Origin of the sequence: Sporosarcina sp. FSL W7-1349 (assembly GCF_038003045.1) — a bacterium.
Taxonomy (GTDB): Bacteria; Bacillota; Bacilli; order Bacillales_A; family Planococcaceae; genus Sporosarcina.
This window is the reverse complement of sequence record NZ_JBBOOK010000001.1, coordinates 1,786,961-1,844,631: the sequence shown is the minus strand read 5'-3', so window position 1 is coordinate 1,844,631 and position 57,671 is coordinate 1,786,961. Positions and strand designations below refer to the sequence as shown.

Genomic DNA, 57,671 nt, shown 5'->3' with positions numbered 1-57,671 from the left:
GCTTTAATGTGGGATTCAATCCGCTGATGGACCAATAACCGAAAAAGCCGACAGCAGCCATTGATAATGCGACAGGTACCCGTAGTAACAATAACCCGATAAGTACCACTAAACCTACAATGCCTATAACTAAAGCTGACAAATTTCATCACCACTCTATTTGGGATTTTCTTCAATTAATCTTTAGCTTTCCTAAATTGATTCACAATATCTAGTAAAAATCGAAATGCAATTAACACCATTGAAAAAGCTACGAGGAATCTCCCGGGCCAAATTGGGACGGGAAGAATCCCGATAGTATGCTCACCAATTTTGAAAGAATCGACAAACGAATTGATTCCTTGCCAAGCAAAAACGAGAGTAATAAAAAATCCAAGCAAGAATATCAATATGTTGGTGATCTTTTGAATGAACGGTGGAAATTTCTTTGCTACAAAATCAATAGCGATATGTTCTTTTTCGTTCTGGACGTAAGAAATGCCCAACAAGCAAACGCCAACCATCAGCTGGGAAGAGATTTCAAAAACCCCGGGAATACTATAGTTGGCAAGCTTCCGTAAAATGACCTCCATCGTGATGAGAGCCATCATGATCATAATTAAAAACCCAGCCAAATAGACGCTTAATTTCTCAGTTTTCCGATGCAATTTATCAAAACTTCGAATGATTTCCATCTTATTCACAGCCCTTACTCTGGAATTCCGTTCGTTTGATATTCTTCATCATATTTTTCAATCAGTTCGACGAATCTATCTAGTATTTCCTCGGCGGGCTTACCTTTTCGTTCTGGGCCATCTATCCACTTTTTCCAAACAGCTTCTTTTGCAATTTCTTGTAATTTTGCAACATCCTCATCGCTTGGCTCATTTATGGTGACGCCTGCATCCAAATACTTTTGTAACGATGATTCTTCGCCTTCGACTTGATAAATATTATGGAAGTCCACGGCATTTTTTACAGCAGCTTCTTCAAATATCTTTTTCAAATCGTCCGGTAACGCATCGAATTTGTCTTTGTTCATGCCCAATACTCCGCCTTGGCTTCCCAATGGAAGTTTCCAAACACTTTTAGCCAACTCATGAATTCCGTAAGTCGCTGAAGATGTAAACCCGAGCATTGCTGAATCTACGGCGCCTCGTTCCATTGCTTCAAAACTCTCGGTGATTACAATTCCAACAGACACTGTATCTAACGCTTCAGCTAAAATACTTTGCGTACCAGCAGCAATCACCTTTTGTCCTTTGATATCTTCAAAGCTTTTGACATCTTTTGTGGAAATATAATAATAGGATGGTAGAACAAAGTTTCCGACTACTTGAATTCCTTGGCTTTCATACTCCTCCTTAAGCTCGGGAAACTCATTGTATAAATCTTGCATAGCTCTAGTGCCCGTCCATTGATCAACCCATAAGGCAGGCAAGGATTCAATAGTCGCCAATGGATTATTCGCAGGAGTATAGCCAGGAACGATCAGAGCGATATCGGCAATGCCGGCACCGACTGCACTGGAAGTATCCGCAGCTTTCACTAAAGACTCACTGTAATAACGTTCAAACGTCACTCGTCCATCCGAGTTCTTTTCGACTTCGTCTAGATAGGCATCAAAGCCCTGGGACAGTTTTGCTTCTTTAGGTGCTTGGATACTTGATTTGAATTTATAGGTTTTATTGTTATCAGTTTCTGCGGCGTCAGTGGCTGTTCCGTTTGCTTCGCTGACTGAATCCGAACCGCATGCTGTTAATAGTAGGGCGAAAACAAGGCCAATCGAAGCAATACTCGCTTTTAATCTCTTCAAAAGAATCCCTCCTTATTGATGGGTGACTACTTTGTTTTTCAATACACCAAGATTACCGACTTCCAACTCAATGACATCGCCGTTTTTCAAAAACTTCCCTAACTCCAATCCACATCCGTTTCCAACGGTTCCCGAACCAAAAATATCACCAGGAACCAATGTTTCACTTTGAGAGACATACGCTATAATTTCTTCAAAGGTACGAAACATGGTGTTTGTATTTCCTTTACTCCAAATTTCACCGTTCACTTTTGCGGTCATTTCCATGTTATAAGGATCCGGTACTTCATCAGCTGTTACGAGGTATGGCCCGATTGCAGTGCAAAAGTCTTTTCCTTTGGCAGGACCTAGTTTTCCTTCCATTTCTCTTAATTGTGTATCTCGCGCGCTAAAGTCGTTGTAAATAAAATAACCAGCTACATACTCTTTTGCCTGTTCAACGGGGATATCCTTACCTCTTTTGCCGATGATACATGCAAATTCCAATTCATAATCCATCACTTCGGAGTATGCCGGCCAATGGCAAGTCGCGTCAGGGCCGATCAAGGTCGAGGCAACGGATTTATAATAGACGGGGATGTCATACCAAACTTGCGGTACATCTGCTTTTAATGAGTTGCGGTAATGCTCTTCAAATGAAATGAAATCACGTATGGTGGGCGGGTTCGATATCGGTGCATGAATGTTAACTTCATCTTGGTGATAGGAAAGTTTTTCGTGGTTGAGGATGTCTTGGGATGATGTTGTTGCAAATTGTAATGCTTCCTTCGCTGCGTGCAAGGAAAGTTCGCCTCCTTCTAAAAACTTCTTCATATCATTGGGGAGGTAGAGGGCGGCAAATTGGTGTACGACATTGATGTCGCATGTTTCCCTGGCAAGAAGTAAAGAACGATAGCCAGCAGCCAAATCAATGATCTGATGATTATGCAATGCACCTAACCTAGGTACATGTGGAAAGCTTGAGTTCACTGTAAACATTACTAATCTCATGGATTATGATTCTCCTTCGCAGTATTGAATTTTAAAAGAGTGAAAATAAGAAAGCCCTTCTAGTTCTGGCGGGCATTTGTATAGCAAACTGTGAAACAACCACCGTCTAGAGAGGGCTTAATCGGTATTATTCTTAATCGATTATGGCGACTGGTCGTACCCAGCCTGCGCTTGCTTTTTCAATTGGGATTGGAAAGCAACAGATTTTAAATCCGTGAGGCGGCAGTCGGTCTAGATTTGCCATCTTTTCTATTTGACAATACTCTTTTTCCATTCCAACCCTGTGGGCTTCCCAGATAGTATCCCTGTTCTGATTTTCTTCGAAATTACTTCGGATTTTTTCAAATGGGATGTCGAAACCCATCGCATCTGTCCCGATTACTTTAACACCTTGGTCGATAATCCAATGGGTGGCATCCCCGCTCATCCCCGGAAAATCAGTCCAATAACTTGCTTGCCCATAGCGTTTATCTGCCCCGAACATTAAGCAAACGATGTCACCGGCTTTCAGTGTGTAATCGATTTTTCTAAGAGCTTCTTTCACATCCTCCACACTTACAGCTTCTCCATTTTGTTTATGGAGAAAATCCAGGACAACGCCATTCCCGAAAAACCAATCCAATGGAAGTTCTTCCACTGTTTTCGCCGGATTTCCACCTGTGGTTGGATAATAGTGATAGGGGGCATCCAAATGAGTTCCTGCATGGGTTGAGATTTCGAGAATTTCCGCTGCCCATCCTAATCCATTCGGCAAGTCTTCCTTTTGACAGTTAAAAATGTTCATCATTTGCTGGGCTCCAATTCCCTCATGATCTTGGTACTCGATGGAGCAGGACAAGCTTCTTCTTAGTTCATCACTAGAGAATTCTCCTGGGTTCGGCTCTTTGATCACTACAGATAAGTCCACAAATTTCATCAGATGATTCCTCGCTTTCATAAGATGGTTAGCTGATTTAGAACATTTTTATTAAACCGTTGAATTCTTCTCCATATTTCTCTAACAGTTGCTTTTCAAAGTCGTGAATAATCATATTTACATACATATCGTGCCGGATATAATTGGTTGTCGTATTGATCATGGCTTGATGATCGGAGACAACCGAATATCCATCATCAGTTGAAGAATTGAAGATAATGGTCTTCTTTTGATCAAACACAATGTTCATTTCGTTGCTATGGCGTTGGTTAAAAATATCAACGTCATAATGAGGAATATTGGTCCACGGGACTTCTAATGAGTTATCACCAAATATGACGCTGTTAATTTTGACTCCGTCCTTGTGGGCCTTGAGCAGTGGCTTGAATATCTTGGCAACATCTACAGACCAGCCACTTAAATAAATTTCGGCGGAAGACAGGGCGATTTCATTTGTAATAAGGTTCAAGGAGGCCTCGTATCCGTCAATGTGGAACAGTTCCGTCTCTCTTTTGCTATTGCTAGTCGAGATGTTTTTGAGTCCTTTGCTCAAAAGATTAAGGTTTTCATTAAAGGAATCCTCGAATAATTTCAATAGGTCTCGATAAGGCATTGGAATATAACTTTTACTATTTGATCTGTCACCTCCTGAAAATAAGTACACATATCCCTTTGCATGTAATTTCCTCAAAGTTTCATAAACTTTAGGACCCGGCACTCCGGATGAGAGCGCTATCATATTGCCGTTGGCAGGATTGTGCTTTAAAAGGGATAAGTAAACTTTAGATTCGTACTCGGTAAAGCCATTTGCTTTTAGCGAATCGATAGTTTTCTCTATATTCAATTTAATCACCCTCACAAGATACTACTACTTGAGTAGTATTATTATTAATGAAATTTTGGATAATCCCGAAATAAATTTTTAGAAGTAGTAGTTATCCTTGGTTAGACAGTTAATTTTGGAATATGCAGGTATTTGCATTTTAGTCGATAGTGGCGGGGAAGATATTTTATAGAACAGAACAAACGTTTGATTGGTAAGGATTTATAGTGTATGATAATAATGTAAATAGAACAAATGTTTCTTTTTTAGGAAGTTAATAATTCGTGGAAGGAGGGATTCAAGTGTATCGGTATGTGTTAAATCTAAACAGTCAAAGTAATGGAGATTACGAGGTCCACAAAGATGGTTGTTACTATTTTCCAGTAAATAACTTTGAAGAATTGGGAAAACACTATGGCTGTGAAAGCGCGGTAGAACAAGCAAAGGCCAGACATCCATTCAAAAGCATTAACGGTTGTAAACATTGTGCTCCGACTTGCCACACTAGCTGATGAATTCATTTTAAAAATGACTAGACTGTATGATTGAATTCGATTGTGTCAATCTTGTACTTGGAACAGAATTTCAGTTAGGCTTGGGCATCGATTAGGGGGAGTCAGTCCGGTACCAATGATAAAAATATAGCTGACTCTCCCTATAAATTTCAGAAGAAATGACCTTTTAGTCATGCTATAATAAATAAAGTAAAACCGTTACCTGATGAACGTAGACATAGATATATTTGTATAAGCTTGAACGGAAAGGAGAGGAGAAAATGAGTTCATCGCCTTATCAAGGGGAAATTGTCCAAGCAATCATGGAATTATCCGGCATGATCCAAAGTATGCGGACAGAATTCGGAGAAGGTATTGGCGATTTAAAAAAAGATGTTAGTGTATTGAAAGAAGATGTTTGTATATTGAAAGAAGATGTAAACACTATCAAAGAAGACATGAAGCAGATGGGCGAGAAAGTTGAAATGATTGATGCTAAATTTGAAGTGTTGAACCAATCATTGCTAACAACCCAAGCCGAAGTTCACCGCTTGAAAAGAGCGTAATGCCCTGATAGTTAACCCAAAAAGACAAGTGCAGCCGATTCGCCGGCTGTGCTTGTCTTTTTCACTTTGTATCCCTTTATGTGCCTTTGCTTCTACTAGGAAGGCCACCTCAACACAAAATCTTTTAAATATACATGAACTTTTAAGACTTGTAAAGACATAAGAGAAAAACAATCATGTAATATCAAAAACGACTAAATTTTATTTAACCTGTCAAGAAAAGTTGGACTTTACAGAATAATGGATATACAATGAGTAAAAAGACGAGGGGAAATTAGCCTATGCCGAATAAGGGAGTATTGACAAAGTTCCAAGGATCCTTACATAGCCAATTTGGAAAACAGGTCCTATCCACGCAACTGCCGTTTGGAACATTGGAATCTATTTTTGGCATCGACTATGATGTCCAACGACAACTGGATGCTGGTAGGCGGGCGGAGATCCGGAAATTTATCTTGGACTCTTTAGAGCAAGGGAAGCCGTTCTATTTTGCTCCATTTGTGTTCTCAAGTCGGAGAAACATCCGAGTGGCGGATGATGGTTTCGAAATTGAACCAAGGGATAAAATTTATATTCTGGACGGGCAGCACCGCAGTTCCGCGCTATCTTCCGCTATTAGTCACTTAAAAACAATGAAGGAAGCTGCAGAAGAAATTGGGGATTTTACGGAAAGCCAAAAGGCAAAAAAACATATAGACCAACTTGTAAATTATCCTGTCGCCATGCAGGTTTTTCTGGAATTAGATACGCAATCGGAACAGCAACTTTTTACGGACTATAATACTGAGAGGAAGGAGGCCCATCCAGGTCTGCTGATGCAGTACGATCATCGTGACAAATATATTGAGTTAACTCGAAACGTTGCCTATCAATTGGCAGACACTCTTGATATTGAACATAAACGATCACGCTTGACCGCACAAAACTCGTCAGTTACTTCCCTGACCATCATGCGCCGTTGTCTGATTGCATTGTTCGAAGGGCTTCTTACCGTTAAGACGGGAGATCCATATCCCAGGTGCAAGCTGACTGAAATGCCGAAAGTGGCAAAGTACTTCTTTCAGTCCTGGAACGATTTGTTTCCAAGGCAGATGGCTAACCGGTCTACTTACGTTTCTGGTCTGACAGGTATTCAAATCGCTTTGGCATACACGGCTTTCCTTACGATGCGGGAAAATAATATCACTTATTACAAGGCGATTGACATGCTTCGATTATTGAATCGACGTTGCACTTGGAAGCATGACGATCCTTTATTTAAACATATGTATCATTCCGAAGCGAAACAACTGCGTCATCATTCTTCCACAACTGCCATTAAACGAACGGCGCTGGAGTTTCTATCAGTTATTGAGCAAGAAAGGGGCATGGAAAATGATTATTCTTCCCGTCTTTTCTAAGAAGCAAACGATGATTACCTATTCGCTAGAAGAGTTGTTGCAAATGTTAAAGGAAGAACAAATGATATTGCGGGAAACGAACCAAGTACAGGCGAGGGCAATTCGTAGGTATATCTTCGATAATATTATGGAGGAACAGGTTTATATACCTCCAATCGTCGCTTACGTGGAAGAAGGACAATTGGATAAGGGGAAGCCGGATCGTTTGACAGTCATTGATGGGTCACAAAGAATGGAAGCGCTTTCCCAATTGCGGGCTATGATGGTCAAGTCTATGAGCAGTGAAGACGATTTGGAACGGAAAAAAGGATTGCATTTGAACTATATATTAAAGAGTGTGGTGATTTCCGTCCAAGTATTCGAAGGGGTGTCTTCAACAGAAGCCGATCAAATGTACATCGACTTCAATACGAAAGGTAAAAAAGTCTCCCTGTCAAAACGGATTGCTTATGATTCACGAAACGCTATCAACCAGGCGACCAAACAGGTTTTACAAGCGAATGAGAAACTGCGGGAAGCGGGTGTCGAACAGGAGAAAATAGCTGTTGTTCGCCCAAAAAACAAAAACCTGCTTTCTTTATCGCAGTTGCGACAACTGGTTGCATTGTTCATTGATGGAGGTACCGTCAGCAGTAAATTGGCGCAAGATAGGGTTCTAACGAGAGAAACTGAGGAAACGATTGAGTTGATCAATTTTTGGTTTGAGGAGCTATTCAAACTACATCCCGTCGAAACGATTGGCAATTATGATATATCTATATTTGCCAGTTTCCCCCTACTTTACGCAGTAGGAAGCTATGCAATAGAGGGAACAGAAGAGATTGAGGAAACAGAACTAAAAACACAGATTAAACGAAGAATGGAGAAATTAAGATCAATCGATTGGTCCAGGGATAATCCAGTTTGGAGAGAATTCGACGGTTCTGAAAGAGGAAAAGAGAAATACTTTTATTTAAAAAATGATAAAAAAAATATAAAGGCTATCACCAATTGGCTTAGCCGTAAAGGAGGTGAGTGATGTGTGAATAATAGGGAAACAGAAATCCCCGGGTGTCATTAGTCTTGCCAGACACACCCGAGGATTCTAGCACCGGCGTATACCGGTACAATACCAGTATACGCCTTTTTTGTGGAAATTGTAAGGTTTAAAAACAACGAGGAGGCGTAAAAAGGAAAATGAAATCTAATTTTATTATCAAGTGGGAGACTGTGATTTGTGTCCCGAATTATGATGATCAGGGAAAGCCTTGTTCGATGATCGTGGAAAATGGGCAACTTATTAAAGTGGATATGAAACCGAGAGATCTCATCAATGAAAACCTATTATACTACGGATCAAGTTTACAAGGAGCGACCGATGGGGCTAGCCGAATCCTAGGAAACACCTATATAAATCCGGTGGCGATCAGCGAGAAGCAAAATATTTATTGGCTTCCGAGCAAATCCCCGGCTAGTGACGACTGTGTTTGGTTTGCGTTGCATCATATCGTGAAACTCCGTGCATTCGGCAAAGCACAAACTGAGGTTCAACTGATAGGCGGGCATAAAATTGTGATTGACTCTAGCTTTTATACGTTGACCAAAAGAGAAATGCGTGCGTACACGTTGAAAGGAAAAATTGAGAGAAGGTCTGAGAAGCCTGCTGAAATAGTTAGAGAGGAACAGAATTGCTATTATATCAGCAAGCCAAAGGGAAAAGTGAATTATGAATTGAAAAAGCAGGACGAAGATTTATAGTAAAGGATTAAGAAAAAACCGTTAAGCCCTTTGTGGTTAACGGTTTTTTGGTGTGCATAGCATGGGAAGGAGCTGGGAAAAGAGCAAACGAATCAACCAAGGATTTTCTGCCGAGTTAAGAAAATAAAACAGGAGTGTCGACATTAGGAGATTGAAAGAAGACGTGAAAAGATGAGCGAGAAAATCAAAATGATCGATGCTAAACAAGATGTATTAAACCAAGGACTGTTAACGACTCAAGTAGATATGCTTCAGACCTGGTTGATTGCAAAAGAAAAAAGACAAACCCAGTCGATCTGTACACGAAGTGTTTGTCTTTGATCATTTCAATCTCTTATTCGATTTGACGTCCGACTGCCCGGTTTCCTTCATACTACCTGTTTCTCTGCTTCTCTCTCTTTCGCTGCTTCCTTTTCCACTTTCTCGTCTTTCTTCTCCTCCGATTTCTCTTTCTTATCCTTTTTCTTTTCCTGTTTTTCCTTCCCTTTCGTTTCTCGATGTTCAATCCACTGGCTGACTTTGGCAAGGATGAAGGTAACAAGGACGGCGAAGAGAACGAAGCCATAATAGCCGGCGCCGATGCCGATGCCAACGCCGCCTGCGAAGAAGATCATGGCGGCGGAGGTAAGGCCGGTGACGCGGAAACCGTCTTTCATGATTAGGCCTGCTCCCAAGAAACCGAGCCCGGAGACGATTTGGGCGGTAAGCCGCATCGGGTCCATCCGATTGTTGATGTTGCTGCTACCGAAGTCGACAGCACTATGGATGGAAACGAGAGTAATCAGAGTGCAAGAGACCGATACGAATGTGAATGTTTTCAAGCCGGCCGGTTTGTTTTTTGCGGACCGGTCCCAGCCGAGGAACATTCCGACTAGGGCACTGACAATAATCCGTAAGTAGATTTCAGCATATTTCACGATATGTTCATCGTAAAACCATTGTACGTATTCGATATCCTTCTCCTCCTCCTGAGACAAGCTTCTCTTATCCATTGGAGGGTTCGTCAAATTGCAGTTTCTCAAAAATCAGTCATCTATCGTGAACCATTGGACGTTCGCTTCGGTCAATGTTTCCTCCCATTCCGGAGGAGCTGTTTGATCACAGATGACGATATCTATATCTGTAAGACGTGCCATTTTATAATGGGTCCGTTTGTTCAATTTTGTATGGTCAATCAATAAAATTGTTTCATTTGCGTGTTCGATCAATTTTTTCGTGACCATTCCTTTGGAGAGGTCATAGCTGGTCAGGCCGTCTTTTACGGATAAGCCGTCAGCGGCGATGAAGTTTTTATCTACATAGATATTGTTCATCATTTCCAATGTGTGTTCGCCGACCAATCTTTGATGAAAAACATCAACTTGTCCACCAATTAAAATAATTTTTCCTGTAAATACATTTTGCTGCAGCATTTCCATCAAGACATTCAAGGAATTGATGGATGGGGTGACAATAGTGATATTCTTTTTATTCTTCAAACTCTTTGCCATATAAAGCGGCGTTGTCCCTTCATCGATTGCAATGACGTCATCGTCTTTAATAAGGGAGACGGCCAAGGCACCGATTTTTTCCTTGCCTTCTTTATTGATGATCTCCCTCTCCACGGTTGGGGGTTCTTGGTTGAAGAACGTCAGGGAAATCGCTCCCCCATACACTTTTTTTAACTTGCTTTCATATTCCAGGTCATCGAGATATTTGCGTATCGTCTCGGTGGATACTTTTAAATGAACGGCAAGGTCTTTCACCTTTACCTTGCCGTTCTTCTCCAATATGTCTAGTATTTTACGTTTGCGTTCAATGCTTGCTAATGACAACCAATTCGCCTCCACTGTATATGAAAATCCTTATATTATCCTATTATAGCATCAGTATAATTTATAAGGAATCTTCTGTCAGGGTAGTTGTTTCCCTGTTAATTTACAGCTTCTTTCCAGTAACAACTTTCTTCGATCGCTACTAATAGATCTTTGATTTTCGCTGGGGTGACGGCTCCGATGTTGCCAATACGGAATGTATTGACATCGGTCACTTTACCCGGATAGATGACAAACCCTTTTTCCTTCAATCGGTTATAGAACTCATCGAAAGTGAAGTCTTCATGATCTGGGAAGTTGAAGGAAGTGATGATTGGCGATTGGTGTTCATCCGATAAAAGAGTTGTAAATCCAAGTTTCCGCATGCCTTCCACGAGCGTCCGCTGATTTTCGCGGTACCGGGCCGCGCGTGCTGCCACGCCACCTTCTTCTCCCAGTTCTTTAAGAGCCTGTGCGAACGCGCGGACGACGTGTGTCGGTGATGTGAATCGCCATTTTCCGTTGTTCTCTTCCATCGTCTTCCATTGGCTGTATAAGTCAAGGGAAAGGGAACGGGCATTGTTTTGACATTTCTCGAATTCCTCTTTATTTACAATGATGAAACCAAACCCAGGGACTCCTTCGATACATTTATTAGCGCTGCTCACCAAATAATCGACACCTAACGTATCAATGTCCATTTCGATGCCGCCAAAACTGCTCATTGCATCCAAGATGAAGATCCGGTTATGTTTTTTGACAGTTTCACTAATTTTATCGATCGGGTTTAGCCGGCCTGTTGTTGTTTCGCAGTGGACGACCGCCACATGCGTAATGGCCGGGTCAGCTTCCAAGATGGAGTTTAACTCCACTAGGTCGGGATCAGACGTCTCTCCGCTGTCGAGCATGACGGTATCAATGTTCAAATACTTGGCGATTTCGCCGATCCGGTATCCGTACGCCCCGTTTCCGATCACCAGCAGTTTGCCGTCCTTCGGAATGACCGTACCGATGACGGATTCCACGCTGAATGTACCGCTTCCTTGCATAAGAACAGTCGAGTATTTCCCGGGATTATTTGTAGCAAGATTAACAAGATTTGAGCGGATTCCTTGAACGATGTTATTGTAATCATCGTCCCAAGTACACCAGTCTTTCATCATCGCCAATCGCACGCCATCACTCGTAGTGAGTGGACCTGGTGTTAGTAGAAGGTAAGGGTTGTTTGTAAATTGAACAGTAGACATGACATATTCCTCCTCAAGGGTTTGTTATTTTGGATGGTGCCTGATTTATCCGAGTTTGCAGATGGCTCTTGAGCAGAGCCACTTCTTTCTCAAAATCATTTCCGCTTTTGGCTCCCGTGTCCTGATTTGGTCTCGTCTTGATGAGCGCGACACAGATCATCGACATGATGCCAAGAATCATTAAATAAACAGCAGCCGGCAACCATGACCCATTAAATTTGGTAATTAAAGCAGTTGCGACCAGCGGCATCGTTCCTCCGAAAATGGCAGCGCCTAATTGATAACCTACCGAAATCCCCGTATAGCGGACTTCCGGGTTGAACATCTCTGAAAACATCGTTCCTAAAACAGCTGTGATGATTGACCAGAGTGCATATCCAATGAGCACAGCGACCGTCAAAGTAAGCATCGTTCTATTAGAAAGGAGCATGAAATAGGGAATGGCAAACAGCGTGACACTCATGGAACCAATGAAGAAGACTTTTTTTCTGCCAATCCGGTCGGATACCATTCCGGCTAGCGGTATGAAGAGCAGGGAACTCAACGTACCGATCGTTATAGCATTGAGCACCGTATTCTCTGGCATACTTAGCGTATTGGTCGCATAGGAAATCCCGAACGTAGCGAACATGTAGAAAGGGGCCGTTTCAATAGCTTTGGCGCCTGTCGTCAAGATGATTTCCCGCCAATGATGCTTGAATGTCGTGACAATTGGCAGTTTCGGGATTTTACCTTCTTTCTGTGCCGCTTGAAAGTCAGGAGTTTCATCCAGACTGCCACGGATCCAAATCCCTAGCAAAACCAAGACCAAGCTTAGCACGAAAGGAATCCGCCAACCCCAAGCAAGGAATTGAGCATCCGGCAGCAATCGCATGAGTGACATCGTGCCGGTTCCTAGAATGATGCCGACAGCGGCACCCATCATCGGGATGCTTCCAGCAAAACCCTTTTTCTTTTCATCCGAGTACTCTACGGCGAGCAATACGGCGCCTCCCCATTCTCCCCCGACGGCGACGCCTTGGATCAGGCGGAGCGATACGAGCAGGATTGGTGCCCAAATACCGATCATGTCGTAGGTCGGAAGCAGCCCGATGAACGCTGTGCTGACCCCCATGATTCCCAATGTAAGGACCAGCGATTTCTTCCTTCCCAATTTATCTCCGATATGGCTGAAAATCACGCCGCCGAGCGGGCGGAAGAAATACGGCAATCCGAAAGAGGCCAACGCCATCAGCAGTCCCACTGTCGGATCGAAATTTGGAAAGAACAGCTTATTAAACACTAGTGCGGCAACAGCTCCGTACAAAAGATAGTCGTAGTATTCAATGGAACTGCCTACTAAACTGGCAATCAACGCTTTCCTTTGTACTTTCTTGGAATAGGTTGGTTTTGTCATGTATACCTCCTTATATCTTTGTTTGTAAGCAATTGTAGAAAAGCTAATGTGAAATGCCTCTCCCCATTTTCCAATAGAGGCGTCAAGCCCCCGGTGCAATATTGAAAAGATGGCGAGAGGTTTTCACATAATCAAACACCCTCCTTCCGATAATTTTGAATTGATAGCGTTTTCAGATAACGCTTGCAGATTACAATATCATATTATTTGAGGATTGGGAATAGATTTATTTGGTTTTATTCTATTTTATATTGCTTTTACTTGGCACTTTTAGGTTTGAAATAGGGAAGATAAAAATGTCTTCTATATATAGATTACTTTTTGGATTGAACAAAGTAGTTATTTATTATAAAAAAAGTAGAGAAAAAAAGTTTTTAAATTGACTGAATATATTGTAAACCAATTAAAAGCAAATAAAACTATAATAAAAATTGAAAAATAACAAGACAAAACAATTAATCTATGATATGCTCTCCTTGTATCAAATTATTTAGAATATTTGAATAGAGGAGTGAAAGAGTTATGAAAGTGTTTTGTCTCGGAGGGGCAGGAAGAATCGCACGAGAAGCGGTACTAGACTTGGTGGAGCATTCGGAATTCGACACCATTACGATCGGGGACTTCAACGAGGAGATCGGACAACAACTCGTCAGAGAGTTGAATGACCCAAGAGTTGATTTCATTAAAGTGAATGTCTACAACCACCAAGAGACCGTCGAGAAAATGAAAGGCTATGACGTTGTCATGGATGGGACAACCATCACATTGAATGGCCTATCGACAGCCTGTATCGCCGAAGCCGGCTGCCATGGCATTAATCTAAATGGTTTCGGTGCGGAGGATGAATTCGATCACCTCTTCAAAGAGAAGGGCAGAACAGCTGTCCCGGGATTTGGAATGACTCCAGGCGTTACTCAAATGATGGCCATGCACGCGGCCAATCAGCTTGATACGGTAGAAAGCGTCCGAGTAAGCCATGGCTCTTTCCGCCCGATCGCTTTTTCGAAGTCGATCACCGAAACAACGACTTTGGAATACGACCCGGACCTTCCAGGGAGAGTCGTGTACGAGAAAGGGAGGTTTGTGCAAGTCCCTCCATTCGCCCGGCCAAGGAATATCAAATTGCCAGAGCCATACGGCGAAACGGTACAGTACATCATTCCCCATTCCGAGACAAAAACGTTGGCGCAAGCGCTGTCGGGAAAAGGTGTCGAACTGATTGAAGTGCGCGGCACATGGCCGGAGAAGAATATGCACCTCGTGCGCGGGCTGTATGAATATGGCATTATGCGCAATCCAAAAGTGACAGTGAACGGCGAAGAGGTCGGAGTGATGGACATCATCGGCGAGTACTTGATGAATTCCAAGGAAGGGCAGGAAACCGCATTATACGGCTACTCTTTGCATGTCGAAGTGGTCGGCGTGAAGGATGGCACTAAAAAACGCCATATCCTTTATCATACTCATCCTTCTAGCGACGGCTCCGTAGAAGGCTGGGAAGGGCTGCGGGCGTATACCCGGAATGTCGGTATCCCGATGGCGATCGCAACGGAACTTCTTGCAAAAGGTGTAGTGAAGAAAACGGGAATCCTCATCCCGGAAGATGCGTTTGAGCCGCAAATGATCTTTGACCAGCTTAAAAAGCGGGGAATCCAGATGCACGAGGAGATCGAAACAGTTGAAGAATCGAAGAATTTGACAGAGGCTTTATAAACTACTTTCATCGTATTGTTTTGAATAAAGGAGGTCAGTGTTTTGAGTATACAATCTCCCCAGATTGAAGCGGTAATTTTCGATTGGGCGGGCACGGCGGTGGACTACGGCTGTTTTGCCCCACTGGATGTATTTATAGAAGTGTTCACTAAAAAAGGAATTGAAGTGCTGCATGAGGAAGCACGGGAACCAATGGGGATGCTGAAGTGGGATCACATCAATGAAATGTGCAAGATGGACAGAATCGCGCAGCTATGGAAGGACAAGTTCGGCCGTCTTCCCGAGGAAAAGGATGTAGACGATTTGTATGCGGATTTCGAGCCGCTCTTATTCTCTATCCTGCCAAATTATTGCACACCGGTCCCTGGAGTACTCGAACTGGTAGACCGGCTAAGGGCTAAAGGGATCAAGATAGGTTCAACGACCGGCTACACACAAAAGATGATGGATGTCGTCGCTCCGGGTGCAAAGCAAAAGGGATATGCGCCGGATTATATGGTTACTCCGGACGACGTACCTGGCGGAAGGCCATCCCCGTGGATGTGCTATATCAACGCGATGAACCTAGGAGTCTATCCAATGAAACATATTATCAAGGTGGGCGACACAATCAGCGATATCAAAGAAGGGCTGAATGCTGGCGCCTGGAGTGTCGGCGTCATCCTCGGTAGCAGTGAAATGGGGCTAAAGCAGGAAGAGGCGGCCGCCATGGCTCCGGATGAATTGGCGGATAGAATGGATGCCGTTGCGAAAAGATTTAAAGAAGCGGGAGCCCATTATGTAATTGACAGTATTGGCGAATTGGACACCCTTCTCCCTAAAATCAATGCCAGACTGCTGAACGGAGATTAAGTGGGGGATAGCCAAATACGTGAAGAGGTGAAGTAAGGTGGAGAACCAGAACTTTGCATTGGGTATGATCGAAACGATTGGATATCCAGCACTTGTAGCGGCGGCGGATGCAGCTTCCAAGGCTGCCGATGTAAAAGTCGTTACATACCAGGGCGCGGATGCCGGTCTGGTCACGATTTATATTGTCGGAGATGTCGCCTCCGTACAGTCCGCCGTTTCGATCGGAGCCGAGGAAGCGAAGGAGGTCGGGCGACTGCATCATTCTCATGTCATCGCAAGACCGGATGATAGTACGAAGAAGCTCATATTCCAATTGCTTTCTAAAGCGGAAGAGAAAAAAGAGGATAAGCCAAATAGTAGCGAAGAAGAACAACCAAAAGCAGTTGTGGAGATGAAAGAGGAGACGGAACAAGCGGTTGATTATACAAAAGCAAGTCTGCAGGAACTACGGAAGCAGGCAAGTTTACAATCTGATTTTCCACTCCCGGCAGATAAGATCGCAACCGCTAAAAAAGAAGAACTGGTCAAACTCTTATCTGCAGCACAGGTTGGGAAAGGTGGCGATAAATAATGGATAAAGATCTTGAATCCATCCAGCAAGCAAGAACCCTTTTGGCGCAAGCCCAAGCGGCCCAAGCTAGAGCAACGGACATGACACAAGAGGAGATTGATCGAATCGTCCATAGCATGGCGCAAGCCGCCATGAGAGAATCCGGAAGACTGGCGCAGATGGCGTCGGATGAGACCGGCTACGGAAAAGTGGAAGACAAACTGACCAAAAACATGTTTGCTGCTCGCGATGTCTATGAATCCATTAAAGATAAAAAGACCGCGGGTATCATCTCACGGGATGACAAGAAAAAAGTATGGGAGATTGCGGAGCCGGTCGGCATCGTAGCTGGGATCATCCCGTCGACCAATCCGACTTCTACTGTTATATTCAAAGCTTTGATTGCCGTAAAGGCAAGGAATGCGATCGTATTCAGTCCGCACCCAGCCGCAGCGAATTGTACGAAAGAGGCAGCGGAAGTTGTCAAAAGGGCAGCTGAGCAAGCCGGAGCGCCGGAAGGCCTGATTTCTTGCCTGGCGATACCGTCCGTGGCCGGTGCCAACGAACTTATGACTCATGCTTTGACGGATCTCATCCTCGCGACAGGCGGGTCGGATATGGTGAGAGCGGCGTACAGCTCGGGCAAACCGGCATATGGCGTCGGTCCGGGTAATGTTCCGGTCTATATCCATTCAAGTGCTCAAATCCGCCAGGCTGTCGCGGATATCATCAGAAGCAAGACATTTGACTATGGGACGATTTGCGCTTCCGAACAAGCACTTGTTGTTGAGCGTTCCATACGGAGGAAGTTCAAAAGCGAACTCGAATCCCAAGGTGCTTACTTCCTGGATGACTACGAGAAGAAAAGAGTGGGATCGATTATTCTCTCAGGAGGGCGATTGAACCCGCGGATCGTCGGGCAATCACCTCAAAAGCTTGCGGAAATGGCGGGGATTGCCATACCGGATGACTGCAAAGTGCTTGTCGCCGAGGAGGAGAATATCGGGAAGGAGTATCCCTTCTCACTTGAGAAATTGTCGCCCATCTTGGCATTCTACACAGCGGATGATTGGCAGGAAGCTATGGATATCAGCCGCCGCCTGTTGAAAATGGGCGGACTCGGTCATACATTCGGCATCCATAGTGAAGATCCGCAAATCGTCGAGAAGGTGGCATTGTCACAGGAGACGTTTCGCATTGTTGTCAATTCAGGCACGACATTCGGCGGCATTGGTGCGACGACAGAGATTATGCCGTCCATGACGCTAGGCTGTGGGACGCTCGGCAACAACATCACTTCAGACAACATTACGGTAGATCATTTGATGAATATCAAACGGGTTGCCTATGGCGTACGTAAGTTGGAGATGGAAACGCCTTCCGCCAATTACCAGCAGCCGGTCAGCGTCGGAACACAACAGCAAGCATCTGTTTCAAGGGATGAGATCATTGACATCGTTAAAGCGGTCATGCAGGAATTGAAACTATGAATTTGATATGAGGAGGAAGAATTATGAACGGAGAAATGGGAGCATTAGGAATGATTGAAACAAAAGGCTTGGTCGGAGCGGTTGAAGCGGCGGATGCCATGGCAAAAGCGGCAAATGTCAAGTTGATCGGTAAAGTGCATGTCGGTGGCGGTTTGGTGACGGTCATGGTACGAGGGGATGTCGGAGCGGTGAAAGCGTCCGTTGATGCCGGGGCAGCGGCTGCGGAAAATATCGGTGAATTGGTATCGGTTCACGTCATTCCACGACCACATTCCGATATCGAGCTCATTCTTCCGAAGCTGGAAGGATAATGGGTAGCCTATGACGCTAATTACGGAATCCAAGCTTCGAATGATGTTGAAAAACGGGATTCCAAACCCATTCCCCATCCAGGCGGGGGATAAAATAACACCGGCAGCGACAGATTTCTTAAGAGACAGGAACATCGAGATACAAGACGGCCGATCCGTTCAGCGCCCTAAGTCTTCATCCAGTCAAAGGGAGCCTGAACTGCAAATTCCGGTCGGTATATCGAACCGGCATATCCATCTGGCTCCAGAACATGTTCAAGTGTTATTTGGTGACGGACACGAACTGACGAAATACCGTGATTTATCACAGCCAGGCCAATTTGCAGCTACGGAACAGCTTACGATTTTAGGTCCGAAAGGCTTCATTAAAAACGTTCGAATCCTTGGGCCTGTACGCTCCGAGTCACAGGTGGAAATTTCGGTGACGGATGGATTCCAATTAGGAATCCATCCTCCCACCCGTCTATCGGGCTCTTTGGCTGATACGCCCGGCATCACGCTGATCGGTCCGAAAGGGGTCGTTGTCTTGCAGCAGGGCGTCATCGTCGCCAAGCGGCATATCCACATGTCCACTGAAAACGCTAAGACGTTTGGTGTAGTGGACGGGGATGAGTTAATCATTCGGACGGCAGGTGAGCGGCCGGTCATTTTTCCAGACGTTGTCGTCCGGGTCCATCCGGAATTCAGCTTGGACCTGCATCTGGATCTTGACGAAGGCAATAGTGCGGGATTGAAGACGGGTGATCTGGCAACAGTCATTGGAAAAAACGGGATGTTCATGCAAAGGCAAGGGGGGTGAAGACGATGGATGTTCGCGAAATGGTAAAGTCGGCAGTCATTGAAGTAGTGAAATCCATGCAGCAGGAACAGCGGAAAAACGGCAAAGTGCTTTTCATCTTTTGCGACAGTTCTGCGCACGAAGGCCATACAGATCAATTCATCCAACTGAAGGATGACAACATCGGCTACGATTCACTATTTCTGGATGGGGAAACGTCATCATGGATTGGGATGAACCAAGTCGAATCGACAAGCTCTAACCGGATCATCGCAGCAGATGGGAACGCGCCTTCACCGATGGAATTAGCAAAAAGATATGACGGGATCATCATACCGGAGATCGATTTGGACAATGCGGCAAGGGTCGTCCAAGGATTGAAGGGAACAATCAAAGCAGAAGTCATTTTTGCTGCATTGCTGCTTGGCAAGTTTGTACTGATTGGCGATGATGTAACCGGTGTCAAACGGGCGGATCGTCGGTACCTGCAAAAGGTTCATCTGCCTGAACCCTACCAAGTGCTGTTCCAGGAGTATCTGCGACGGCTCAAAGAGCTCGGAATCGGGTTCGTACCAGTACAGGAAATGGCGGCTGCGGCTGCCCGCAAACTCGGAGTACCTGAACAGGGACAAAAGACGGCTGAAGTGAATGCTGACACCGAGAGACTGCAGGAGTACGAAGGTAAACTGACGTATACCAAAAAACTGCTAACGCAGAAGTGGATCCAATCACAAAATTCCATTCCGGATAACACGATTTACCTATCCAAAAACGTCATTATCTCCCCTCTTGCGAAAGATTTGATTAAAGAGAAGAAACTGACGATCAAAGTGATGAAGTAGGGTGATCAGCATGTATCTTTCTAAAGTGGTTGGCAGCGTGTGGATGACGCAAAAGGAAAAGGGAATGGAGAATTTGAAGCTGCTCATCGTGCAACCTCTCAATCTGGACCGCAAACTTGAAGGCAACGCTGTTATCGCCGTAGACCGGATAGGCGCGGGCGTCGGCGAAATCGTCCTTATCACGAGCGGCACTCCCGCTCAGCGGATCTTGGGCGATAGAATTTCTCCGATCGACGCTGCCGTCGTCGGGATTGTCGACTCTTTTGAAGTAAATCAATGAATCGGGTGGTCGGACGACAGGGGAAACCCTTTGCCCGACACATTCCATCAGTCAAACATCCACGGGAAAAATTAGATTGGAAGCTCTATTAACTGTTAGAGGGTGATTTTTTGGGATTCCAACGATATAAGATTGCGGTAATCGGCTCGGGTTTCACTGGAGCGACAACGGCTCTACTGCTCGCCCAGAAAGACTTAGGGGATATCGTCCTCTTGGACATTCCGGAACAGACGAATCCGACGAAAGGGAAGGCGCTCGATCTTTTGCAGACCGGTCCTGTCCAACGATTCAATGCGGGGATTATTGGGACATCCGATTTTGCCGATATTGCCGATGCCGATATGGTCATCATTACGGCAGGAGTAGCCCGGAAACCCGGCATGAGCCGAGATGACCTTGTACACACCAACGCGAAAATCATGCGTGCCATTTCTCAGCAAGTGAAACGGTTTGCGCCGAATAGCTATATCCTCGTACTAAGCAATCCGGTCGATGCGATGACTTATGTTTGCTATAAAACTACCAACTTTCCGAAAAACCGGGTTATTGGGCAATCTGGAGTGCTTGATACAGCGAGGTTCCGGGCGTTCGTCGCCCAAGAACTGAACATTTCGGTCGAGGATGTATCCGGGTTCGTGCTAGGGGGACACGGGGACGACATGGTACCGCTCGTCCGCTATTCCTATGCAGGCGGAATTCCACTGGAGAAGATGATGCCCAAAGACCGCTTGGATGCGATTGTCGAAAGGACGAGAAAAGGTGGAGGCGAAATTGTCAACCTGCTTGGCAACGGCAGCGCCTACTATGCCCCGTCCGCTTCGCTTGTTGAAATGGCGGAAGCAATCTTGAAGGATAAAAAACGGATTCTCCCTTCCATTGCCTACTTGGAAGGTGAATACGGGTTTTATGACCTTTATCTCGGTGTACCGACCGTGCTCGGTGGCCAAGGGATTGAAAGCGTTATTGAACTAGACTTGAATTACGAAGAGAAGTTGGCCTTGGGTAATTCGGCGGAGTCGGTTCGCTCCGTCATGAAGCTTTTGCAAACCCATGTCTGAACGGATTTAGATGGCGTGCCCGTCACGCCCAATCTGGACTCCATCAATTACGCCTCTGCGTAATTGCTTCCGGTTTTGAATTGAGCTTACTTATAAGTATAGGCGGCTCGCACATGCAGTTTAAATATGCGATGTCCTGAAAGTACCTTAATTTCCGCAAAGAACGCAGAGATTAAGGCACTTTCGGTACTGAGAGAACAGTGGTGAGGCGCTATCCTTATGTCCTTTTTATCCAGTTAACGGTTTGCCTTTTGAAGAAGTCAGCTTGTTTTCCTCCTTAGAACAATCAGAAATCTTGGTTTCGATGCCATGCGCAAATGATTTACATTACAAGGAAGAAACGAGAGGGGTCAAATGATGAGAAAACTACTATTTCCAATGATTCTTGTAATCGCTTTCATGATGATGGCGGCATGCGGAGGGGACGGGGAAAGTGCGCAAGCCGGCAAGAAGGAAAACTTGGTTGTCTATACGGCCATTGAGACGGACTACTTGCAGGACCATCTGGATCTGTTTGAGAAGGAGCACCCGGACATCAAGCTGGATTTGGTCCGCGATTCAAGCGGAATCATCATCTCACGCATATTGGCCGAGAAGGATAATCCGAAAGCGGATGTCATTTGGGGGTTGAGTGTGGACAGCTTGATCATGTTCGATGATGACGGCATGTTGGAGGGGTACAATCCGGCCGGCTATGAAGATTTGATTCCTGAATTTACGGATCAGAAAAATGATCCGATGCATTGGACCGGGATTGCTGCCTATATGACCGCCATTGCAGTGAATACGGCGGAAATGGAGAAGAAAGGGTTGCCGATTCCCGAGTCGTATGCAGATTTGATCGACCCGCAATATAAGGGGCTTATTTCGATGCCGAACCCGGCTTCCAGTGGAACCGGATTTTTGACGGTGGCTGGTTTGTTGCAGATGTTCGATACGGAAGAAGAGGGCTGGGAATATCTTGACAAGCTCCATGATAATATCGGCGTGTATACCCATTCCGGCTCTAAACCGGCCGTCGAAGCGGCAACTGGCGAATTTCCAATCGGTATTTCATTCGACGGAAGGGCCATTAAGCAGGAAGAGAGCGGGGCCCCACTTGTGACCATTTTCCCGAAGGAAGGTTCGGGCTGGACGTTAGAAGCCAATGCCCTTATGAAAAAGGACAATGTTAAAGATAGCGCGAAAGTGTTCCTCGACTGGGCGAACAGCCGGTCAGCCATGGAAAGCTATAATAAGCAATTTGCCATTACGGGCATCGATTTAGGCAAGACTCCACCGGCCAGTTATCCGGATGATCCGATGGGGCAATTGCTAGAAAATGACCTTTATTGGGCAGCTGACAACCGGATTGAGATCGTGGATAAGTGGATTGAAAAATATGACGGCAAGAGTGAAGCGGAATAAGGCCTGGCTGTGCTGAAATTTGCGGGGGAATGGCGGTGATAGATGACCTAGCCATCCCCTTCGACCATCTGACACTACACAATGAAAGGGGAAATTCAAATGGAGTTTCTAAGCGTAAAGAATGTCAGCAAAACATTTGGAAATTTTACAGCGCTCAATGATATCAATATTTCAATCCAAAAAGGAGAGTTCGTTTGTTTGCTCGGTCCGAGCGGATGCGGCAAGACGACACTGCTCCGGCTGATTGCTGGTTTGGAAGAACCGAATGTCGGCTCCCAAATCGTTATGGATGGAAAGGATATCACCAAATTGCCGCCCGCGAAGAGGGATTTCGGTATCGTTTTCCAATCCTATGCGCTTTTCCCAAATATGACTGTTTTTCAGAATGTGGCGTATGGATTGAAAATAAAAAAGCTCTCCAAAAACGATATCCGGGAAAAAGTGAAGGAAGCATTATCCATTGTCAACTTAGCCCATCTGATGGATAGGTACCCGGGACAGCTGTCGGGTGGACAGCAACAGCGTGTCGCGTTGGCAAGAGCACTCGCCATCTCCCCAAGTTTTCTACTGCTCGATGAACCGTTATCTGCTCTGGATGCCAAAGTGCGAGTGAAACTGAGGATGGAGATCAGGGGCATCCAAGAGAAACTTGGCATCACGACGATCATGGTAACGCATGATCAGGAGGAAGCGTTGACAATGGGCGACAAGATTGTCGTCATGAACAATGCGTCACTCGAACAAGTCGGGACGCCACAGGAAATTTACGAGAATCCGGCAACTCCGTTTGTCGCGGACTTCATCGGGACGGTCAATCAGTTCCAAGGGACCGGTTCGTATGTAGCTATCCGTCCTGAGCATATTACGATTTCCCGGCAGCCTAAAAAGGGGGCGATCCAGACGACGTTACGTGCGCTTGAGTTCAGGGGCAGCTCCTACCGGCTTTATATGGAAGTGGAAAATGGAGGGCCTTACCAATTTGAAGATGAGTATCTGATGTCCGATATCCCGACAACTGCAACCCGGGGGCTCGATATCCAAGTCGGCCAAGTGCTCTATGCGGAACTCCCCGACCATCAATTGATCAAGTATGGAACAGAGACTCACGCCGAGGGAATGCCGAATCTTTCCCTGGCTAAAGTCCTTTAATCAGGAAAGGAGGGAATCCATATGAATGAAGACGCTATAAATCCGGCCATGCCGCAAGTGATAAGCAAGAAAAAAATCAAGCAGAAGACAAGTGCGGTGGATCTACTGCAAAAGCTGCTGATCGTCCTCGTTGTTCTTGGGCTTGTCGTGGCGCTGATCTTTCCTTTGATCCAGTTAGTCATTGTGTCCATGCAGGACCGGAATGGAGATTATATCGGCCTAGACAACTTTGTGAAGTACTTTACGACGCGCTCCCTGATCCAGCCGTTGTTCAATACATTGTTTGTCGCCAGCGTGACGGGAGTCATTTCGGTAACGCTCGGATTCTTTTATGCCTACGCCTTGGTCCGCACCGATATTCGCTGGAAATCATTTTTCAAGTATGTTGCCTTCATTCCGTTATTTGCACCGACCATGATGTACGGGATCGGCCTGGTGAATTTATTCGGAAACAATGGACTGATTACAACCGGTTTTTTTGGATTGTTCCAAGGGGTGGATATTAACCTGTATGGGCCGGTCGGGATTATCATTTCCTTGATTTTCTATACGTTTCCGCAAACGTTCCTATTGCTGATCATTTCATTGGCGAATACGGATTACCGGCTGTATGAGGCGGCGGATTCGTTTGGGGCAGGCACCGTGCGTAAAATGTTTTCCGTGACGCTGCCGAGTGTGAAATATGGTCTGTTCAGTGCGTTCATCATTGGTTTTATTTTGAGTTTCACTGATTTTGGAGCTCCTATTGTGGTAGGCGGCGATTATAAAGTGATGGCCGTTGATATTTATCAGCAAGTTGTGGGGCAGTTCAACATGTCTATGGGTGCAACAGTTGGAGTAGTATTGATCATCCCCGCGGTCATTGCGTTCATCGCGGATCGGATTGTCCAGCGCAAGGAAAGCTCGGGGATTTCCTCAAAATCGGTCTCTTACAAAATAAAACCAAATAAATTGAGAGACCGTCTGTATTTTACATACTGCCTTGTGATGACGGGAATGATCTTCGCGTTGATAGCGGCAGTATTGGCTCCTACATTCGTAAAATACTGGCCTTACAATTTTACGTTCACGAGCGAACATTACACGTTTAAGAATGTCATCGGCGGATTCCAACCGTATTATAATAGCTTGTTCATTGCGTTGGCGACGGCAATTATCGGTACTTTGATGGTGTTTTTCGGAGCCTATCTTTTCGAGAAATCCCGCTTCATGAAGACAACGAGGCAAATCGGATATTTCTTTTCCATCATTCCGTTGGCATTGCCAGGATTGGCAATCGGTCTGGCGTACATCTTCTTTTTCAACCAAGCGGAGTTTGCCATCCCGTTCACGAATATGTCAATTCCGAATCCGCTGAATGGGCTATACGGGACGATCTGGATCCTGGTGCTAGCGAATCTCATCCACTTCTACTCGGTCAATTTCTTCACAGCGACGACTGCGCTGAAGAAGCTGGATAAAGAGTTTGAACCGGTGTCGGAGTCGATGAATATCCCGTTCTATAAAACGTTTACGAGAGTGACGCTGCCGATGTCGCTTCCCGCAATTTTGGAGATGATGGTCTATTTCTTCGTCAATTCCATGACGACCATTTCGGCGGTCATTTTCTTGTACGCACCGAGCACGCGTCCGGCATCCGTTGCGATTGTCGATATGGTCGGGGCGGGGGATATGTCTGCCGCCGCTGCCTTGGCAGTCATCATTCTGTTAACGAATGTACTCGTCCGTTTCGGATATGAATTCTTAACGAAAAAAATAAGGGATCGTGCGAACGCGTGGCAAAAGTGAATTAGGCATGACGGGAACGGGTTCGAAAGCCGTAGGAGAGGAAGGTCTTCGGATTGGTACTGCTTGCATTTCTGCTCGTAATATTTTCTGGTTTACTGCATGCGTTGTGGAATTTATTTGCAAAGAAAAGTGTCAGTAAAATTACCTTTCTCTGGTCGATCCATATTGTGTCTTTCATTTTGCTATTGCCCTATTTTCTTTGGAAAGTGCCGGAACTCCGCTTGGACGGTGATGGGATTCTGCTCTTTCTCGCTTCAATGCTGTTCCAGATATTTTATGTATTTAGTCTGATAACAGGCTATACGAAAGGGGAATTATCTGTAGTCTATCCAGTACTGAGAGGAAGCGCTTCCCTAATTATCCCGGTTGCGAGTGTACTGCTGTTCAAAGAGACATTATCTTTCTGGGGCTGGATTGGTTTATTGCTCATCTTAAGTGGTATTTTGGCAATCAGTGATTTTCGGCTGAAGATGGACCGGCAAACCCGCATCTCCATTTTCATAGCGATCGGGGGAGGCTTTTCAATTGCGGGCTATACGCTGAGCGATAAAGCTTTACTTGAATTCATGGGCCCTCTCATGATCATTCAATTTCAAAATTATATTTACGGGGTTTCTCTTTTATGGGGAATCGGCGGCTTTGGGCAATTAAAGGAAGAGTGGAAAGTAAACTGGAAGATCATTCTTCTCGGAGCACTGTTCGTGCCGGGCGCCTATGCGCTGTTCCTGTATGCGATGCAACTCGCGCAAGTCGCTCAGCTCGCACCGTTGCGGGAGATCAGCATCGTCTTTGGGGCTATTCTTGGAATGCTGTTTCTTAAAGAAACGCAAGGGAAGCGCAGAATTGTCAGTTCGTTAATCATCGTTTTGGGCATTACTGTGTTGGGGTTTTTAGGTTGACAGGATGGAAGCATGAGGAAAGGAGTCGACGGATTTGATTCGAGAACAGGGTTTTTTACGGACGGAAGGCGATGTTAATTTAACAGAAGGCCGGAAGGAATGGCAACGGAATCATTTGAGCGCCGAAGCATTCAGGCTGCTTGAGGAAGACCAGGCATATTTTTTACAGCAATCGCTTTCCACCCCTTGCTTAAATGTTATCGGGAGAAGCTACGACATTTATATAGAAGACATTGATGGACGGAAGTATATGGATTTCCATGGAAATAGCGTCCACCAGGTCGGTTATGGTAACGAATCAGTTATCCGGGCGATCAAGGAGCAGCTCGATATTCTGCCTTTCTCACCGAGGCGGTATACGAACAAGCCGGCGATTGAGCTGGCACGGAAGCTTGTAGAACTTGCTCCTGGAAAGTTGAATAAAGTGCTGTTCGCACCCGGAGGGACGTCTGCAGTCAGCATGGCGCTGAAACTGGCTCGCAAAGCGACGGGCAAGTTCAAGACGGTATCGCTCTGGGATTCATTTCACGGTGCGTCGTTGGATGCGATCTCCGTCGGTGGAGAAGCTCTTTTTCGCGAAGGGATGGGGCCTTTATTGCCGGGGAGTCTCCATATCATGCCGTATAATTCCTACCGTTGCTTTTTAGGGGGGAGTGCGGAGAGTGCGACGAAAAGCCTGGACTACTTGGAATATGTCTTGGAAAGGGAGCGTGATGTCGGTGCAATCATCCTAGAGCCGATCCGATGCACCGATGTGCAAATCCCGCCAAAGTTTTATTATGAGAGGCTGCGGCGCATTTGTGACGAGCATGGGACCTTGTTGATCTTTGATGAAATTCCGACGGCGCTCGGTCGTACCGGGAAGATGTTCGCATTTGAGAACTATGACATTCTCCCTGACATCGTATTGCTTGGCAAAGGACTCGGAGGAGCAGTCTTTCCGATGGCAGCCATGCTCGTGAACGATAGTCTCGATGTTGCGGAAGAGATTGCTCTTGGACATTTCACACATGAAAAGAGTTCGGTCGGATGCGCCGCAGCTTTGGCGACGCTTCAATATATGGAGAAGTATCAGCTACTCGAGAGGAGTCGGACGCTCGGTGTATACATGAAAAGCAGGCTCGAAGAAATGAAGGAACGTTTCCCGGTAATTGGAGACGTCCGAGGAATCGGACTGCTGTACGGAGTAGAGCTCGTAAAGGACCGAGGGACGAAGGAAAAGGCACTGACGGAAGCGGAAGCGGTCATGTATCACTGCATGGAAAAGGGACTGAGCTTCAAGGTGTCTCAAGGGAATGTCCTTACCCTTGCACCTCCGCTAGTCATTACAGATGTGCAGTTGGAAGAAGCGATGGATATTCTGGAAGAATCGATTAGGGAAGTTTGCGGTTCACTTACAGGCCGCTGATTTCATACATTTGTCGACTGTCGACGCCACGTGAGAATTCGAATTGAGGGGGAATACCCATGCGTATTGGTGTGCCAAAGGAAATTAAAAACAATGAAAATCGAGTTGCTATGACGCCGGCAGGAGTTCTGACGTTGCAGTCGGCGGGTCATGAAGTAGTCATTCAGACGGGAGCAGGCCTAGGTTCGAGTTTCACAGATGAAGAGTATGCATCGGCAGGGGCCAAAATTGTTGAAACGGCCGCCGAAGCGTGGGATGCCGATATGGTAATGAAAGTGAAAGAGCCGATCGCTTCCGAATATGGGTATTTCCGTGAAGGGATGATTTTATTCACATACCTGCACTTGGCGCCGGAGTTTGAGCTAACGAAAGCATTGGTCGACAAAAAAGTGACAGGCATCGCGTACGAAACGGTACAACTTCCGAACAATTCATTACCGTTATTATCGCCGATGAGCGAAGTGGCCGGACGGATGGCGACACAGATTGGAGCGCAATATTTGGAGAAGACGAAAGGCGGAAAAGGTATTTTGCTGGCAGGCGTCCCGGGCGTCTCCCGCGGAAAAGTAGTCGTCATCGGTGGCGGCCAAGCAGGTGCGAACGCGGCAAGAGTGGCAATCGGGATGGGTGCGCAAGTGACTGTACTGGATTTGTCCGTAGACCGTTTGCGTCAATTGGATGATATTTTCGGCAATGACATCCAGACACTTGTATCCAATCCGTTCAACATCGCGGAATCGGTGAAGGAGGCGGATCTTGTAGTAGGGGCCGTCCTTATCCCAGGGGCGAAGGCGCCGAAACTCGTTTCCGAAGAGATGGTGAAATCGATGAAGCCGGGATCTGTTCTTGTAGATATCGCGATTGATCAGGGCGGCATCTTTGCCACATCCGACCGGGTAACGACACACGATGATCCGGTCTACGTCAAGCATGGGGTCGTTCACTATGCTGTCGCAAATATGCCGGGTGCTGTCCCGCAAACCTCCACGACGGCACTGACGAATGTGACGGTTCCATATGCGTTGCAAATCGCCAACAAAGGCTACAGGCAAGCATGCTTGGACAATCCCGCACTATTGAAAGGAATCAATACACTGGCTGGGCATATTACGTACGGGGCGGTTGCGGAAGCACAAGGACTGGAATACGTTTCAGCAGATGAGTTGCTGTCGGAGCCGAGTTTTGCGGTGAACCGCTAACGGCGAAGGTTCTATCGATAGATAGCGCAAATGACGGAAACATTCCAAGGTGTTGAAACAACTTTCGTTATCTAGCCTTGGAAACGAATTATCGAAATTTGCATGATCGGAGCAGTTCAATAACTTGGCTTGGAATATACTTATACGACAAAAAACCGTTAAGTCCATTTGGAATAACGGTTTTTACTTATCTTTTCTAGACAACCCCATGTGTGTTACGGGAATTTAATTGCGTGAATCTGTCATCCCTGCAAATACTCCTTCACCACCAGCGACACGACCTTCCCTTCCGCGCGTCCGCCGACTTCTTTCATAAACAGCCCGACCGCTTGTCCCATTGGCATGTCTTTCGTGATGCCAAGTGATTGGATGAGGGCTTTTAATTCGTCTTCGGTCAGTTGTTTCGGCAAGTATTGCTCGATGATGGCGATTTTCGCCTGTTCGGCTTCCACGATGTCGTCCCGGCCTGCCTTTTGCGCTTCTTCCAACGATTGTTTTGTCTGTTTCAGCTCGCGTTGGACGATCTTGATCTCTTCTTCCTCCGTCAATTCGCGTTTCTGTCCGATTTCCTCATTTTGTAGGCCAGCTCGCAGCAGATTGACGACGCCTTTCTTCGTCTGATCCTTCTCTTTCATCGCCGTTTTCATGTCGGCGAGCAACCTTTCTTTCAGTGTAGCCATCGTCTGTTCCCCTCATTTCTTTTTTATACTGGAACATTATACAAGATATCTTCGGATTTATTCAGCAATAAACTTCATCCTATCTAGTTTAGCCCGTCCGCATCGGAATAAAACCATAGGAGGAATACAATCCATCCAAGCCGAATAAGAACGAATAAGGAGGGATGAGATAATGACATCCATTCAACAGGAAAGTGCGGAAGTGAAGCAAGGGCAGCTGATCGAAACGCCGGTGAAAACGATATTCAAGAAGTTTGCGGACCAGAAAGACGTGTCCCTTGTCTATGGCGAGCCGGTCGAACTGGGTTTAAAAAAGGTCGTTCCGGTTGCCAAAGTGAGATACGCAGTCGGAGGTGGAGGCGATGGTTCGGGTGGCGAAGGAGGGGGCGGTGGTTTTAAAATCACTCCCGTCGGCGTTTACGAAATCACTCCTGAAGACGTGAAGTTCAAGTCAACACGTGATTTGAAAATGATTGTGGCCATGACGGTTTGTACTTTGGGGTTATTTTGGGTTTTGCGGATGTTGAAGAAGTAAACCATTTTTGAATGGGGTTAAAACTAAATATCTCGCCAATCCTCCATTAGGTTCGGCGAGATTTTTTTGTTCCTATATGTCATGATTGGGTGTGCGAGGTTCTATCACCCAACCCGCTTCGCACTCTTCTCCAAATAATCCACAATCCCCATCGCGCTGACATCCATGTCGAGTTTGATCATCTGATATGCTCGATGGTCGTCGGGAATGCCGAGTTCGCGGAGATGGGTGCGAGTCCGTTTAAATAAGCGCTCAGCTAAGGCTTCGTGGCCTTCCTCATTGGCGGCTGATGTTTTGGCCTCTTCCATGAATACTCTGAGCCACTCGGAAACTTGTTGCAATGTTTCATTCGGCGTCGTGTTTGCTCCGAAATGACCGAAGTAGATGACGTCTAGATTTTTCGCCTTGAAACGGTTGATGGACTGCTGCATCTTGTCCGGGTCGAATTGGTTTGGCGAAGTGGACGGCGGGAAGAATTCCACTCCGTCTTGGATCAGCGGCGCATAGCGGATGCCTGCCGTGTCGCCGATGAACATCCCGTTGCTGACTGGGTCGTAAATGCCAATATGGTGATTGGCGTGCCCTGGCGTATCCCAGAATTCCAGCGTGCATGATTCCCCAATTTTCAACGTGTCGCCTTCTGTCATCGCCAAAATTCGCTCTTCCGGAATGGGGACAACAGGGTCGAATAGTTCATCGAACCGCTCGCCGTAGACGGCACGGGCCCCAGCTACCAACCGGCTCGGATCCGCCAGATGGCGTGCGCCTCTAGGATGAACGATGGCTTTGGCGTTCGGGCATTCCGTCATGAGCAGCCCTGCCCCACCTGAGTGGTCCAAGTGGACGTGTGTTGCGATGATGTATTTAATCTGATCTAACGAGATCCCCAGCGTTTCTAATCCCTTCTTAACATAAGGAATCGACGTGCTCGGTCCTGTATCGACCAGTGTGATTTCTTCCTCCATGATGACATATGTCCCCGTGCGTTCCTCCAAGCCGAGGTCGAATCCATCCAATATGTAGATGCGGTCGTCCAGTTTGATCGGTGCTTTCTGCTGCAATTTACAAACCCCCAGTTGAATTGTTAGTTTCCATTCTTTCTTTCATTTTCGACAATTGGCAGGGTTCTCCTTGTTTTGTGACGAAAATTAGACTGTGGTAGGTCATTTAGGTTAAATGTTTGTAAAGTATTCGTTGTTTTTCAAAAAAATTAGTATAATAGATATAGCTTTTCGCATGATGCTATAGGTAGATAACAATTGGAGAGAGAGGGTATTTCGTGAGCAGTCTATTGAGCGTATTCCGAAAGAGGAAAGAAGGTCTTGTTGACACGGACAAGCCACTGTTGGTGACGATGGAGTTGGAGGCTGGGCAGATGACGAGACAGGCCACGCTGATCGGATTGTCGGAAGAGGATTTGCAAGTCCTGAAGCGTATGAAGCCGATCATCGCTTTGCACTTGCCGGAAATGGTGGACAAGTTCTATGCGAAACTGTTGGAAGTCCCTCTATTGGAAACGATCATCTTCCGGCATAGTTCACCGGAACGGCTGATTGGGAAGCTCAGTCATCATCTGTCCGTAATGCTGGATGGGAAGATCGATGATGCGTATATCCAGCAACGGATGACGATTGCGCGGGTTCATTATGAGATTGGGCTCGATCCGCAATGGTATATCGGGGCCTTCCAGCTGTTGCAGGATGCGTTCTTGCAATGTTTGCAGGAGAAAGTGGACGACCCGCGGGACATGTACCGCTCTATGCAAGCACTTACGAAAATATTTAATTTCGAGCAGCAACTGGTGTTGGAAGAATACCATAAAAGCTATCTGAGAGGCATAGCGGAAGAAAATGCGAAAGTGCGAACGGAAGTGAAGGAGCGGATCGGGGCGACAAGCGGGGATCTCGTTACGATTAGTGAGGAAACGCAAGCATCGATGGAGGAGCTGATCGCCAGCAGCAATGAGGTGGCGTCGACCGTGCAGCAGACGAAAGAACAATCGACAGTCACGCAAGAGTTGGCACGCGAAGGCTACACGCAAATGGAATCTCTGCACGAAAAGATGATGCAGATCGAAAAGAGTGCGAATGACATGCAGCAGATTATGGGGCAGTTGGATCTGTCGTCGAAGGAAATCCAAAATGTGATTACCATTGTGCGGACGATTGCGGATCAGACGAATTTGCTATCATTGAACTCGAGCATCGAAGCGGCACGGGCGGGAGCGTACGGGAAAGGCTTTGCGGTCGTCGCGGAGGAAATCAGGAAGTTGGCGGATGAGACGAAACAGTCGATCGGGCAGATTACGGATTTGATTCAACGTAATGGCGGGTACATCGGCAACGCTTTGGACACGCTCGCGGAAATGCAGGAGCGGACTGCGGAAGGAAGCGAGGACTCGGAGGGAACGAAAACGACGTTCGAGAGCATTGTGGCCGCCATGGATGCGAATATTCGCTGCGTCACTTCAGCGGTCAGTGAATTGCAGGCGTTGGTGGCGGGCATCGGGCACATGGGACGGGCGACAGAGCAGATCGCCGACTCGGCAGACGCGTTGAATGAAACAACACATAGTTTTTAAGAGAAGACCGGTTCGAAAGAGGACCGGTTTTTCATTTCAACTGGAAATTCCAAGTTTTGCTCAACATCGGGACGGGTTCGCCGATATTAGAAATAACGAACGTTCTCAAATACAAGGGGGTATGGGAGATGGTCAGTCGGATTGGGGGAAGTCCTGTCACAGCACAGACAGGCGCAGTAGCTGACAGCACGGCGTCCAACAAGGATGTGGAAATAGTCAGCGAAATGCAAGCCATACAAGACAATCAGCAAGCGGCGGAGCAACAGGTATTGCCGCTGGAAAAAGCGAAGCAGCTAACCGAGAGCATGAACAATTTTTTGGAAAGCACAAATACCCAACTACGCTTTAAATTCCATGATCAGTTGCATGAATATTATGTGACGATTGTCAATTCGAAAACAGACGAAGTCGTCCGTGAAATTCCATCAAAGAAACTGATGGACATGCACGCGGCCATGCGCGAATTCCTCGGACTGCTCATTGACCGGAAAATCTAACAAAGGTGTGTGAAAATGTATGAGAATCAGTGGTTTAGCAACAGGAATGGACACGGAGTCAATCATCCGCGACATGATGAAGGCCCATCGGATTCCGTTGGACAAGATTACGCAGAAGAAACAATATTTAGAATGGCAGTTGGATGATTACCGGAGTATCAACCGGAATTTGTTGGCACAGAGCGACAAGTTGTTTGATACTGTCCAAAAGCAAGGGAACTATCTGCAAAAAACAGTGACAGTCTCCAATACGGATGCCGTCAATATTCGGTCACTCAATGCAACGTCTGATTTCTCGGGAACGATTGCGGTGCATCAGTTGGCGACGCAGGCGACGTTGCAGGGTGACAAAATTGGGGAGGGGGGACTGACTTCCCCGGAAGTCGACGCTAAGAAGCTTACTGAATTGGGTGAACTTGGGGAAGGTAAACTTATCATTAAAGCTCCCGGCAATAAGACAGCAGAAATCGAAATTACTAGTGAAGATACCATTGGATCGGTATTGCAAAAGATCAATAAACAATCGGGTGTCACAGCGTTTTATGATGCTCATACCGGAAAGATTGCGATGACTGCCAAGGATGGTGGAGAAGGTGAAATTGAAGTAGAAGGGAATGGAGCCGCCCTTTTGGGATTGACAACTGGGAATTCACAAAAGGGACAAAACGCCATTTTCACATTCAATGGCTTACAAACAGAGCGTCCATCCAACACATTCCAAATTAACGGCTTCGAAATCAATCTTAAGCAAGTGACGGATCCAACAGTAAAAATTACTGAGAATGGAGTAGAGAAAGACTCATTCCCAACTACCAACGCTGTAACCTTTAGCTCCGCGCCTAACACGGACAAGATTGTTGATTCTGTCGTACAATTTGTGAATGACTATAATAAAATGATCGAAGAATTGAATGCCAAACTTAGGGAGCCGAAGTACCGGAACTTCCAACCGCTTTCCGACGAGCAGAAGAAAGAGATGAAAGAGAAGGAGATCGAGCTCTGGGAAGAGAAAGCGAAAAGCGGTACATTACGTAACGATTCGACCATCTCCAGCATGCTTTCACAAATGCGGACAATCATGAGTAGTTCTGTCCAAGTTGGTGAAACCGAAAACGACAAGATGAGTCTGCGGGATCTCGGCATAACGGCTTCCACAAGTTACACTGAAAACGGGAAATTGCTTATTGATGAAGACAAGTTAAGAGAGGCGATTGCGGCCGACCCGGATAGCGTTTATAAATTGATCGGACGTTCAGTGGATGATAATGATCAGAAAAAGAACGGGATTGCTGTTCAATACCGTAAAGTGTTATTGGACGCGCAAAAAGATATTCGGAGTAAGGCGGGTCGTGCTGGTGATACGAATGATGCCTTTTCGCTTGGTAGGACTTTAAAAGATATGAATACCCAAATCGACCGGTTTCAAGACCGCCTAAAAATGACCGAAGACCGCTACTGGCGACAATTCACGGCGATGGAGCGGGCGATCCAGCGCGCGAATGCGCAATCGGCACAATTGATGAGTTCCTTCGGCGGTGGCATGTAAGGATAATGCAAGATAAAAGGAGATACACACAATGGCGATTAACAACCCATATGCAGCGTACCAGAACAACTCGGTGAACACTTCAACGCCTGGCGAGCTGACGCTCATGCTGTACAATGGCTGCTTGAAGTTCATTGCACAGGCGAAAAAAGCGTTGGAAGACGGCAATATTGAAGAGAAGAACAAGTCGGTGCAGAAGGCGCAAGCGATTGTGACGGAATTGATGTTGACGTTGGATACGTCGATGCCGATTTCGGAAAATATGATGGTTCTCTATGAATTTGTTAACAACCGGCTGCTCGATGGCAATATTAAGAACGATAGCCAGTTGTTCGACGAGGCGGCAGACATCATCACTGAATTCCGTGATACCTGGAAGCAAGTGATTCAGATTAACCGGCAAAAACAATATGCCAATGTGGATGAAATATGATTCGTCCTGCACTTACCGCTTGGCGTGATGTGACGGAGCAATTACTGGTCGCCACCCGACGGAACAGCGAGGCGGAACGCGACGAGACAATCGTGGAAATCGAAGGTCTGCTGGACAAGCGGGACAAGCTGCAGCCTCACATCGCCGCTCCGCATTCTCCGGAGGAGGCCGCCTTCGGGAAAGAACTCGTGGTGCTCGAACAGCAGGTCCAGCGTGAACTTGCCGCGTTCCTCAAGCAAATCCGAAACAATATCTCCGAGACCCAGGCGAAAAAAGACAATATGAACAGCTACGTCAATCCCTATAGCAAACTTGGGCGAGACGGCGCTTATTATGATACGAAACAATGAAGTTCGAAAGAGATTTTTCTCTTTCGGGCTTTTTATTTTTGGACGATGTGGGAACTATGCGGTACTTTGTCGTACTTCTCACAACAATGCTTGGAATCCATACCCATTCATCCTCACCCTGATGACAACCTTCATAACCATTCTTACTTACTGAAGAAAACAACTAATTTAGAAATGAAATCTCTTAATATTCCAATAATTAGGCTCTTCATCCTATATGAATGATTATTCATTCATGATATATTTTACATACTTTATTATTCTGATATATCTATCGAGGGAAGGGTGAGTGAGGGTGTCGATTGTTCAATTAAAAGAAAGTGATTGGCTTCAAAAGAATAGGATCATGGCAGCGGGATTTCTGATTGCATCGGGGCTTGGTCTGTTGGCACAATTTGTACAGCGGTCGAATCAGGCCATCATCTTATCAGTGGCGATTCCGTTTGTTCTGGCAGGGCTTTTTTACCTTATTAGTCTTCGGGTGAAAGTGATTTTCCAGACTATCCCCTACATCCTGCTTCTTCTAAATTTTTGTATCACGTTAGGTGTCATTTTTCTATCAGAGGCGAATTTGGGGTCCATCGGCATCATCATTCTTTTGCTTATCGTCGGATCGATCCATGGCGTGTTCAAGATTCTCATTTTTGGCTATATGCTGAGTTTCATCGCACTTCTGCTCAATAACCGGTATTTCATTGAACCCGGCTTGGTGGAGGGGAGCGGGTTAAATCTACTGATCTTGCATTTCCTGTCGGGGGTCATTCTGTTTCTCTTGGTCCGGCAAAACCGGCGGATGTTCATACGTATCGAGGCGTTGGTCACCATGACGGAGAAGAAGGCTAAGGAAGAGGAAGCACATGTACAGCGGTTGGACGAGGCGGTCGGCAACATCACGGCGAACTTGGCGCAACTTCGAGCCGGGGCGGAAACTGCCTCGGATTCGCAACGTGAAATGCTGTCTGCTGTGAATGAAGTGAGCGCGGGCACCCAGGAACAGACAGACCATATTACGACTATCGCGTTGAATGCGGAGCACACGCATGAGGCGGTGCAGCATATAACGGCAGGCTTGGAGGAGATTGTTGGGCAAGCCGAGGAAGCAGGGCGAAAAGCGGATGAAGGGTCAGCTCAAATGGTGGAAATAAAGGAAAGCATCGACTCGTATTCTGTATTCTTCGACGAACTTACGAAAACATTCGAAATTCTGTCCGAGAAGATTGCGGAGACGAACGGGTTCGCGAGTTCGATCAAGGAAGTCACGGAGCAGACGAATTTGCTGGCGCTGAACGCATCCATTGAGGCGGCACGTGCGGGGGAGCATGGAAAAGGGTTCTCGGTCGTGGCCAGTGAAATCCGGAAACTGGCAGGTATGACAGCCGGAACGTTGACGAAAATAGATACGAATCTGGCAGAGGTGAACCGTTACAATGCACTAGCTCTGTCGAAGATTGAGGAAGGGGCGCAACAAGTTGCCATGCAGATAGCAATTTCCGAGGAGTCGAATCGCTCGTTTGGGGCTTTATTCGAAACAATGGGGACGTTACGTGAGGAGTTATCGGAATTTCTCCAAGGCTTTGGTAAAATCAATGAGAATAGCAACGAGATTCGCGAGCGGACACAACAGTTCGCGGCAATCATGCAACAGAGTACGGCGATGATCGAGGAGTTGAGTGCAACGTTAACCGAGCTGACGGAAGAACAGCAAAGAATTGCACGATATATCCAAGGGACGCATGAAGAGGCGGTACGGATCCGAGAATAAATCAAGGGGTTAGATGAACGAGCGCGCTCTTTAAAAAGATTGATGCAGAGTGTGTCCATGGAAGAATTAAACGCGGTATAATAACCAAATCATTTCCATGCTAGAGAGGACACTAAACGCACCCGAAGCCTATTGAAAATTTAAAAAATGGGATAGTATCTGTTATACTGGGGGCAGATGTACAATAAGCTAGGGAACGGAGTGTGATCTATGCTTTATAAACGTACCGAGTATTTCAGATATACGTTCGGCGAGCCGCTGGAGGCCGAATTCCGGATTCTCAAGGCGGAAGGGCAGTCGAACCCGGGCGAGTGTAAGGTGCTCGATCTCAGTCCGGGCGGGGCGAAATTGTATTCGACGTATGATATCCCGGTTGGACAGAAGGATGTACGGTTGTCGCTGAAGTTCACGGTCTATAATTATCCGCTGGACATCTCTGGGAAGGTGCTCTGGAAAAAGCCGTTCAATCAAGGCCATATGTACGGGTTCGAATTCGAAGAAGACCGGAAAATTGGTGAGTTGATCGTCGGAGAATTGAAGTTGCGACGACGTGCCGAAGCAGATTCCGAACGGTGACGAATCGCGCTAGCAAAGGACGGGCAGTTTATTCAACAATCCGTCACACTTCGACATTTTTTAGAAAAAGGGCGAGTTTTTTAAAAGGGTTTACCGGGTATCATGTAGAAGTAAAGATTATCGGTAAATAAAGGAGGAGTTCATATGCTAGACTTTAACATCCGCGGTGAAAATATCGAGGTGACTCCAGCAATTCGCGAGCATGTGGAGAAGAAGGTCCAAAAGCTTGAAAGATACTTCACAGAAGGCGCGAACGCAACAGCCCATGTTAATTTGAAAGTGTATAATGATAAACAGACTAAAGTGGAAATTACCATTCCGATGAAAAATTTGACACTCCGAGCAGAGGAACGTCACGACGACATGTACGCGGCGATCGACTTGATCGTCGACAAGCTCGAACGTCAAATCCGAAAATATAAAACGAAAGTCAACCGCAAATTCCGCGAGCGCGAAGGCGTCGCCGCTTTCTTTGCATCCGTTAGCAATGACAAATCGAACGATGCTCCGGCGCAGGCAGAAGAGGACGCAGAATTTCCGATCGTCCGCACGAAGCAATTCGATCTGAAACCGATGGACCAGGAAGAAGCGATTTTGCAAATGAACATGCTCGGCCACAACTTCTTCATCTTCACCGATGCAGAATCCGATGGGACGAACATCGTCTACAAACGCAAAGACGGCAAGTACGGTTTGATTGAAACCAACTAAATAGCAGTGTTTGCAATCCCCCGGACAGTGTGGTTGTCCGGGGGATTGGTTTTGAATTGGGGCGGTGTCGGTGTGTGACGACTGGCACGCTTACCTCTTGACTGCTCTCATTTGCATGGGGCTTTTCGCAGTGTTAAAATGAAGGGTGAACTAAATGAGGATGTGACCTATAAATGCTTGGCGTGTTAAATAAAATGTTTGATATGAATAAACGGGATTTGAAACGCCTGGATAAGGTAGCGGACCAGGTTGAATCGCTCGCCACGGAGATGGAGCGCTTGTCAGATGAACAGCTGACGGCTAAGACGGAGGAGTTCAAAGAACGGATAGCGAAAGGCGAAACGCTCGACAATCTCCAAGTCGAAGCATTTGCGGTCGTCCGCGAGGCATCGCGGCGGGTGCTTGGAATGTATCCGTTCCGTGTCCAGCTCATCGGGGCTGCGGCTTTGCATGAAGGCAATATCGCAGAGATGAAAACCGGGGAAGGGAAGACGTTGACGTCGACGCTTGCGGTTTATTTGAATGCGCTAGCAGGCAAAGGGGTCCACGTCGTAACGGTGAACGAATACTTGGCGAGCCGGGATGCGACGGAGATGGGACAGTTGTACGAGTTTCTTGGGCTGTCGGTCGGTTTGAACTTGAACAGTCTGTCGAAAGAGGAAAAACGCGAAGCGTATGCGGCAGATATCACATATAGTACGAATAACGAGCTCGGCTTCGACTATTTGCGCGATAATATGGTGCTGTACAGTGAACATAAAGTGCAACGACCGCTTTTCTATGCTGTTATTGACGAAGTCGACTCGATTTTGATTGACGAGGCGCGGACGCCGTTGATCATTTCCGGGCAGGCTGCGAAATCTGCGGAATTGTACCGGTTGGCGAACCGTTTTGTCATTTCCTTGAAAAAAGATGAGGATTATTCCTACGATGAATCGACAAAAGGCGTCGTGTTGACAGAGGCGGGCATCGAGAAGGCGGAGAAGGCGTTTTCGATCGATAACCTTTTCGATTTACAGCATGTTTCGCTGAACCATGCGATCAGTCAATCGTTGAAAGCTCATGCGAGTATGCACATCGATGTCGATTACGTCGTCGAAGAGGGCGAAGTCGTCATCGTCGATTCATTTACAGGACGTCTGATGAAAGGCCGCCGTTACAGTGACGGTTTGCACCAGGCGATTGAGGCGAAAGAAGGCTTGGAAGTTCAGAATGAGTCGATGACGCTTGCAACGATCACGTTCCAGAACTTCTTCCGGATGTATGAAAAGCTGGCCGGTATGACCGGGACGGCGAAGACGGAAGAGGAAGAATTCCGGAATATTTACAATATGAATGTCATCGCGATTCCGACGAACCGTCCGATTGCGCGGGATGACCGGGCGGATTTGATTTACGCGACGATGGACGGAAAGTTCAAGGCGGTCGCGCATGATATCAAGGAGCGGCATGAGAAAGGCCAGCCGGTTCTTGTCGGGACGGTTGCGATCGAGACGTCCGAAATCATTTCAAAATACTTGACGAAATTCGGCGTGAAGCATAATGTATTGAACGCGAAAAACCACGGTCGGGAAGCGGAAATCATCCTGGAAGCCGGGCAACCGGGCGCCGTGACGATCGCGACGAACATGGCGGGCCGGGGGACAGACATCAAGCTCGGCGACGGTGTTCAGGAACTTGGCGGTCTGGCGGTCATCGGCACGGAGCGACATGAGTCGCGCCGGATCGACAACCAGCTTCGTGGACGTTCCGGGCGTCAAGGGGATCCGGGGATCACGCAGTTCTATCTATCATTGGAAGACGAATTGATGCGCCGTTTCGGTTCGGATCAAATGAAAAACATGATGACAAAACTCGGAATGGACGATACGACCCCAATCCAGTCTCGAATGGTGTCGAGATCGGTTGAATCGGCACAGAAACGGGTAGAGGGGAATAACTTCGATGCGCGGAAGCGTCTCCTTCAATACGATGATGTCCTGCGTCAACAACGGGAAATCATTTATAAGGAGCGGAATGAAATCCTCGAATCCGACAATATCCGCGGTGTGCTTGAGCAGATGTTGGCGAATGTCATCGACAATGCGGTAGCAATCCATACGACCGAAGAGAAGCCGGAAGATTGGAATTTGAAAGGTTTGGAAGACTATCTAGGTGCGAATCTTCTACCGGAAGGCCGTTTGACAAAGGCCGATATGGAAGGGAAATCGGCTGAAGAGTTGAAGCAACTGATCATAGATGCCGTGACAGAGCGTTACGATGAGAAGGAAGCAGAAATGTCGGAAGAGCGCATGCGCGAATTCGAGAAAGTCGTTCTGCTACGCGCCATCGATACAAAATGGATGGACCACATCGACGCGATGGAACAGTTGCGCGGCGGGATCCATTTACGCGCCTATGGTCAGACTGATCCGCTCCGTGAATATCAATCGGAAGGGTTTGCAATGTTCGAAGAAATGGTATCTGCGATCGAAGCTGACGCGGCGAAATATGTCATGAAAGCGGAAATCCGCAATAACCTGGAACGCGAGGAAGTCGCAAAAGGGCAGGCCGTCAACCCGAAAGAGGACGGCGAGCAAGTGAAGAAGAAACCGGTACGGCGTGCGGTGAACATCGGACGAAATGATCCATGCCCATGCGGCAGCGGGAAGAAATATAAAAACTGCCACGGCAAAGCGTAAGCGGCCGGGCAACCCAATTTCAGGAGGAAACTGTAATGATTGAATTATCCGATGTACGAAACGAGTTAGACAAAACAGCTAAGAAATTAGCGGACTTCAGGGGGTCTCTTTGACTTAGAAAACAAAGAGGCACGTATCCAGGAGCTCGACGAGGTAATGCTGGAGCCGGGATTCTGGGATGACCAGGACGCGGCGCAGAAAGTCATCTCCGAGTCGAATGGCTTGAAAGATATCGTCGGCGATTTTAATGAATTGAATGACGAACAGGAAAACTTGGAAATGACGCTCGAATTGCTGAAAGAGGAATTCGACGCCGATCTCCAAGAAGAACTCGGGACGGAATTAAAGGAGTTCAAAACGAAGGTCGAAGCGTTCGAGCTGCAAATGCTTTTGAGCGATGAATACGATAAAAACAACGCGGTGCTTGAAATCCATTCCGGTGCGGGCGGTACGGAGTCGCAGGACTGGGCGTCCATGCTGCTGCGGATGTACACACGCTGGGCGGAAGACCAAGGCTTCAAGGTCGAGACACTTGATTACCAAGCGGGCGACGAAGCAGGAGTCAAATCCGTCACATTGTCCATCAAAGGGCATAATGCGTACGGCTATTTGAAAGCGGAAAAAGGCGTTCACCGGCTCGTGCGGATTTCCCCGTTCGACTCGTCGGGCCGACGCCATACGTCGTTTTCATCGATTGAAGTCATGCCGGAATTCGATGGTGACATCGATGTGGAAATCAAAATGGAAGATGTCAAGATCGACACATACCGTTCCAGCGGCGCAGGCGGACAGCACGTCAACACGACAGATTCCGCGGTGCGGATGACGCATATTCCGACAGGGGCGATTGTGACGTGTCAAACCGAACGTTCGCAAATCAAAAACCGGGAACGCGCGTTGAATTTATTGAAAGCGAAAATTTATCAGATCAAATTGGAAGAAGAGGAAGCGCGGTTGCTTGAAATCCGGGGCGACCAAAAAGAAATCGGCTGGGGCAGCCAGATCCGTTCCTACGTATTCCATCCTTATTCCATGGTAAAAGACCATCGGACCAACGCCGAAACCGGAAACGTCGGCGCGGTCATGGATGGAGAAATCGATTTATTTATTAATGCATATTTGCGTTCCAGAATTTCTTGATGAAAAAGTGCACTTCGGTGCGCTTTTTTCATTTTCCGCGGTTAACTTGCGGAAAGTGGGGAATAGTGAAGTGGAAAGGACTTTGCCGAAACCGAAAGTCATTCTCGTTTGTCATGGATTTGATAAAATTCGGACGGTCGGCCGACGGGAATCGATGGTGGGTTTTGGTATACTTAAGGTTGTAGCACATTATTTCACAATAGGAGGTCACAACATGAAGAAAAAGCTGTTAGCAATGATGCTCGGCGCTGGACTTGTCCTTGGGGCATGTGGCGGCGGCAACGATGACAACGCAGGTGACACGAACAATGATGCAAACACAGGTACGTCCGGTGGCGGCGAAACCGCTTCGGCCGACGCTGAGGCTCTTTACAGCAAAAGCTGTATCGGCTGCCATGGCGGTAACTTGGAAGGTGCGAGCGGACCGAAGTTGAGTGATGTAGGTTCCCGTCTATCCGAAGAAGAAATCCACACAATCATTCTGGAAGGTAAAGGCAACATGCCTCCTGGTCTTCTTCAAGGTGAAGAAGCGGATGCTGTAGCGAAATGGCTTTCTGAGAAGAAATAATACATGTGATCCCCTACCCGCAATCGGCTTCGGCTGATTGCGGTTTTTTCGGTGTGCCCGGCATGGGCTATAACTTGGTGGTGAAAGTCCACTACAGGCTTGGCAGTAGGAACTGTTAGCTTAAGGCAAGGGTGTCCACCGTGAGGTGGAATCTGAAGGAAGCCGGCGGCAAAATCCCGAACCGACGGACAGAAACTGCATATGAGGCTGAATTGGAACGGACGAGTTTGCCGTACAAAACAAAGTCCAATACTGCCCGAGTTCCATACAGTAAATGCAGCGGTTACATGGGAGGAAGGTTATAGCTCTTACCCGGGGAGGTCTTACAGGGGTTCCCGACAAGAGGGATGGAATATCCCACAGGAACAAACCGGTCAGTGATGGCAGGTTGAACTGTAAGAAGTCAGCAGAAGCCATAGTAGTCCATAAGGACGAAGGGCTGAACAATAATAATCCTGAAATGAAATGGAGGTAAAGACAGTGCAAAGACCACAGAAAACATCGGCAGATGGCTGGCCGCAAAGGGATAGGTTGGAAACCGAAGAATATGCGGGAGCGTGCAGTCCTGTCTTTACAGAAATGGAGCGACAGGATGGTATCGATTTGATTGATAAAGTAGTCGACATCAACAACCTCTTTAACGCTTGTAAGAAAGTGAAGGCAAATAAAGGGGCGCCGGGTGTCGATGAAATGACAGTAGATGAACTTTTAGGTCATGTAGCCAAATACCGAACCCAACTTATTAGAAAGCTGAAAGACGGTTCGTACGAACCACTGCCAGTAAAACGTGTTGAAATTCCAAAGTTAGATGGGTCAATGCGAAAACTCGGCATACCGTGTGTACGGGATCGAATGGTTCAACAAGCCATCTATCAGGTGATTGGTAAAATCATTGACCCTCATTTTTCGGAGAGGAGCTATGGTTTTCGTCCAAAACGGAATCAGCATCAAGCCATTAAGCAATCCATCACATATTATGAACAAGGTTATAGAGTGGTAGTCGATTGTGATTTAAAAAGCTACTTCGACACCATTAATCATCAGAAGCTGATGGAATATCTAAAAGAGTTCATAAACGACAAGATTGTCCTAAAGTTGATATGGAAGTTTCTAAAGAGTGGCATCCTTGAAGATGGACTTATCAGTCCAACAGAAGAAGGTGCTCCGCAAGGTGGCGTACTCTCCCCGATTCTTAGCAATGTCTATTTGAATCAATTAGATAGGGAACTTGAAAGACGGGGGCATAAATTCGTACGATTTGCGGATGATTTCTGCATATACGTGAAAAGCAGGCGAGCAGGGGAACGTGTTTTGGAAAGCATTACAAAGTTCCTTGAACATGATTTGAAGCTGACAGTGAACCAAGAAAAGAGCAAGGTGGGTTCTCCGGTCAAACTCAAGTTCCTCGGTTTCTGCCTCCATTCCACATCTAAAGGTGTGGGTTGTAGACCACATCACTCCGCAAAAAGTCGATTCAAATCAAAATTAAAGAAAATCACCAAACGGAATCGCCCGGGCCGCTTTGACGAGATTGCCAAAGAAATCAACCAAGTGACAATAGGTTGGATAAACTACTATGGAATTGGCTTTATGAAAAGTTTTATCAAATCCATGGCACAATGGCTGAACCATCGGTTACGTCAACTGATATGGAAACGTTGGAAGAAGATATGGACAAAATACCGTCAGTTACGAAGGCTGGGAATTTTACATGAAGAAGCTTGGAAAGTATCAAATTCCCGAAAGGGATATTGGAGAGTCTCCAAAAGCGAAACTCTACATAAAGCAATCAAAGCAGAAACGCTCACCAAGTGGGGTCTGAAAGACCTGAATCACTTGTATGAGCGTCGATACTTAAGTTATTGAACCGCCGTATACGGAACCGTACGTACGGTGGTGTGAGAGGTCGGGAGCTAATCACTCCCTCCTACTCGATTGCTCATAACTTGTGTTTGGCGCTTATTTATCTGTGTTTAGCGCTCATATATCTACATTCCGCGCTTATATCTCATGGTGTCGTGCTCATACATCTACGTTCTGCGCTTATAATTTCGGAACTGCGCTCATACTCCATGGCTCCGCGCTCATAACTTGGGGTTCCGTGATCAAAACCAGGGCTGATACCTTACGTCAAGTGCCGATAATCCGTGCGGAGTGCTGTTACTTCGTGCCAAGTGCTGATACCCTGTGCCAAGTGCCGATACTTCATGCGAAGCGCTGATAACATGTGTCGAGTGCTTATTTCGTACGAAGCGCTGATAACATGTGTCAAGTGCTGATGCTTTACGCGAAGTGCTGATAACTTATACAAGGCGCTGATACTTTGCGTTCACCGCTGATAATTCGTGGCAAAGGCCGATACCTCGCGTCCAACGACGATAATTCGTGACAAGTGCTGATCCCACGCCTCCACTACCTTCCATCAATTGAAATTTCCCCATAAGCCATACGACACTTTATTCCACAAAATCACCTATAATTTTTTCATTCAATATTTTCTATTCAAGATATTATCAAAAATCGACATCGAACTGAAAAATAGCATAGGATTTCTGTCATGGTCCGGGGTTGGTAAGTTGGTACTGTGTTGTTTTCGTGACAACGAATGCTGTCGGTTTCAAATGAAATATATCTGTAATACTTACCTGTTGGCGAATCGTGCTATAATGGGCATGTTGAGTCAAAAAAAGGATTACGAATCAGGTGGTTTCAAACATGATTGTTATGAAAGATGTTTACAAGAAATACCCGAATGGTGTCGTCGCAGCAAATGGCATCAATGTCGAAATTGAGCGGGGCGAGTTTGTCTATGTCGTCGGTCCGAGCGGTGCTGGGAAGTCGACGTTCATCAAAATGATGTACCGCGAAGAGGTTCCGACAAGTGGTGAAATTCTGATCAACGGCATCAATCTTGCCACCTTGCGGAATAAGCGCGTTCCGTTTCTGCGCAGGCAGATCGGTGTCGTGTTCCAAGATTTTAAACTATTACCGAAATTGAATGTTTACGAGAATGTGGCGTTTGCCCTTGAAGTGATTGAAGAACCAGTGGACAACATCCGGACGAAAGTGAATGACGTGCTCGGCTTGGTCGGCCTGACACAGAAAGCGCGCATGTTCCCGAACGAGTTGTCGGGCGGGGAGCAGCAACGGGTTTCAATTGCCCGATCTATCGTCAATGTCCCGAAAGTGGTAATTGCCGATGAACCGACCGGAAACTTGGATCCTGAAACATCATGGGAGATTATGAAGATTTTTGAAGAGATTAATGCGCGTGGAACGACAATTGTCATGGCCACCCATAACAGGGAAATCGTCAATACGTTGCGTCACCGGGTCATTGCCGTAGAAGGCGGACTGATCACTCGGGACGAGTACGGAGGTGACTACGGCTATGAAAGCTAGAACAATCGGAAGACATTTTCGAGAAAGTATGAAGAGCTTGGGCCGGAATAGCTGGATGACCTTCGCTTCTGTCAGCTCCGTCACTGTCACCCTGCTGTTAGTCGGGGTGTTCATTGTCATCATGATGAACTTGAACCAGCTCGCGGACAATATCGAAAGCGATGTGGAAATCAAAGTCATTGCCGATCCTGCGGCTGACACTGAATCTGTTAAGGAGTTGGAAGAAAAGGTCCGGAGTACGGACGGTGTGCTGGATGTCGTTTATTCATCCCGAGATGAAGAACTGGAGAAGATGATCCTCTCGTTTGGGGATGAATTAAGTTTATATAAACAGAATAACCCGCTTGGAGACGCGCTTTATGTAAAAGCGGAAGATCCGCATGCGACAGCGGCTATCGCAAAGAAAATCGATACATATGATTACACTTACGAAGTCGTGTATGGGGAAGGCAAAGTCGAAAAGCTGTTCAGAGTGTTGAATACGAGCCGTAATGTAGGATTGGTCCTCATATTAGCCCTTCTATTCACCGCCATGTTCTTAATTTCCAACACGATCCGCATCACGATTGTTGCAAGAGGGAAAGAAATTGAAATCATGAAACTTGTCGGCGCGACCAATAATTTCGTACGTATCCCGTTCCTATTGGAAGGGATTTGGCTCGGAGTTTTGGGCTCGATCATCCCGATGGTCGTCATATCGATCGCCTATTACAAACTATATGAAAACTGGTCACCTAAACTGCAAGATGAGCTGTTTCAACTGCTTCATGTGACACCGTTCATCTTCCAATTGAACGGGCTTATCCTGTTCATGGGTGTCTTTATCGGCGCGTGGGGAAGTTTCATGTCAGTCCGTAAGTTTCTTAAAGTCTAAGCCTGAAAGAGATGCTGAAAGGGGAACTGGGAAGTTGAAAAAGTACAAGCTGTTACTCTCAAGCGTGATCGCGGTCTTTCTATTATCCACCCTATTAGGTGGGACGGGCGCTTTGGCCAATACGTTGAACGACCTGAAAAAAGAGCAGAAGCAACTCGAACAAAAACAGAACCAAATAAATAGCAACATCAACACGAAAAAGAAAGAAATCGCCGAGAAAAAGACGACGATCGAAAAAATCCTGGATCAAATCACGAAACTGAATGGCGAGATATCGGAAACGAATCAAAACATTGCAAGAGTAAAAGAATTGATTCGGGTCACGAAAGAAGAAATTGATGCCCTTCGCCTTTCCATCGAGGATTTGGAAAAGAAAATAGCGGAACGGGATGTCGTTCTTCGGGAACGGGTTCGCGCGATGCAGGTGAAAGGGAACTCCGTCAACTATATCGACGTGCTTCTCGGAGCAAATAGTTTCGCAGATTTCATCGATCGTTTTTCCGCAGTCAATACATTGATGGACGCGGACCGCAAAATTATGGAACAGCAAGCCGAGGACATCGCGCAGCTAGAGAAGGAAAAAGCGCTTGTAGAACAGAAGCTCGCTGAGCAGGTAGCGAATAAAAAGAAGCTGGAAGAAATGAGAGCTTCTTTGCAATCACAGAAATCGCAGAAAAACAAATTGATTGACCAGCTCGAAAAAGAGCAGGAGAAGTTGGAGAATGAAAAAGGCCAACTGGAAAGTGAGCTTCATGAAACTCATGAAGTGAGCAAAGAAGTGGAACAGAAGATTGTCGCTGAGCAGAAACGCCTTGCCGAAATTGCGCGGAAAGCCGAAGAGGAGCGCAAACGGAGAGAAGCAGCAGCCCAGCAAAATAGTGGGGGCGGAGGAAGTTATACACCACCTCCTGCAGTTTCTAGCGGAACGTGGACGAAGCCATCCACTGGAAGATTCACCTCTTCCTTCGGTTGGCGGACTCATCCGATCAGCGGAACGAAACGTCAACATCGGGGGGCCGACTTGGCCAACTCGGTCGGAACGCCAGTAGTAGCCGCAGGTGACGGAGTCGTCTCCTATGCGGGCACGATGGGGACTTACGGGAATGTCATCATGATCACCCACTCGGTAGATGGTCAGATTTACACTACGTTATACGCCCACTTGTCAAGCATTGGCGTGAGCAGTGGCCAACATGTCGAGAAAGGCCAGTATATCGCAGCAATGGGGAATACAGGCGGTTCCACAGGTCCGCATCTCCATTTTGAATTCCACATCGGCAACTGGTCGGCAAGCGGCCCAAGCGCCGTCAACCCGCTCCGCTATGTACCGTTTTAATTGAAACTCGATCCGCCTCTACTAGGGGGCGGATTTTTTGGTTTTAGAAGATTGGTATAATTGTTCAATCAATCATGGGAGATGCCCAATCAATTTGCGAGGTTGTCTAACGAACGAGGAAGGGCGTTCAACGAAGAACGAGGTTTCTAACGATCTCTTGTAGTTGTCCAACTAATTGCGGGAGATGTCCAACCAAGCTGCATGGTTGTCCCGTAAACTCGGGTAAAGCAGTCAACGAATGCCAGGCATTTCCGTTCCCGATACCTCGGATTACCCAATCCTAAATCCAGTATTTCCACTGCAGCTTGAATAGCGTATTAAATTGAGCAAAACAATCGATTTTCATTCCCGCTTTCGATACGATATAGGGTATATGAAGCGGAAGGGAGTTGTGAAGGATGTCGGTTACGAAATGGTTCATTATCTGGAGTGTGACGGTGCCTTCTACGTGGCTGGCGCTTTTGCTTGCTTTTCTCCTTTCCTATGTTGCGGTTCGGGTTTTGTACCAGAAGGAAGAGGCGGATCTTGTCGCGGATTCTTTCTTTTGGCTGGTCATCGTTTGGAAACTTTCCGTTGTGTTGACGGATTTCAAATCAGTCATGTCGGCTCCGCTTTCCATCCTTTATTTCCACGGGGGGGTGGTCGGGTTTTTCTTAGGGTTGGCAGCTGTCATCGTGAAACTTTTTTGGGAGCGAATGAAAAACCGAATCGGTTCGGCGTCGCTGGTGACCGCTTGGATTGTGGCGCTGACCGTTTTTCAATTGGCGATGGCGGTTTTGAACCCTGGTGATCCACTTGGAAGTTGGGCGACGGTTGTCATTTTCACTTCGTTCCTCGTCGTATATTGGTTAAAACAGGCGGATTTATCTGCAGGTTCTTGGATCTGGTTAGCCGCGGCGGTCCATGTATTTGGTGCGTCGTTTCAGCCGGAAGGATGGCTGGGCATTCCGATCGCCGTGACAATCGTGGTTAGTTTGGCGTTCGGGGTTTTATTTCAGATAGTTTCAAGATCGGGGGAAATTGCGTGAACAAGAAAACGATTGGCTATATCGTCGCTGCTTTGGTCATTGGCGCGATGGTAGTCATGATGGTGAAGACAAAATTGGATAAGCCGGAGCCGATTGTTTTGTCGGCAGATGATCAGGCGGCGATTGAGGCGATGGATTCCCTGCCCGGGTTGAAAAAAGGGGAGGTACCGCCGGATTTTGAGTTGACAACATTGGAGGGCGAGACGGTCCGGTTATCCGAGATGAAAGGGACGAAGGTCGTCTTGAATTTCTGGGGATCTTGGTGCCCGCCGTGCAAGGCGGAGATGCCGCATATGCAGAAGTATTATAAAAAAAGTGCGGACAAAGATAATGTGGAAATCTTGGCGGTTAACTTGACGTCAGGGGAAAAGAAAGGGCTTCCTGCGGTCGAGCAATTTGTGGAGGCGTACGGCCTGACCTTCCCGATTCCATTGGATAAAACTGGAGCATTACTTCAACAGTATCAAGTGATGATCATCCCGACCACCTACTTCATCGGGACCGACGGGGTGATCGCCCACCGGCATGTCGGTGCCTTGGATGAGAAAATGTTGAAGGGCATTATACAAGGAATGAATTGAAAAAAGCCGGCTTCTTCGGTCGTAATGTCTGTCCTTGGTTCATATAGTGAACGGAGGAGGTGGCGTTGTGAATGCGTAGGAGCCGGTTTCTTTTATTTGCCGCGTTAGCGTTGATCGTGACGGCTAGTTTGCTTGTGCTGGATGGCTGCACGGGCAAAGCGGAAAAGGAGACGATATCGAAAAGTTCGTTCAGTGTCATCGATGAAGCGTTTGAGGTCATCAAAAAGAAGGGCGTGTATCCGGTCGAGGGGGACATGCTCGTCGAAGGGGCCTTGCGCGGCATGGCGGATGTCATTGGGGATCCCTATTCGACGTATTTATCAAAAGAGGAAGCGGCGGCTCATAAGGAATCGTTGGCCAGCGAACGGGTCGGTATAGGGGCGGAACTTACCCGGTCCAATGGAAAATTTATCATCGTGGCACCGATCAAATCTTCGCCTGCGGAAAAGGCGGGGTTGCGTCCTTATGATGAAATCGTCCGGATCGATGGCGAACGGTTGGACGGCGATACGTTGCGGGATGTCGTAAAGCGGATCCGCGGCAAAAAAGGGACGAATGTGTCGATGACGATTTTCCGCCCGGATTTGGAAAAACATTTGGAAGTGACAGTCACTCGGGATATCATTCCAGTGAAGACGGTGTCCGCAAAGCTGTTAGAGGAACGCGGTGAGAAGATCGGTTACATATCGATTACGACATTCGGCGAGGAGACGGCGAAGGAATGGCAGGAGGAGACCGCTCGGATTTTGAAGGAAGGGGCGGAAGGCCTTGTGATCGATGTGCGCGGGAATCCAGGGGGCTATTTGCATAGCGTCGGCAACATTGCGGGGAGTTTATTGCAAAATGATACGGTTTTCGCTTTCATGCAGGATGCTAAAGGGGCACTGACACCGCTAGTGACCGAGCCGGCAGAAGGCTTGGCATTCGATGAGAAGTTGAAAACGATGCCGATTGTCATCTTACAAAATGAAGGAAGCGCTTCTGCTAGTGAGGTTCTAAGTGGGGCAATGAAGGACTTGAAACGGGGGTTCATCGCCGGGACGACAAGTTTCGGAAAAGGGACTGTACAAGAGACGATGGACCTGTCCAATGGCGGGGAAATGAAGTTATCGACTCATAAATGGTTGACACCGAAAGAGCAATGGATCCACGGCAAGGGAGTCGAGGCCGATTTGAAAGTGGAGCAGAATTATCTGTTTGAGGAGCATATCCGGATGGTGGCGGAGATTTATGCGGAAGGGGATTTCCACGACGACATTGCTTACGCCCAGCGGTTGTTGACGGGATTGGGTTATAGCACGGGTCGGGATGATGGTTATTTCGACGAGTCCACTGCCGAAGCCGTCCATGCGTTCCGGATCGATGCCGAAGTGGACGCGGGAGACGCGATGGATCGCGTTTTCTTCACCGCCTTGCGTGAACAGGTGGAAGCGTACCGGAAAGATAGTAAGAACGATAGCCAATTGCAAATGGCTATCGGATATATGCATCATAAGATTACAGGTAGATGAACGAAAATCGATGCCCGGCGGCTTGCCGGGTTTTTGTTTGGAGTTTTTGGGAGGGTGGGATAGTTGGCGTTGGGGCCTTGACAGTTTGGCTGGGCCATGAGAGTTTCCGCCGGGGCCCTTAGAGTTTGTTGGATTGCCCTTACAGTTGCTAGAATTGCCCTCACAGTTTTCTCGGGCCATGAGAGTTTCCGCTCGGGCCCTTAGAGTTTGTTGGATTGCCCTTACAGTTGATAAAATTGCCCTCACAGTTTGCCCGAGCCATGAGAGTTTCCACCGAACCCAATAGTCCTGTTTCCCGGACCATTCTCCCCTCCAAATTTACCCATTCTTCAAAAATCTTTTTTCAGATTCACATGAAGTCGGGTTCTTTTGATACAATGGAGGGAAACTAGATTGCGGAATAGGGTGGTGGCGGTTGATGTCGGAGAAAATCATGATGGATGTATTGCAGGCCGTGGCGCTGTTTTTCTTGAATCCTGTATTTCTGGCCACGCTGCTCATCGCGGTGGCGGTCGGGTATTTTCGGGTGAAGCGGGAGCGGCGGAGTTTCCGGGTGCGTTTGTTGCCAGGGTGGACGGAGTTGAAGCGGCTTGTACCCGAATCGCTCGGGTATGCGTTGCTGTTGTCCTTGCTGATTTGCGGAGCGGGACTGGTGGTGGACCCTGGTTGGCTGGTCCTTTTCTCGGCAACCGCGCTCGTGGCCATTCTCACATTCTTCTTTAAATGGACATCGCCGGTTTACTTCGCAGGAGTGGCGACGGTTGGGCTGCTCCTGCTACAGCGATTCTCAGGGGATTTCACGTACCGGGGCTGGACGCCGGCTGCTGTCGATTGGTCGGGGGACTTGACCGTGACAGTCCCGGTGCTGGCCGGCTTGTTCCTTATCGTGGAAGGTTTCCTTATTAGTCGCCACACCACCCGCTATGCATCGCCCTATTTAAAAGAGACAGATCGCGGGCTTCACGCGGCGGTTTTTCAAGCGAAGCGGATTTGGTTGTTGCCTGTCCTGTTCCTCGTTCCGGGGGATATGATTTCGGCTTACCTTCCATATTGGCCGCAATTTACGCTCGGCGAGAGGGCTTTCAGCTTCATCCCTGTCCCAGTCGTGATCGGCTTTTCTCAAGTGGCCCGTTCAGTCTTCCCGGATGCTCTGTTTCCCAAAATGGGACAGGCGGTATCTTGGACTGGCTTCGCGGTTGTGCTCATCGGGATTTCAGCGATATGGATGCCGATCCTCGGCTGGACTGGGCTTGCTATTGGTGTCATCTGCCGTGCCTTCCTGTCGATCCTTGTAGCGGTCCGGGAGCGGCGGGGCCGCTATGTGGCGGCGCCTCGGTCGGCCGGTGTCGTCATCGCGGGCGTATTGCCGGATTCCCCAGGTGAAAAGATGGGCTTGGCCCCAGGAGAGTGCATCCGGGCGGTGAACGGCGTCCCGGTAAGCAATGAAAAAGAGTTGTATGATGCGATTCAAATCAATGCCGCGCATTGCCGGCTACAAGTGATTGACCGGGATGGGGAAGTGCGGCTCATGCAGCAAGTCCTGTACCGCTATGACCATCATCGCCTTGGCGTACTGGTCGTCCGATAAGGGGCACTGCCGAGCAGGAAGGAATGGGTGCAATGGATTCATTTGAAACGAAATTGTTTTTGGCCATTTTGCTGCCGGGGCTGCTCGTCGTCTTTTTCACGCGTGTCACGTTCCATCATGTTGTCGGGCTCATCCTGACGATTGCGCTCATCGCCGCCTCGGTGTATGCGGGATATACTCATAATTGGCTGCTCTATGTCGCCGATGCGCTGTCGTTGACGGTCGGCTTCTGGTATGCGACCCGGATGGTGAAAAAAGCGAGACGCCATGGGGAAGAAAATGAGATTGACGTATGACTTCCGGCTTTTTGGGAAGGCACATCGGGGAAATATGAATAGCCTTTGACATGTAAAGACCACCGCCTGACAAGTCAGGAAGTGGTCTTTATCGTTTTTTCATTCAATACTTTCCGGCAAAATTTGTCCGCCATCGACGACCAAGGTCTGTCCGGTTACGAAGCCTGCCTCTTTGGAAGCGAAGAACGCTGCTGCATATCCGATATCTTCGACGGTCCCCAATCGTTTGAACGGAATGGCTGCGGCCATCGCTTTTAAGTAGTCATCCCCCATACCATCTAGTCCTTCAGTGAAAATGTTTCCAGGCGAGACAGCATTGATCGTAATATTGTCCTTCGCGAGTTCAAGTGCCGCCGTCCGCATGAAGCCGAGCTGTGCCGCCTTACTTGCCCCGTAATGCGACCATCCGGCGTATCCTGTAATGGGACCGGTAATGGAAGATGTGACGATGAAACGGCCGTATTCCGCATTCTTCACATACGGGAGGAATGCTTTCACTGTGAAAAAGGTGCCTTTCGAATTCACATTTTGCACATAATCCCATTGCTCCTCTGTCATCTCTTCCATGGTGGCTGATGGGAAAATTCCTGCATTCGCGCAAACTATATCCACACTACCGAAATCCTCGGCAATGGCCTTTGCGGCTGTTTCCAGCGTCTCCAGTGAAGTCACATCAGACTTGTAAGCCCTTACATTATTCTGTTCGCCTTGTAATTCCTCCGCGACTTTTGATGCCTCGTCCTCATGTCGTGCAAGAATCGCTACATTGGCTCCCAATTGTGAGAAGACCTTTGCAATCCCTTTTCCAATCCCCTTACTGCCGCCTGTCACCACTACCGTTTTCCCTTCAAATTGTCTCATCTGTTCAACACTCCTCCTACTATTGCATTTTTTGGAATAAAGAAAGCATAAGATTCATTTAACAAACCACATAATGTTGTTGGATCTTGTTGATTTATTACATGCTATCATTCTTGAGGTGTGGAGTCAACGGTTGTATCATACTATTCAGATTAATTGAATTTAATGATAGATGATTGGGAAACCTCACAATATTAGTATTATAGATAGGAGAACCATTGCCAATCTTCGACAAATTACTTTTGGTTTATTTTTTTCTATCCATTTAAAATAGTTTGAAATTATAATTGACTTCAAAAAAGATAGGTGCTATTATGTACGAAATCCACAAGATTCAATAAGATTACACAAACGATCGCATTATTAACGCTCGATTCTTTTGGATGGCTCGATTACACTAAGAAATGAGAGGTGTATAACAAGCGAATACGAGATTGGGGATAGGGAGATGTCTTTAACATTCGAAGATCGAAAGAAAGTGATTATAGAGACGCTGGAACGGGATGAAAAAGTGCAAGTCCGTGAATTGGCGAATGAGCTGGAAGTCTCCGGGGAAACGATCCGTCGGGATTTGGATCGGTTGGAGAAGGAAGGCGTGTTGAAAAAGGTGTATGGCGGTGCCGTCAAGGAGAAATCATCCCTAGAACTGCCGTTTGACTTGAAGACGGACATCATGACGTACGAAAAGCAAGCAATCTGCAGAGCGGCTGCCGACTTGGTCGAAGATGGAGACAGCATTATTATCGGCCATGGTACGACACCGGTTGGAATCATTCGGTATTTGGCCAATAAAAAGAACGTGACAGTCATTACGCCATCCATACCAGTCCTCCTGTCGACGATGGAATATTTCCAAGGGAAAGTCATCTTCATTGGCGGAGAATATGAGGCGAACCAGAAGTTCACAAGCGGTCCGCTTTCGGCATCCGTCCTCGGTCAATTGAAGGCCAATAAGTCATTCGTGGCGGCGGGCGGATTATCTATCAACGACGGCATGTCGGATTACGATTTGCAGGGGGCTAGCAGTTCCAGGCAAATGATGAGTCGTGCGGATGAAGCGATCATTCTGGCGGATCACACGAAGTTCGGGAAGACGACCTTCGCACACATCTGCCCGCTGACCGATATTTCGATGATCATCACCGACAAACAGTGCTCGGAGGAATGGCAGAATGTCCTCAGAGAAAACGAAATCGAATTGGTCATCGCAAATGTGGAAAAATGAGGTATTTGGTGCCTGGTACGCAAACAATCATGTTTATTCAAACAAACACGATTGTTTAAACATTCATGTTTATTGCGTTTGTTTGCGTGCCTGGCACCAAAATCAAAAATCAATAGAAAAAGGTGGAGATAGAGAAAATGGTCCAGACTATTAGCAAATCATCAGTCCTTGATAAATCGATACAATACTGGAATCCTGGCAAGACGGAGCAATGGCAGCGTGATGGCGTGGACTTGGTCATCGGCAAACGGGAAGGTTACTACCTGTATGACATGGATGGCAAGCAATTGATGGATCTTCATTTGAATGGCGGCACATATAATCTAGGGCACCGGAATCAGGAGATTATTTCAACATTGAAGGAAGCGATGGACCAGTTCGATATCGGGAATCACCATTTCCCTTCCATGGCGAGAGCTCAGTTGGCGGAAAAATTCAATCAGTGCACGCCGGATAATCTGCGGTACTCCATCTTTTCAAGCGGCGGCGGAGAAGCGATCGATGTGGCGATCAAAAGCGCACGCTACGCCACGAAGCGGAAAAAGGTCGTTTCCGTTAAGTACGCGTACCACGGACACACGGGGATTGCCGTCTCATTAGGGAATGAGCGTTATTCCAAGCCGTTCCTAAGCGAAGGTAGTCCAGATGAAGTCGTCAATGTCGTCTTCAACGACTTGGATGCAATGGAAAGAGCGTTGTCGAGAGAAGATGTAGCATGCGTCATCATCGAGACGATTCCGGCCACATACGGCTTCCCTCTCCCGGAACCGGGTTATTTGGAAGGTACGAAACGGCTTTGTGAGAAGTACGGTGCGCTCTATGTCGCGGACGAAGTGCAAACGGGCCTGCTGCGTACGGGGAAACTATGGGGCTTTGAACACCATAATATTAAGCCCGACATCATGGTAACGGCAAAGGGCCTGAGCGGCGGGATTTACCCGATTGCGGCCACGGTCGTCAGCGAAAAGGTCGGCCAATGGATGAATGACGATGGATTCGCCCATATATCCACGTTTGGCGGTTCTGAACTGGGCTGCGTCGTCGCTATGAAGGTGTTGGAAATTTCCCAGCGTCCTGAAGTGGTGGAAAATGTGGATTACGTCGCACGATATCTCCATGCAGGACTGGAGCGAATTAAAAGCCGATACCCGGATCATTTCACAGGCATCCGCCAAAAAGGCGTCATCCTCGGATTGGAGTTCAGCAAACCGGATGGTGCAAAAGATGTCATGCGCGCCCTGTATGATAATGGCGTCTGGGCGATTTACTCGATGCTCGATACAAAGGTTCTTCAATTCAAACCGGGCATCCTGCTCGATCAGCGTTATTGCGATGATTTGTTGAATCGAGTGGAAACAAGTATGGCTCAAGCTGTTCGCAACATGTAAAATTCATAGTAAAACTTAAAGTGAAAGGGAGGAGTTTTGGGTATGAGCAACGCTGGTGTCAACACATGGGAGCGTCCTGTAGAGTTCTTCAATCTGGTTTCACAAAGGGCAAAGGGACTATACGAAGGGCTCGATGATTTCACTGTTGAGCTCCTCGATTACTCGGAGAATGCAACGTATCTCGTGAAAAACCCGGAGACGGGCGAAAAACGGATTATGCGTGTCTGCCGACCGAATTATCACTCGAAAGAAGAGATTGAGAGCGAAGTGAAGTGGCTGCAATCGATCGATGAGCATACAGAGGTCATCGTATCGAAACCCATTCCGGGGTCGGACGGAAAATATTTACAATCGGTAACATTGGATGAAAATAACCGTGAATACCATTGTGTCCTCTTCACCTTTTTAGAAGGGGAGACCCCCGATGTGGACAATGAAGAGAAGTTGATCCGGATTTTTAGGGAAATCGGAAAAACGACTGCCCATTTCCATAAACACTCCATTCAGAATTGGGGGGAATTCAATCAAATCAAACGGCCGATATGGGATTATGAAAACCTGATCGGAGAGAAGCCGAAATGGGGCAGATGGCAGGACGGAAAAGGCATTACCCCTGAGCGGGAAGAGCTATTAACCCGAG

The 57,671-nt window shown here is 47.1% G+C and carries 56 protein-coding genes (2 of these 56 running past the window's edge); 43 read left to right on the top strand and 13 right to left on the bottom strand.

The window, feature by feature from the left end; translation table 11 throughout:
• From MKY41_RS09135 to MKY41_RS09110, 6 genes are all read right to left on the bottom strand, one after another.
• Nucleotides 1–142 carry the 5' end (the start) of a TRAP transporter large permease gene (locus MKY41_RS09135; protein ID WP_340744724.1) on the bottom strand. Its footprint begins 1,157 nt before the window's first position, so the window shows 142 of its 1,299 coding nt (coding positions 1–142); its start codon is at nucleotides 140–142; its stop codon lies beyond the left edge, outside the window.
• A gap of 34 nt (nucleotides 143–176) precedes the next feature.
• Nucleotides 177–674 (bottom strand): TRAP transporter small permease, encoded by a 498-nt coding sequence (locus MKY41_RS09130; RefSeq protein ID WP_340745671.1) that lies wholly within the window; start codon nucleotides 672–674, stop codon nucleotides 177–179.
• Between the two features lie 14 nt (nucleotides 675–688).
• A complete protein-coding gene (locus tag MKY41_RS09125) occupies nucleotides 689–1,795 on the bottom strand; it encodes a C4-dicarboxylate TRAP transporter substrate-binding protein (protein WP_340744723.1) in 1,107 nt (368 codons plus the stop codon).
• Between the two features lie 12 nt (nucleotides 1,796–1,807).
• Nucleotides 1,808–2,773, bottom strand: coding sequence for a fumarylacetoacetate hydrolase family protein (locus MKY41_RS09120; protein WP_340744722.1), 966 nt, complete (start codon nucleotides 2,771–2,773; stop codon nucleotides 1,808–1,810).
• A gap of 145 nt (nucleotides 2,774–2,918) precedes the next feature.
• Nucleotides 2,919–3,701, bottom strand: coding sequence for a cyclase family protein (locus MKY41_RS09115; RefSeq protein ID WP_340744721.1), 783 nt, complete (start codon nucleotides 3,699–3,701; stop codon nucleotides 2,919–2,921).
• A gap of 37 nt (nucleotides 3,702–3,738) precedes the next feature.
• Nucleotides 3,739–4,545, bottom strand: a complete 807-nt coding sequence (locus MKY41_RS09110) for a TrmB family transcriptional regulator (RefSeq protein WP_340744720.1) — start codon at nucleotides 4,543–4,545, stop codon at nucleotides 3,739–3,741.
• A gap of 754 nt (nucleotides 4,546–5,299) precedes the next feature.
• Here MKY41_RS09110 and MKY41_RS09105 point away from each other — a divergent pair.
• The 4 genes from MKY41_RS09105 to MKY41_RS09090 all read left to right on the top strand — a co-directional run bounded on the left by MKY41_RS09105 (nucleotide 5,300) and on the right by MKY41_RS09090 (nucleotide 8,721).
• Entirely contained in the window at nucleotides 5,300–5,584 is a 285-nt protein-coding gene (locus MKY41_RS09105) for a hypothetical protein (RefSeq protein ID WP_340744719.1), read from the top strand.
• A gap of 281 nt (nucleotides 5,585–5,865) precedes the next feature.
• Nucleotides 5,866–6,984 carry a DNA sulfur modification protein DndB gene (locus MKY41_RS09100; protein WP_340744718.1) on the top strand — a complete coding sequence of 373 codons (1,119 nt, stop codon included), beginning with the start codon at nucleotides 5,866–5,868 and terminating at the stop codon, nucleotides 6,982–6,984.
• The gene (locus MKY41_RS09095; protein ID WP_340744717.1) at nucleotides 6,959–8,002 is read left to right on the top strand and encodes a DNA sulfur modification protein DndB; all 1,044 of its coding nucleotides are present in this window, start codon (nucleotides 6,959–6,961) and stop codon (nucleotides 8,000–8,002) included. Before MKY41_RS09100 ends, MKY41_RS09095 begins: the two co-directional genes overlap by 26 nt.
• 158 nt (nucleotides 8,003–8,160) lie before the next feature.
• Nucleotides 8,161–8,721, top strand: coding sequence for a competence protein ComK (locus MKY41_RS09090; protein ID WP_340744716.1), 561 nt, complete (start codon nucleotides 8,161–8,163; stop codon nucleotides 8,719–8,721).
• Nucleotides 8,722–9,089: 368 nt separating this feature from the next.
• Here the strand turns inward: MKY41_RS09090 and MKY41_RS09085 are convergent, their stop codons facing one another.
• From MKY41_RS09085 to MKY41_RS09070, 4 genes are all read right to left on the bottom strand, one after another.
• Nucleotides 9,090–9,713, bottom strand: a complete 624-nt coding sequence (locus MKY41_RS09085; RefSeq protein WP_445683306.1) for an MgtC/SapB family protein — start codon at nucleotides 9,711–9,713, stop codon at nucleotides 9,090–9,092.
• A 33-nt stretch (nucleotides 9,714–9,746) separates the two neighbouring features.
• The gene (locus MKY41_RS09080; protein WP_340744715.1) at nucleotides 9,747–10,535 is read right to left on the bottom strand and encodes a DeoR/GlpR family DNA-binding transcription regulator; all 789 of its coding nucleotides are present in this window, start codon (nucleotides 10,533–10,535) and stop codon (nucleotides 9,747–9,749) included.
• A 98-nt stretch (nucleotides 10,536–10,633) separates the two neighbouring features.
• Nucleotides 10,634–11,761: a 2-aminoethylphosphonate--pyruvate transaminase gene (gene phnW, locus MKY41_RS09075; RefSeq protein WP_340744714.1), complete on the bottom strand. Its 1,128-nt coding sequence runs from the start codon at nucleotides 11,759–11,761 to the stop codon at nucleotides 10,634–10,636.
• Nucleotides 11,762–11,774: 13 nt separating this feature from the next.
• Nucleotides 11,775–13,157 carry an MFS transporter gene (locus MKY41_RS09070; protein WP_340744713.1) on the bottom strand — a complete coding sequence of 461 codons (1,383 nt, stop codon included), beginning with the start codon at nucleotides 13,155–13,157 and terminating at the stop codon, nucleotides 11,775–11,777.
• A gap of 522 nt (nucleotides 13,158–13,679) precedes the next feature.
• Here MKY41_RS09070 and MKY41_RS09065 point away from each other — a divergent pair.
• The 15 genes from MKY41_RS09065 to ald all read left to right on the top strand — a co-directional run bounded on the left by MKY41_RS09065 (nucleotide 13,680) and on the right by ald (nucleotide 28,881).
• Nucleotides 13,680–14,870 (top strand): saccharopine dehydrogenase family protein, encoded by a 1,191-nt coding sequence (locus MKY41_RS09065; RefSeq protein WP_340744712.1) that lies wholly within the window; start codon nucleotides 13,680–13,682, stop codon nucleotides 14,868–14,870.
• A 48-nt stretch (nucleotides 14,871–14,918) separates the two neighbouring features.
• Nucleotides 14,919–15,722 (top strand): phosphonoacetaldehyde hydrolase, encoded by an 804-nt coding sequence (gene phnX, locus MKY41_RS09060; protein WP_340745669.1) that lies wholly within the window; start codon nucleotides 14,919–14,921, stop codon nucleotides 15,720–15,722.
• Nucleotides 15,723–15,759: 37 nt separating this feature from the next.
• Entirely contained in the window at nucleotides 15,760–16,293 is a 534-nt protein-coding gene (locus MKY41_RS09055) for a BMC domain-containing protein (protein WP_340744711.1), read from the top strand.
• Nucleotides 16,293–17,762 (top strand): acetaldehyde dehydrogenase (acetylating), encoded by a 1,470-nt coding sequence (locus MKY41_RS09050; RefSeq protein ID WP_340744710.1) that lies wholly within the window; start codon nucleotides 16,293–16,295, stop codon nucleotides 17,760–17,762. The genes MKY41_RS09055 and MKY41_RS09050 overlap by 1 nt, the downstream gene beginning before the upstream one ends.
• A gap of 23 nt (nucleotides 17,763–17,785) precedes the next feature.
• A complete protein-coding gene (locus MKY41_RS09045) occupies nucleotides 17,786–18,073 on the top strand; it encodes a BMC domain-containing protein (protein ID WP_340744709.1) in 288 nt (95 codons plus the stop codon).
• Nucleotides 18,074–18,083: 10 nt separating this feature from the next.
• Nucleotides 18,084–18,872, top strand: a complete 789-nt coding sequence (gene pduL, locus MKY41_RS09040) for a phosphate propanoyltransferase (protein WP_340744708.1) — start codon at nucleotides 18,084–18,086, stop codon at nucleotides 18,870–18,872.
• A 5-nt stretch (nucleotides 18,873–18,877) separates the two neighbouring features.
• Complete coding sequence (locus MKY41_RS09035; protein ID WP_340744707.1) at nucleotides 18,878–19,693, top strand: hypothetical protein; 816 nt, start codon at nucleotides 18,878–18,880, stop codon at nucleotides 19,691–19,693.
• 10 nt (nucleotides 19,694–19,703) lie between these two features.
• The gene (locus MKY41_RS09030) at nucleotides 19,704–19,973 is read left to right on the top strand and encodes a EutN/CcmL family microcompartment protein (protein ID WP_340744706.1); all 270 of its coding nucleotides are present in this window, start codon (nucleotides 19,704–19,706) and stop codon (nucleotides 19,971–19,973) included.
• Between the two features lie 110 nt (nucleotides 19,974–20,083).
• On the top strand, nucleotides 20,084–21,031 hold the full coding sequence (gene mdh, locus MKY41_RS09025; protein ID WP_340744705.1) for a malate dehydrogenase: 948 nt from the start codon (nucleotides 20,084–20,086) through the stop codon (nucleotides 21,029–21,031).
• A 357-nt stretch (nucleotides 21,032–21,388) separates the two neighbouring features.
• Nucleotides 21,389–22,438 (top strand): putative 2-aminoethylphosphonate ABC transporter substrate-binding protein, encoded by a 1,050-nt coding sequence (locus MKY41_RS09020; protein WP_340744704.1) that lies wholly within the window; start codon nucleotides 21,389–21,391, stop codon nucleotides 22,436–22,438.
• 99 nt (nucleotides 22,439–22,537) lie between these two features.
• Nucleotides 22,538–23,587 carry an ABC transporter ATP-binding protein gene (locus MKY41_RS09015; protein ID WP_445683305.1) on the top strand — a complete coding sequence of 350 codons (1,050 nt, stop codon included), beginning with the start codon at nucleotides 22,538–22,540 and terminating at the stop codon, nucleotides 23,585–23,587.
• A gap of 21 nt (nucleotides 23,588–23,608) precedes the next feature.
• Nucleotides 23,609–25,375 (top strand): putative 2-aminoethylphosphonate ABC transporter permease subunit, encoded by a 1,767-nt coding sequence (locus MKY41_RS09010; RefSeq protein WP_340744703.1) that lies wholly within the window; start codon nucleotides 23,609–23,611, stop codon nucleotides 25,373–25,375.
• 53 nt (nucleotides 25,376–25,428) lie between these two features.
• Nucleotides 25,429–26,274, top strand: a complete 846-nt coding sequence (locus MKY41_RS09005; RefSeq protein ID WP_340744702.1) for a DMT family transporter — start codon at nucleotides 25,429–25,431, stop codon at nucleotides 26,272–26,274.
• Between the two features lie 34 nt (nucleotides 26,275–26,308).
• Entirely contained in the window at nucleotides 26,309–27,682 is a 1,374-nt protein-coding gene (locus MKY41_RS09000; protein WP_340744701.1) for an aspartate aminotransferase family protein, read from the top strand.
• 59 nt (nucleotides 27,683–27,741) lie between these two features.
• The gene (ald, locus tag MKY41_RS08995) at nucleotides 27,742–28,881 is read left to right on the top strand and encodes an alanine dehydrogenase (protein ID WP_340744700.1); all 1,140 of its coding nucleotides are present in this window, start codon (nucleotides 27,742–27,744) and stop codon (nucleotides 28,879–28,881) included.
• Between the two features lie 242 nt (nucleotides 28,882–29,123).
• On the opposite strand, the gene MKY41_RS08990 is transcribed toward ald, so the two are convergent.
• Complete coding sequence (locus MKY41_RS08990; RefSeq protein WP_340744699.1) at nucleotides 29,124–29,561, bottom strand: GatB/YqeY domain-containing protein; 438 nt, start codon at nucleotides 29,559–29,561, stop codon at nucleotides 29,124–29,126.
• Nucleotides 29,562–29,733: 172 nt separating this feature from the next.
• Between MKY41_RS08990 and MKY41_RS08985 the strand changes: the two genes are divergently transcribed.
• Nucleotides 29,734–30,096, top strand: coding sequence for a hypothetical protein (locus MKY41_RS08985; protein ID WP_340744698.1), 363 nt, complete (start codon nucleotides 29,734–29,736; stop codon nucleotides 30,094–30,096).
• 104 nt (nucleotides 30,097–30,200) lie between these two features.
• Here the strand turns inward: MKY41_RS08985 and MKY41_RS08980 are convergent, their stop codons facing one another.
• On the bottom strand, nucleotides 30,201–31,157 hold the full coding sequence (locus tag MKY41_RS08980) for an MBL fold metallo-hydrolase (RefSeq protein ID WP_340744697.1): 957 nt from the start codon (nucleotides 31,155–31,157) through the stop codon (nucleotides 30,201–30,203).
• Between the two features lie 218 nt (nucleotides 31,158–31,375).
• Between MKY41_RS08980 and MKY41_RS08975 the strand changes: the two genes are divergently transcribed.
• From MKY41_RS08975 to MKY41_RS08880, 20 genes are all read left to right on the top strand, one after another.
• Nucleotides 31,376–32,677, top strand: coding sequence for a globin-coupled sensor protein (locus MKY41_RS08975; RefSeq protein WP_340744696.1), 1,302 nt, complete (start codon nucleotides 31,376–31,378; stop codon nucleotides 32,675–32,677).
• Nucleotides 32,678–32,805: 128 nt separating this feature from the next.
• Nucleotides 32,806–33,174 carry a flagellar protein FlaG gene (flaG, locus tag MKY41_RS08970; protein WP_340744695.1) on the top strand — a complete coding sequence of 123 codons (369 nt, stop codon included), beginning with the start codon at nucleotides 32,806–32,808 and terminating at the stop codon, nucleotides 33,172–33,174.
• Nucleotides 33,175–33,193: 19 nt separating this feature from the next.
• Nucleotides 33,194–34,720, top strand: a complete 1,527-nt coding sequence (locus tag MKY41_RS08965) for a flagellar hook-associated protein 2 (protein ID WP_340744694.1) — start codon at nucleotides 33,194–33,196, stop codon at nucleotides 34,718–34,720.
• Between the two features lie 31 nt (nucleotides 34,721–34,751).
• The gene (gene fliS, locus MKY41_RS08960; RefSeq protein ID WP_340744693.1) at nucleotides 34,752–35,153 is read left to right on the top strand and encodes a flagellar export chaperone FliS; all 402 of its coding nucleotides are present in this window, start codon (nucleotides 34,752–34,754) and stop codon (nucleotides 35,151–35,153) included.
• A complete protein-coding gene (locus MKY41_RS08955; protein WP_340744692.1) occupies nucleotides 35,150–35,503 on the top strand; it encodes a hypothetical protein in 354 nt (117 codons plus the stop codon). Before fliS ends, MKY41_RS08955 begins: the two co-directional genes overlap by 4 nt.
• A 295-nt stretch (nucleotides 35,504–35,798) precedes the next feature.
• On the top strand, nucleotides 35,799–37,265 hold the full coding sequence (locus MKY41_RS08950; protein ID WP_340744691.1) for a methyl-accepting chemotaxis protein: 1,467 nt from the start codon (nucleotides 35,799–35,801) through the stop codon (nucleotides 37,263–37,265).
• A 210-nt stretch (nucleotides 37,266–37,475) separates the two neighbouring features.
• Nucleotides 37,476–37,841, top strand: a complete 366-nt coding sequence (locus tag MKY41_RS08945; protein WP_340744690.1) for a PilZ domain-containing protein — start codon at nucleotides 37,476–37,478, stop codon at nucleotides 37,839–37,841.
• Between the two features lie 144 nt (nucleotides 37,842–37,985).
• Nucleotides 37,986–38,552, top strand: a complete 567-nt coding sequence (gene hpf / locus MKY41_RS08940) for a ribosome hibernation-promoting factor, HPF/YfiA family (protein ID WP_340744689.1) — start codon at nucleotides 37,986–37,988, stop codon at nucleotides 38,550–38,552.
• A 173-nt stretch (nucleotides 38,553–38,725) separates the two neighbouring features.
• Entirely contained in the window at nucleotides 38,726–41,233 is a 2,508-nt protein-coding gene (gene secA / locus MKY41_RS08935; protein WP_340744688.1) for a preprotein translocase subunit SecA, read from the top strand.
• A 38-nt stretch (nucleotides 41,234–41,271) separates the two neighbouring features.
• Nucleotides 41,272–42,373, top strand: a protein-coding gene (gene prfB / locus MKY41_RS08930; protein WP_340745668.1) for a peptide chain release factor 2 whose coding sequence is annotated in 2 segments (ribosomal slippage) — nucleotides 41,272–41,343 and nucleotides 41,345–42,373 — 1,101 coding nt in all. Because the reading frame shifts where the segments join, the coding sequence is not laid out codon by codon here.
• A gap of 214 nt (nucleotides 42,374–42,587) precedes the next feature.
• Nucleotides 42,588–42,941, top strand: a complete 354-nt coding sequence (gene cccB / locus MKY41_RS08925; RefSeq protein ID WP_340744687.1) for a cytochrome c551 — start codon at nucleotides 42,588–42,590, stop codon at nucleotides 42,939–42,941.
• Between the two features lie 579 nt (nucleotides 42,942–43,520).
• Nucleotides 43,521–44,807, top strand: a complete 1,287-nt coding sequence (gene ltrA / locus MKY41_RS08920) for a group II intron reverse transcriptase/maturase (protein WP_340745601.1) — start codon at nucleotides 43,521–43,523, stop codon at nucleotides 44,805–44,807.
• 849 nt (nucleotides 44,808–45,656) lie between these two features.
• Nucleotides 45,657–46,343, top strand: coding sequence for a cell division ATP-binding protein FtsE (ftsE, locus tag MKY41_RS08915; protein ID WP_340744686.1), 687 nt, complete (start codon nucleotides 45,657–45,659; stop codon nucleotides 46,341–46,343).
• The gene (ftsX, locus tag MKY41_RS08910; protein ID WP_340744685.1) at nucleotides 46,333–47,217 is read left to right on the top strand and encodes a permease-like cell division protein FtsX; all 885 of its coding nucleotides are present in this window, start codon (nucleotides 46,333–46,335) and stop codon (nucleotides 47,215–47,217) included. Before ftsE ends, ftsX begins: the two co-directional genes overlap by 11 nt.
• Before the next feature lie 34 nt (nucleotides 47,218–47,251).
• Complete coding sequence (locus MKY41_RS08905) at nucleotides 47,252–48,553, top strand: murein hydrolase activator EnvC family protein (protein ID WP_340744684.1); 1,302 nt, start codon at nucleotides 47,252–47,254, stop codon at nucleotides 48,551–48,553.
• A 398-nt stretch (nucleotides 48,554–48,951) separates the two neighbouring features.
• On the top strand, nucleotides 48,952–49,581 hold the full coding sequence (locus MKY41_RS08900; protein WP_340744683.1) for a hypothetical protein: 630 nt from the start codon (nucleotides 48,952–48,954) through the stop codon (nucleotides 49,579–49,581).
• Complete coding sequence (locus MKY41_RS08895) at nucleotides 49,578–50,162, top strand: peroxiredoxin family protein (protein ID WP_340744682.1); 585 nt, start codon at nucleotides 49,578–49,580, stop codon at nucleotides 50,160–50,162. The genes MKY41_RS08900 and MKY41_RS08895 overlap by 4 nt, the downstream gene beginning before the upstream one ends.
• 71 nt (nucleotides 50,163–50,233) lie before the next feature.
• Nucleotides 50,234–51,673, top strand: coding sequence for a S41 family peptidase (locus MKY41_RS08890; protein WP_340744681.1), 1,440 nt, complete (start codon nucleotides 50,234–50,236; stop codon nucleotides 51,671–51,673).
• Between the two features lie 418 nt (nucleotides 51,674–52,091).
• Nucleotides 52,092–53,261: a PDZ domain-containing protein gene (locus MKY41_RS08885; RefSeq protein WP_340744680.1), complete on the top strand. Its 1,170-nt coding sequence runs from the start codon at nucleotides 52,092–52,094 to the stop codon at nucleotides 53,259–53,261.
• Between the two features lie 32 nt (nucleotides 53,262–53,293).
• On the top strand, nucleotides 53,294–53,557 hold the full coding sequence (locus tag MKY41_RS08880) for a CsbA family protein (RefSeq protein ID WP_340744679.1): 264 nt from the start codon (nucleotides 53,294–53,296) through the stop codon (nucleotides 53,555–53,557).
• 99 nt (nucleotides 53,558–53,656) lie between these two features.
• Here the strand turns inward: MKY41_RS08880 and fabG are convergent, their stop codons facing one another.
• The gene (fabG, locus tag MKY41_RS08875) at nucleotides 53,657–54,418 is read right to left on the bottom strand and encodes a 3-oxoacyl-ACP reductase FabG (RefSeq protein WP_340744678.1); all 762 of its coding nucleotides are present in this window, start codon (nucleotides 54,416–54,418) and stop codon (nucleotides 53,657–53,659) included.
• A 448-nt stretch (nucleotides 54,419–54,866) separates the two neighbouring features.
• On the opposite strand from fabG, the gene MKY41_RS08870 reads away from it, so the two are divergent.
• From MKY41_RS08870 to MKY41_RS08860, 3 genes are all read left to right on the top strand, one after another.
• Nucleotides 54,867–55,643, top strand: coding sequence for a DeoR/GlpR family DNA-binding transcription regulator (locus MKY41_RS08870; RefSeq protein ID WP_340744677.1), 777 nt, complete (start codon nucleotides 54,867–54,869; stop codon nucleotides 55,641–55,643).
• Between the two features lie 137 nt (nucleotides 55,644–55,780).
• Nucleotides 55,781–57,031: a class-III pyridoxal-phosphate-dependent aminotransferase gene (locus MKY41_RS08865; RefSeq protein WP_340744676.1), complete on the top strand. Its 1,251-nt coding sequence runs from the start codon at nucleotides 55,781–55,783 to the stop codon at nucleotides 57,029–57,031.
• A 42-nt stretch (nucleotides 57,032–57,073) separates the two neighbouring features.
• Nucleotides 57,074–57,671, top strand: the 5' portion of a protein-coding gene (locus tag MKY41_RS08860; RefSeq protein ID WP_340744675.1) for a phosphotransferase enzyme family protein. Its footprint extends 425 nt past the window's final position; 598 of the gene's 1,023 nt are visible here — the first part of the coding sequence; the start codon lies at nucleotides 57,074–57,076; the stop codon falls past the right edge of the window.

Coding starts and splice junctions, on each gene's coding strand:
- MKY41_RS09010 (WP_340744703.1), top strand. CDS start 23,609: ATGAATGAAGACGCTATAAATCCGGCCATGCCGCAAGTGATAAGCAAG.
- MKY41_RS09085 (WP_445683306.1), bottom strand. CDS start 9,713: ATGGATAAGAGAAGCTTGTCTCAGGAGGAGGAGAAGGATATCGAATAC.
- ftsX (WP_340744685.1), top strand. CDS start 46,333: ATGAAAGCTAGAACAATCGGAAGACATTTTCGAGAAAGTATGAAGAGC.
- MKY41_RS08870 (WP_340744677.1), top strand. CDS start 54,867: ATGTCTTTAACATTCGAAGATCGAAAGAAAGTGATTATAGAGACGCTG.
- flaG (WP_340744695.1), top strand. CDS start 32,806: ATGGTCAGTCGGATTGGGGGAAGTCCTGTCACAGCACAGACAGGCGCA.
- MKY41_RS09095 (WP_340744717.1), top strand. CDS start 6,959: ATGATTATTCTTCCCGTCTTTTCTAAGAAGCAAACGATGATTACCTAT.
- MKY41_RS09130 (WP_340745671.1), bottom strand. CDS start 674: ATGGAAATCATTCGAAGTTTTGATAAATTGCATCGGAAAACTGAGAAA.
- MKY41_RS09030 (WP_340744706.1), top strand. CDS start 19,704: ATGTATCTTTCTAAAGTGGTTGGCAGCGTGTGGATGACGCAAAAGGAA.
- secA (WP_340744688.1), top strand. CDS start 38,726: ATGCTTGGCGTGTTAAATAAAATGTTTGATATGAATAAACGGGATTTG.
- MKY41_RS08885 (WP_340744680.1), top strand. CDS start 52,092: ATGTCGGAGAAAATCATGATGGATGTATTGCAGGCCGTGGCGCTGTTT.
- MKY41_RS08990 (WP_340744699.1), bottom strand. CDS start 29,561: ATGGCTACACTGAAAGAAAGGTTGCTCGCCGACATGAAAACGGCGATG.
- MKY41_RS09035 (WP_340744707.1), top strand. CDS start 18,878: ATGGATGTTCGCGAAATGGTAAAGTCGGCAGTCATTGAAGTAGTGAAA.
- hpf (WP_340744689.1), top strand. CDS start 37,986: ATGCTAGACTTTAACATCCGCGGTGAAAATATCGAGGTGACTCCAGCA.
- pduL (WP_340744708.1), top strand. CDS start 18,084: ATGACGCTAATTACGGAATCCAAGCTTCGAATGATGTTGAAAAACGGG.
- MKY41_RS09065 (WP_340744712.1), top strand. CDS start 13,680: ATGAAAGTGTTTTGTCTCGGAGGGGCAGGAAGAATCGCACGAGAAGCG.
- MKY41_RS09115 (WP_340744721.1), bottom strand. CDS start 3,701: ATGAAATTTGTGGACTTATCTGTAGTGATCAAAGAGCCGAACCCAGGA.
- ltrA (WP_340745601.1), top strand. CDS start 43,521: ATGGAGCGACAGGATGGTATCGATTTGATTGATAAAGTAGTCGACATC.
- MKY41_RS08985 (WP_340744698.1), top strand. CDS start 29,734: ATGACATCCATTCAACAGGAAAGTGCGGAAGTGAAGCAAGGGCAGCTG.
- MKY41_RS09050 (WP_340744710.1), top strand. CDS start 16,293: ATGGATAAAGATCTTGAATCCATCCAGCAAGCAAGAACCCTTTTGGCG.
- MKY41_RS08900 (WP_340744683.1), top strand. CDS start 48,952: ATGTCGGTTACGAAATGGTTCATTATCTGGAGTGTGACGGTGCCTTCT.
- MKY41_RS08955 (WP_340744692.1), top strand. CDS start 35,150: ATGATTCGTCCTGCACTTACCGCTTGGCGTGATGTGACGGAGCAATTA.
- MKY41_RS08945 (WP_340744690.1), top strand. CDS start 37,476: ATGCTTTATAAACGTACCGAGTATTTCAGATATACGTTCGGCGAGCCG.
- MKY41_RS09120 (WP_340744722.1), bottom strand. CDS start 2,773: ATGTTTACAGTGAACTCAAGCTTTCCACATGTACCTAGGTTAGGTGCA.
- MKY41_RS09020 (WP_340744704.1), top strand. CDS start 21,389: ATGAGAAAACTACTATTTCCAATGATTCTTGTAATCGCTTTCATGATG.
- MKY41_RS09105 (WP_340744719.1), top strand. CDS start 5,300: ATGAGTTCATCGCCTTATCAAGGGGAAATTGTCCAAGCAATCATGGAA.
- MKY41_RS09015 (WP_445683305.1), top strand. CDS start 22,538: ATGGAGTTTCTAAGCGTAAAGAATGTCAGCAAAACATTTGGAAATTTT.
- MKY41_RS09070 (WP_340744713.1), bottom strand. CDS start 13,157: ATGACAAAACCAACCTATTCCAAGAAAGTACAAAGGAAAGCGTTGATT.
- fliS (WP_340744693.1), top strand. CDS start 34,752: ATGGCGATTAACAACCCATATGCAGCGTACCAGAACAACTCGGTGAAC.
- cccB (WP_340744687.1), top strand. CDS start 42,588: ATGAAGAAAAAGCTGTTAGCAATGATGCTCGGCGCTGGACTTGTCCTT.
- ftsE (WP_340744686.1), top strand. CDS start 45,657: ATGATTGTTATGAAAGATGTTTACAAGAAATACCCGAATGGTGTCGTC.
- MKY41_RS08865 (WP_340744676.1), top strand. CDS start 55,781: ATGGTCCAGACTATTAGCAAATCATCAGTCCTTGATAAATCGATACAA.
- MKY41_RS09045 (WP_340744709.1), top strand. CDS start 17,786: ATGAACGGAGAAATGGGAGCATTAGGAATGATTGAAACAAAAGGCTTG.
- ald (WP_340744700.1), top strand. CDS start 27,742: ATGCGTATTGGTGTGCCAAAGGAAATTAAAAACAATGAAAATCGAGTT.
- MKY41_RS08880 (WP_340744679.1), top strand. CDS start 53,294: ATGGATTCATTTGAAACGAAATTGTTTTTGGCCATTTTGCTGCCGGGG.
- fabG (WP_340744678.1), bottom strand. CDS start 54,418: ATGAGACAATTTGAAGGGAAAACGGTAGTGGTGACAGGCGGCAGTAAG.
- MKY41_RS08965 (WP_340744694.1), top strand. CDS start 33,194: ATGAGAATCAGTGGTTTAGCAACAGGAATGGACACGGAGTCAATCATC.
- MKY41_RS08890 (WP_340744681.1), top strand. CDS start 50,234: ATGCGTAGGAGCCGGTTTCTTTTATTTGCCGCGTTAGCGTTGATCGTG.
- MKY41_RS09100 (WP_340744718.1), top strand. CDS start 5,866: ATGCCGAATAAGGGAGTATTGACAAAGTTCCAAGGATCCTTACATAGC.
- MKY41_RS09090 (WP_340744716.1), top strand. CDS start 8,161: ATGAAATCTAATTTTATTATCAAGTGGGAGACTGTGATTTGTGTCCCG.
- phnW (WP_340744714.1), bottom strand. CDS start 11,761: ATGTCTACTGTTCAATTTACAAACAACCCTTACCTTCTACTAACACCA.